60 protein-coding genes and 2 pseudogenes (2 of these 62 cut by a window edge) are annotated in these 55403 nt (G+C 71.1%); 18 read left to right on the top strand and 44 right to left on the bottom strand.

What is annotated here, in order from left to right:
- Together HS99_RS04535 and HS99_RS04530 are read right to left on the bottom strand one after the other, a co-directional pair.
- Window positions 1–551: the 5' portion of an SDR family NAD(P)-dependent oxidoreductase gene (locus tag HS99_RS04535; RefSeq protein WP_030557480.1), read on the bottom strand. 319 nt of this gene lie to the left of the window's left edge; 551 of the gene's 870 nt are visible here — the first part of the coding sequence; the start codon lies at window positions 549–551; its stop codon lies off the left edge, out of view.
- A gap of 179 nt (window positions 552–730) precedes the next feature.
- Window positions 731–1996: a hypothetical protein gene (locus HS99_RS04530; RefSeq protein WP_078938750.1), complete on the bottom strand. Its 1266-nt coding sequence runs from the start codon at window positions 1994–1996 to the stop codon at window positions 731–733.
- A 401-nt stretch (window positions 1997–2397) separates the two neighbouring features.
- On the opposite strand from HS99_RS04530, the gene HS99_RS04525 reads away from it, so the two are divergent.
- Window positions 2398–3459 (top strand): NucA/NucB deoxyribonuclease domain-containing protein, encoded by a 1062-nt coding sequence (locus tag HS99_RS04525; protein WP_232790684.1) that lies wholly within the window; start codon window positions 2398–2400, stop codon window positions 3457–3459.
- Window positions 3460–3786: 327 nt separating this feature from the next.
- Here HS99_RS04525 and HS99_RS44605 read toward each other — a convergent pair whose 3' ends face one another.
- The 7 genes from HS99_RS44605 to imuA' form a co-directional block, all read right to left on the bottom strand.
- Window positions 3787–3951 (bottom strand): hypothetical protein, encoded by a 165-nt coding sequence (locus tag HS99_RS44605; protein WP_157881824.1) that lies wholly within the window; start codon window positions 3949–3951, stop codon window positions 3787–3789.
- Between the two features lie 108 nt (window positions 3952–4059).
- Window positions 4060–5184 (bottom strand): helix-turn-helix domain-containing protein, encoded by a 1125-nt coding sequence (locus tag HS99_RS04520; protein WP_030557484.1) that lies wholly within the window; start codon window positions 5182–5184, stop codon window positions 4060–4062.
- Window positions 5185–6071: 887 nt separating this feature from the next.
- A complete protein-coding gene (gene ligD / locus HS99_RS04510) occupies window positions 6072–6968 on the bottom strand; it encodes a non-homologous end-joining DNA ligase (RefSeq protein WP_267885593.1) in 897 nt (298 codons plus the stop codon).
- Window positions 6969–7164: 196 nt separating this feature from the next.
- Complete coding sequence (lexA, locus tag HS99_RS04505) at window positions 7165–7860, bottom strand: transcriptional repressor LexA (RefSeq protein WP_046386175.1); 696 nt, start codon at window positions 7858–7860, stop codon at window positions 7165–7167.
- A 94-nt stretch (window positions 7861–7954) separates the two neighbouring features.
- The gene (locus HS99_RS04500) at window positions 7955–11248 is read right to left on the bottom strand and encodes an error-prone DNA polymerase (protein WP_030557488.1); all 3294 of its coding nucleotides are present in this window, start codon (window positions 11246–11248) and stop codon (window positions 7955–7957) included.
- Between the two features lie 75 nt (window positions 11249–11323).
- Complete coding sequence (locus tag HS99_RS04495; RefSeq protein ID WP_030557490.1) at window positions 11324–12859, bottom strand: DNA polymerase Y family protein; 1536 nt, start codon at window positions 12857–12859, stop codon at window positions 11324–11326.
- 1 nt (window position 12860) lies between these two features.
- On the bottom strand, window positions 12861–13547 hold the full coding sequence (imuA', locus tag HS99_RS04490) for a DnaE2-dependent mutagenesis accessory factor ImuA' (RefSeq protein WP_051835644.1): 687 nt from the start codon (window positions 13545–13547) through the stop codon (window positions 12861–12863).
- 175 nt (window positions 13548–13722) lie between these two features.
- On the opposite strand from imuA', the gene HS99_RS04485 reads away from it, so the two are divergent.
- Window positions 13723–14634 carry a DNA-3-methyladenine glycosylase family protein gene (locus HS99_RS04485; RefSeq protein WP_030557492.1) on the top strand — a complete coding sequence of 304 codons (912 nt, stop codon included), beginning with the start codon at window positions 13723–13725 and terminating at the stop codon, window positions 14632–14634.
- Here HS99_RS04485 and HS99_RS04480 read toward each other — a convergent pair whose 3' ends face one another.
- Window positions 14635–15102, bottom strand: coding sequence for a hypothetical protein (locus HS99_RS04480; protein WP_030557494.1), 468 nt, complete (start codon window positions 15100–15102; stop codon window positions 14635–14637).
- 403 nt (window positions 15103–15505) lie between these two features.
- Here HS99_RS04480 and HS99_RS04475 point away from each other — a divergent pair, with 403 nt between their 5' ends.
- From HS99_RS04475 to HS99_RS04465, 3 genes are all read left to right on the top strand, one after another.
- Window positions 15506–16510 carry a hypothetical protein gene (locus tag HS99_RS04475; RefSeq protein WP_052743476.1) on the top strand — a complete coding sequence of 335 codons (1005 nt, stop codon included), beginning with the start codon at window positions 15506–15508 and terminating at the stop codon, window positions 16508–16510.
- Window positions 16511–16732: 222 nt separating this feature from the next.
- A complete protein-coding gene (gene ku / locus HS99_RS04470) occupies window positions 16733–17812 on the top strand; it encodes a non-homologous end joining protein Ku (protein ID WP_030557498.1) in 1080 nt (359 codons plus the stop codon).
- A 177-nt stretch (window positions 17813–17989) separates the two neighbouring features.
- The gene (locus tag HS99_RS04465; protein WP_046386393.1) at window positions 17990–18943 is read left to right on the top strand and encodes an IS5 family transposase; all 954 of its coding nucleotides are present in this window, start codon (window positions 17990–17992) and stop codon (window positions 18941–18943) included.
- On the opposite strand, the gene HS99_RS04460 is transcribed toward HS99_RS04465, so the two are convergent.
- From HS99_RS04460 to HS99_RS44600, 3 genes are all read right to left on the bottom strand, one after another.
- Window positions 18909–19406, bottom strand: coding sequence for a hypothetical protein (locus tag HS99_RS04460; protein ID WP_030557500.1), 498 nt, complete (start codon window positions 19404–19406; stop codon window positions 18909–18911). The two genes, HS99_RS04465 and HS99_RS04460, sit on opposite strands and share 35 nt — an antisense overlap.
- Before the next feature lie 114 nt (window positions 19407–19520).
- Window positions 19521–19910, bottom strand: coding sequence for a hypothetical protein (locus HS99_RS04455; protein WP_030557501.1), 390 nt, complete (start codon window positions 19908–19910; stop codon window positions 19521–19523).
- Window position 19911: 1 nt separating this feature from the next.
- Window positions 19912–21549, bottom strand: a complete 1638-nt coding sequence (locus HS99_RS44600; RefSeq protein ID WP_030557502.1) for a restriction endonuclease fold toxin-2 domain-containing protein — start codon at window positions 21547–21549, stop codon at window positions 19912–19914.
- Between the two features lie 250 nt (window positions 21550–21799).
- On the opposite strand from HS99_RS44600, the gene HS99_RS04445 reads away from it, so the two are divergent.
- Window positions 21800–22129, top strand: a complete 330-nt coding sequence (locus tag HS99_RS04445; RefSeq protein WP_030557503.1) for a hypothetical protein — start codon at window positions 21800–21802, stop codon at window positions 22127–22129.
- A gap of 106 nt (window positions 22130–22235) precedes the next feature.
- A complete protein-coding gene (locus HS99_RS04440) occupies window positions 22236–23012 on the top strand; it encodes an alpha/beta hydrolase (RefSeq protein ID WP_232543302.1) in 777 nt (258 codons plus the stop codon).
- A gap of 28 nt (window positions 23013–23040) precedes the next feature.
- Here the strand turns inward: HS99_RS04440 and HS99_RS04435 are convergent, their stop codons facing one another.
- Window positions 23041–23361, bottom strand: a complete 321-nt coding sequence (locus tag HS99_RS04435) for a hypothetical protein (protein ID WP_030557505.1) — start codon at window positions 23359–23361, stop codon at window positions 23041–23043.
- A gap of 146 nt (window positions 23362–23507) precedes the next feature.
- On the opposite strand from HS99_RS04435, the gene HS99_RS48345 reads away from it, so the two are divergent.
- On the top strand, window positions 23508–23792 hold the full coding sequence (locus HS99_RS48345; protein ID WP_359815511.1) for a transposase: 285 nt from the start codon (window positions 23508–23510) through the stop codon (window positions 23790–23792).
- On the opposite strand, the gene HS99_RS04430 is transcribed toward HS99_RS48345, so the two are convergent.
- Window positions 23735–24793: an SMP-30/gluconolactonase/LRE family protein gene (locus HS99_RS04430; RefSeq protein ID WP_051835646.1), complete on the bottom strand. Its 1059-nt coding sequence runs from the start codon at window positions 24791–24793 to the stop codon at window positions 23735–23737. The two genes, HS99_RS48345 and HS99_RS04430, sit on opposite strands and share 58 nt — an antisense overlap.
- A 106-nt stretch (window positions 24794–24899) precedes the next feature.
- Window positions 24900–25757, bottom strand: a complete 858-nt coding sequence (locus HS99_RS04425; protein ID WP_030557508.1) for an NmrA family NAD(P)-binding protein — start codon at window positions 25755–25757, stop codon at window positions 24900–24902.
- Between the two features lie 132 nt (window positions 25758–25889).
- Between HS99_RS04425 and HS99_RS04420 the strand changes: the two genes are divergently transcribed.
- Window positions 25890–26294 (top strand): winged helix-turn-helix transcriptional regulator, encoded by a 405-nt coding sequence (locus HS99_RS04420; protein WP_030557509.1) that lies wholly within the window; start codon window positions 25890–25892, stop codon window positions 26292–26294.
- Between the two features lie 462 nt (window positions 26295–26756).
- On the opposite strand, the gene HS99_RS40630 is transcribed toward HS99_RS04420, so the two are convergent.
- The 10 genes and pseudogenes from HS99_RS40630 to HS99_RS04370 form a co-directional block, all read right to left on the bottom strand.
- Window positions 26757–27580, bottom strand: a protein-coding gene (locus HS99_RS40630; RefSeq protein ID WP_370863220.1) for an IS5 family transposase whose coding sequence is annotated in 2 segments (ribosomal slippage) — window positions 26757–27247 and window positions 27247–27580 — 825 coding nt in all. Because the reading frame shifts where the segments join, the coding sequence is not laid out codon by codon here.
- A gap of 114 nt (window positions 27581–27694) precedes the next feature.
- Window positions 27695–28867, bottom strand: coding sequence for a GNAT family N-acetyltransferase (locus HS99_RS04405; protein WP_030557513.1), 1173 nt, complete (start codon window positions 28865–28867; stop codon window positions 27695–27697).
- Window positions 28868–28877: 10 nt separating this feature from the next.
- Window positions 28878–29351: a MaoC family dehydratase gene (locus HS99_RS04400; protein WP_078938603.1), complete on the bottom strand. Its 474-nt coding sequence runs from the start codon at window positions 29349–29351 to the stop codon at window positions 28878–28880.
- Between the two features lie 56 nt (window positions 29352–29407).
- Entirely contained in the window at window positions 29408–30271 is an 864-nt protein-coding gene (locus HS99_RS04395) for an HpcH/HpaI aldolase/citrate lyase family protein (RefSeq protein WP_030557515.1), read from the bottom strand.
- Between the two features lie 8 nt (window positions 30272–30279).
- Window positions 30280–30540 (bottom strand): phosphopantetheine-binding protein, encoded by a 261-nt coding sequence (locus HS99_RS46235; RefSeq protein ID WP_232790646.1) that lies wholly within the window; start codon window positions 30538–30540, stop codon window positions 30280–30282.
- Window positions 30541–30552: 12 nt separating this feature from the next.
- Window positions 30553–31551 (bottom strand): annotated as a pseudogene (dmpG, locus tag HS99_RS04390) (4-hydroxy-2-oxovalerate aldolase); the annotation flags it as partial.
- A complete protein-coding gene (locus HS99_RS04385) occupies window positions 31548–32435 on the bottom strand; it encodes an acetylating acetaldehyde dehydrogenase (protein WP_030557518.1) in 888 nt (295 codons plus the stop codon). The pseudogene dmpG and the gene HS99_RS04385, both read right to left, overlap by 4 nt.
- Before the next feature lie 41 nt (window positions 32436–32476).
- The gene (locus HS99_RS04380; RefSeq protein ID WP_030557519.1) at window positions 32477–33280 is read right to left on the bottom strand and encodes a 2-keto-4-pentenoate hydratase; all 804 of its coding nucleotides are present in this window, start codon (window positions 33278–33280) and stop codon (window positions 32477–32479) included.
- The gene (locus HS99_RS04375; protein ID WP_232543300.1) at window positions 33273–34028 is read right to left on the bottom strand and encodes an NUDIX domain-containing protein; all 756 of its coding nucleotides are present in this window, start codon (window positions 34026–34028) and stop codon (window positions 33273–33275) included. The genes HS99_RS04380 and HS99_RS04375 overlap by 8 nt, the downstream gene beginning before the upstream one ends.
- Window positions 34029–34458: 430 nt before the next feature.
- A complete protein-coding gene (locus tag HS99_RS04370) occupies window positions 34459–34827 on the bottom strand; it encodes a hypothetical protein (protein ID WP_030557522.1) in 369 nt (122 codons plus the stop codon).
- A gap of 404 nt (window positions 34828–35231) precedes the next feature.
- Between HS99_RS04370 and HS99_RS04365 the strand changes: the two genes are divergently transcribed.
- From HS99_RS04365 to HS99_RS04355, 3 genes are all read left to right on the top strand, one after another.
- The gene (locus tag HS99_RS04365; protein WP_158876602.1) at window positions 35232–36728 is read left to right on the top strand and encodes an NsdA family TPR-like regulatory protein; all 1497 of its coding nucleotides are present in this window, start codon (window positions 35232–35234) and stop codon (window positions 36726–36728) included.
- A gap of 13 nt (window positions 36729–36741) precedes the next feature.
- Complete coding sequence (locus tag HS99_RS04360; RefSeq protein WP_030557525.1) at window positions 36742–37341, top strand: 2'-5' RNA ligase family protein; 600 nt, start codon at window positions 36742–36744, stop codon at window positions 37339–37341.
- 284 nt (window positions 37342–37625) lie between these two features.
- Window positions 37626–37892, top strand: a complete 267-nt coding sequence (locus HS99_RS04355) for a DUF6225 family protein (protein ID WP_030557527.1) — start codon at window positions 37626–37628, stop codon at window positions 37890–37892.
- Between the two features lie 181 nt (window positions 37893–38073).
- Here HS99_RS04355 and HS99_RS04350 read toward each other — a convergent pair whose 3' ends face one another.
- Entirely contained in the window at window positions 38074–38307 is a 234-nt protein-coding gene (locus HS99_RS04350) for a DUF6303 family protein (protein ID WP_141763661.1), read from the bottom strand.
- Window positions 38308–38605: 298 nt separating this feature from the next.
- On the opposite strand from HS99_RS04350, the gene HS99_RS04345 reads away from it, so the two are divergent.
- Together HS99_RS04345 and istA are read left to right on the top strand one after the other, a co-directional pair.
- A complete protein-coding gene (locus HS99_RS04345; protein WP_030557529.1) occupies window positions 38606–39499 on the top strand; it encodes a TRADD-N-associated membrane domain-containing protein in 894 nt (297 codons plus the stop codon).
- A gap of 700 nt (window positions 39500–40199) precedes the next feature.
- Window positions 40200–41681: pseudogene (istA, locus tag HS99_RS04340) on the top strand (IS21 family transposase).
- Window positions 41682–41699: 18 nt separating this feature from the next.
- Here the strand turns inward: istA and HS99_RS04335 are convergent.
- Window positions 41700–41975, bottom strand: coding sequence for a hypothetical protein (locus HS99_RS04335; protein ID WP_030557531.1), 276 nt, complete (start codon window positions 41973–41975; stop codon window positions 41700–41702).
- A gap of 53 nt (window positions 41976–42028) precedes the next feature.
- Here HS99_RS04335 and HS99_RS04330 point away from each other — a divergent pair, with 53 nt between their 5' ends.
- The 4 genes from HS99_RS04330 to HS99_RS44595 all read left to right on the top strand — a co-directional run bounded on the left by HS99_RS04330 (window position 42029) and on the right by HS99_RS44595 (window position 43792).
- Window positions 42029–42286 (top strand): hypothetical protein, encoded by a 258-nt coding sequence (locus HS99_RS04330; protein ID WP_030557532.1) that lies wholly within the window; start codon window positions 42029–42031, stop codon window positions 42284–42286.
- A gap of 206 nt (window positions 42287–42492) precedes the next feature.
- The gene (locus HS99_RS04325; protein ID WP_141763660.1) at window positions 42493–42894 is read left to right on the top strand and encodes a hypothetical protein; all 402 of its coding nucleotides are present in this window, start codon (window positions 42493–42495) and stop codon (window positions 42892–42894) included.
- Complete coding sequence (locus HS99_RS04320) at window positions 42891–43571, top strand: hypothetical protein (RefSeq protein WP_030557536.1); 681 nt, start codon at window positions 42891–42893, stop codon at window positions 43569–43571. The genes HS99_RS04325 and HS99_RS04320 overlap by 4 nt, the downstream gene beginning before the upstream one ends.
- Window positions 43532–43792: a hypothetical protein gene (locus HS99_RS44595; protein ID WP_030557537.1), complete on the top strand. Its 261-nt coding sequence runs from the start codon at window positions 43532–43534 to the stop codon at window positions 43790–43792. The genes HS99_RS04320 and HS99_RS44595 overlap by 40 nt, the downstream gene beginning before the upstream one ends.
- Window positions 43793–43831: 39 nt before the next feature.
- On the opposite strand, the gene HS99_RS04310 is transcribed toward HS99_RS44595, so the two are convergent.
- The 16 genes from HS99_RS04310 to HS99_RS04240 all read right to left on the bottom strand — a co-directional run.
- Window positions 43832–44167 (bottom strand): VOC family protein, encoded by a 336-nt coding sequence (locus tag HS99_RS04310; protein WP_167745252.1) that lies wholly within the window; start codon window positions 44165–44167, stop codon window positions 43832–43834.
- Between the two features lie 132 nt (window positions 44168–44299).
- The gene (locus tag HS99_RS04305) at window positions 44300–45505 is read right to left on the bottom strand and encodes a ParB/RepB/Spo0J family partition protein (RefSeq protein WP_030557540.1); all 1206 of its coding nucleotides are present in this window, start codon (window positions 45503–45505) and stop codon (window positions 44300–44302) included.
- Window positions 45502–46656, bottom strand: coding sequence for a ParA family protein (locus HS99_RS04300; protein ID WP_030286800.1), 1155 nt, complete (start codon window positions 46654–46656; stop codon window positions 45502–45504). Before HS99_RS04300 ends, HS99_RS04305 begins: the two co-directional genes overlap by 4 nt.
- A gap of 336 nt (window positions 46657–46992) precedes the next feature.
- Window positions 46993–47262 (bottom strand): hypothetical protein, encoded by a 270-nt coding sequence (locus HS99_RS04295; RefSeq protein WP_030557542.1) that lies wholly within the window; start codon window positions 47260–47262, stop codon window positions 46993–46995.
- 941 nt (window positions 47263–48203) lie between these two features.
- Window positions 48204–48350 (bottom strand): hypothetical protein, encoded by a 147-nt coding sequence (locus HS99_RS44590; RefSeq protein ID WP_157881788.1) that lies wholly within the window; start codon window positions 48348–48350, stop codon window positions 48204–48206.
- Between the two features lie 40 nt (window positions 48351–48390).
- Window positions 48391–48735, bottom strand: coding sequence for a hypothetical protein (locus tag HS99_RS04290; RefSeq protein WP_030557543.1), 345 nt, complete (start codon window positions 48733–48735; stop codon window positions 48391–48393).
- A 587-nt stretch (window positions 48736–49322) separates the two neighbouring features.
- Window positions 49323–50303 (bottom strand): DUF5131 family protein, encoded by a 981-nt coding sequence (locus HS99_RS04285; RefSeq protein ID WP_030557545.1) that lies wholly within the window; start codon window positions 50301–50303, stop codon window positions 49323–49325.
- Window positions 50300–50560 (bottom strand): hypothetical protein, encoded by a 261-nt coding sequence (locus HS99_RS04280; protein ID WP_030557547.1) that lies wholly within the window; start codon window positions 50558–50560, stop codon window positions 50300–50302. The genes HS99_RS04285 and HS99_RS04280 overlap by 4 nt, the downstream gene beginning before the upstream one ends.
- A 22-nt stretch (window positions 50561–50582) precedes the next feature.
- On the bottom strand, window positions 50583–51251 hold the full coding sequence (locus HS99_RS04275; protein ID WP_078938602.1) for a GGDEF domain-containing protein: 669 nt from the start codon (window positions 51249–51251) through the stop codon (window positions 50583–50585).
- Window positions 51252–51315: 64 nt separating this feature from the next.
- The gene (locus HS99_RS04270; RefSeq protein WP_063737776.1) at window positions 51316–51840 is read right to left on the bottom strand and encodes a polysaccharide deacetylase family protein; all 525 of its coding nucleotides are present in this window, start codon (window positions 51838–51840) and stop codon (window positions 51316–51318) included.
- 2 nt (window positions 51841–51842) lie between these two features.
- A complete protein-coding gene (locus tag HS99_RS04265; protein WP_063737775.1) occupies window positions 51843–52724 on the bottom strand; it encodes an Lsr2 family DNA-binding protein in 882 nt (293 codons plus the stop codon).
- Window positions 52725–52728: 4 nt separating this feature from the next.
- The gene (locus HS99_RS04260) at window positions 52729–53139 is read right to left on the bottom strand and encodes a hypothetical protein (RefSeq protein ID WP_030557401.1); all 411 of its coding nucleotides are present in this window, start codon (window positions 53137–53139) and stop codon (window positions 52729–52731) included.
- A complete protein-coding gene (locus tag HS99_RS04255) occupies window positions 53136–53351 on the bottom strand; it encodes a hypothetical protein (protein ID WP_030557399.1) in 216 nt (71 codons plus the stop codon). Before HS99_RS04255 ends, HS99_RS04260 begins: the two co-directional genes overlap by 4 nt.
- A 413-nt stretch (window positions 53352–53764) precedes the next feature.
- The gene (locus tag HS99_RS04250; RefSeq protein ID WP_030557398.1) at window positions 53765–54478 is read right to left on the bottom strand and encodes a hypothetical protein; all 714 of its coding nucleotides are present in this window, start codon (window positions 54476–54478) and stop codon (window positions 53765–53767) included.
- Window positions 54475–55188, bottom strand: coding sequence for a RapZ C-terminal domain-containing protein (locus HS99_RS43100; RefSeq protein ID WP_063737774.1), 714 nt, complete (start codon window positions 55186–55188; stop codon window positions 54475–54477). Before HS99_RS43100 ends, HS99_RS04250 begins: the two co-directional genes overlap by 4 nt.
- A 137-nt stretch (window positions 55189–55325) precedes the next feature.
- On the bottom strand, window positions 55326–55403 hold the end of the coding sequence (locus HS99_RS04240; RefSeq protein ID WP_030557395.1) for a hypothetical protein. Its footprint extends 234 nt past the window's final position; the window shows 78 of its 312 coding nt (coding positions 235–312); its start codon lies beyond the right edge, outside the window — the gene reads right to left on this strand; it ends in the stop codon at window positions 55326–55328.

Here is a 55403-nt window from a genome sequence, read left to right as displayed (position 1 = left end):
CCCGGGGACACACTGTTCACACGCACTTGGTACTCGCCCAGATCCACCGCCGTGCACCGGGTGAGGTGGAGTACCGCGGCCTTGGCAGTGGAGTAGTCCAGGCCGGACCAGCCGGCGATCTTGCCTGCCAGGCTCGCCACGTTGATGATGCTTCCCGAGCGTTGGACGACCATCTGGCGTGCGGCGTGCTTGATGCCCAGCATGACGCCTGCGACGTGGACCGCCATCGTCCGTGCGAACACCTCCGTGTCGAAGTCGGTGACCGATGCCATGTTCCCGGGGCCGCCCGCATTGTTGACCATGATGTCGAGCCGCCCGTAGCGATCCACGGCGTGGCCGACCAGCGCCTCGACGTCCGCCTCCAGCGACACGTCGCAGCGCACGAAGGTCGCCTGCTCGCCCAGGGCCGCGGCCCGCTCGTGTCCCTCCCGCTCGCGGCGTCCGGCGAGGACGACGTAGGCGCCCTCGCCGGCGAACACCTCCGCTATGCGTGCTCCGATGCCGCTTGTCGCCCCGGTGACGACGGCAACCTTGTGGTGCAGGCTCTTCATGACGCAACTCCGGTGTCGGGTCCGGGGGCACCAGCAGCACCAGGACCGATGGTGGCAAGACTGTTGATCACCGATCATATGGGCGATCAGGGCCTTTGGGCTCCTGGGCCGAGGCGGGCCAGCTACCCACTGCGCCAAGGCACGGGCGGGAGCGGGGGTCGTTCAGGGTGTGCGGGCTGTCAGACTGCGGTGAGGGTGAACGTGCCGGTGCCGTCCTGCCGGCCGCTGGAGTACTGGCGGATCAGCTCTCCGTCTGCATAGCGGTCGTAGGCGATCATGGAGCCGGTGTACTTGTTCTGCAGGCCGATCTTCGAGCTGCCGGGTACGTCGCGGTAGATGTAGAAGCGCTGGAGGTCGTCCTCCGCGCAGTTGGCCGTGGTCAGGTATGCCTGCTCCTGGTTGGCGATGTTCGCCGGGATGGTGGCGCATCCGCCGTTGCCCCAGTTCCACAGGGACGCCTCGATGACCCCGTTGGTCTCCGTCACGTTGCACAGCCGCCAGTTGTCGAGGTGGGCGCTGAAGAAGGTGGATTCGCGCAGGCGGATGCCGTCGTTGGCCAGGAGCGGTGCGCTCCAGTTCAGGGTCTTGCCGGGAACGTCGATCCTGTAGACGGCGGGTTGGCAGCTCAGGGCGGCGAGCGTGGAGGGGGTCTGGCTTGCGGTGGTCTTCGCGCTCTTCTCGGCCAGGACGGTTTCGTCGGCGGCCGGCTTGTCGTCCTTCGCCGAAGGGGTCGACCCCGCCGGGTGCTTCGCAGTGGCGGAGCCGCAGTCGAGGAGGTCCTGCGCCTTGCGCATGATGCTGTTGGCGGGGACCTTGTCCTCGCAGCGCACCGCGCCTTCCTCCAGGGCGGTGTAGGTGGTGTAGCTGCCGGTGTCGGGACCTGCGGTCCACTTCAGGCCATAGGTGCCGCCGCCCAGGTCGGTGCGGTTGCAGTTGAGGCTGCCGTAGGTTCCGGTGACTTTCTTGGTGCCCTTGTAGAGGCCGTAGTAGCCGGGTTCGAAGAAATTCCAGGAGACGGAGTTCGACTCGCTGCTGGTGGAGGAGTAGTTGACCTGGACGTTCAGGCCCAGGCTCGCGCCGACGCTGCCAAGGGCTTCGACGGCGAAATTTCCCTGAACGGTGCCGTTGAGGCCGACCGACACCGAGATGGTGGTCTGGGTGCTGGTGGTAACGGTATGGCTGCCGGTGGAGCCCTGGGTGACGTACCAGCCCTTGAAGTGGGTGATGGTGGGGGTGACTTCGGTCGTCTTGATGATCGGGTGGCGTGTGCCGAGGTCGGCCGCCGTACAGGTGTCGCCGAGCCGGGGCGCCGTCGTGGTGGCGGATGCCGCTGCCGCCGGTGAGGCGGCGAAGCCCACAGTGGCGAGCGCCCAAGCGGCCGCCGTGGCGGTCACCGCCGTGAGCGACCTGCCAGTGCGGCTGACGGGTCGTATGGGGCGCGTCATTATCCATTCCCCCTTGATCGTGTATATGTCAGGTCAAGGATGAATGTAGCGACAGCGAGGTCATGGCGTGAGGTCGGAACCGGCCACAAAAGTTCGTGGAGGGGCCTATTCCTCCCCTTGTGCACACCGTTGCCTGACCGGTTCGATCCTCGGTGAACCCGTGCGCCACCGAACAGGGGGACCACTCTGTGAAACGTGTCAGGCGATTGCTCGCGGCCGCAGCCTCGCTCGCAGCCCTGTGCGCCCTGGGCGCCCAGCCGGCCGCCGCCCACACGCCCACGAGCCGTACAGCGCCCCAGGGCCACGGTGACTGTACGGAAACCGGGCCCGACCTCCGGCGCGGGGGCGTGGCCTGGACCTGCATCAAGACGGTACCGGCCACCACCTCCGCCCTCACCGCCGTGCCCGCCGCAGCCCCCCGGGTGGCCAGTGCCAACCCGGGGGCGGACCTGTGCGTCAAGGACGACCCGAACTCCATCCCCTCGAATCGCAAGGCGTACTGCACGCGGTACCTGGCCGAGTACGTGACCCTTGGCGAGGACAGCAAGGTGAACGGCCAGGCTCATGTCCTGGTCCTCGCCGCAGCGGCCATGAACTCCCTGCCCAATGCACAGTGGAAGGAGGACATCGTGATCCAAGTCGCCGATATGACGCCCAATATCTCGGCTGTGACGATGGCGCTGAGCGCCACGTGCAGCGGCCAGTGCACGGCGGGGGCACCGGCTTGGGGCGGGACGCCCGTACTCCTGAGGAAAGGCCAGGGCAGGGATGACGGAACCCTCTCCTACAGCTCGTCGGTCGGCAAGGGCTTCGACACGATCGTCCAGCCCTCCTACCACGTGAACGGGACCATCATCACCGCCAAGGGCGGCGGGAGGCCGGTGAACAGGTTCGTGGACTGGTCCGGTCCCAAGGTGCGCTGTGACGACAACGTCTCACCGAAGGACGGATCACCGCCCGGATGCATCGTGGACGGGCACACGGCCAACGTGACGTTCCACCGGTCGCTCTACAAGGGGGCGGCCGTCGCCTACGAGTGGGCGCAGAAGAACCTCACGGGCCACTTCGGCGCCCCCGGGCACCTGCTGAACCGGTGGTATGTCGACCCGCTTGACCCGGAGGCCGACGGCAGGCGTGCCCTGACCTGTGACCGGGGGCCGTTCAAGTTCCCCCGGGGCGCCACGGGCATCCCCAACGACTCGTGTGATGAATACCCGTTCGCCAAGTCGACGCAGGGCGGCAACGAGGGTGAACAGTGCATCGACATCACCCCGCGCGAGGTCGGCGGGGTGTGGGACGTCGCGAACGTGACTGTCGACCGGGGCACTCCACCCAACGCGCCCTGCATCCGGGCCCACGTCGACGGAGAGGACAACTCCGCTGCGGGTCGCGAGTACGCGCGCGCGGTGACCTCCGACCGCATCATGCAGGGCGAGGCGTTCGAGGTCATCATCGACGCGTAGGCGGCAGGACCGCACCCGGGCACGCGTTCCGGCAGCCCGGCGCTCGGGCGCCGGTGGTCACTGCCGGGTCCAGGCCCAACAGGGCGGCTCCGTCTCGACACCCCCCGAGCAGGTCAGCGGCCTGCGCCGGGGAGAGGCGGCGTCAGGAGCGCTGAGCATCGCGCCTTTCAGCAGTGACCTGATGTGGTTCAGCATGCCGACGCCGCCGCAGTGGCGAGCTTCTTCATCTCCACGCCTTTTGAGTAAGTCGTAGAAACATGCCCGGGGGCCTCCCAAGCAAGCGACCCCGGCCACCGCGAAGGTTGACCGGGGCCAGGGCGCTGCCCGTCAGCGGGATCGGCGGACCAGGACTTTGAGGACTTCCCGTGCGGCGCGGCGGCGGGCCTCGGTGCGGGCCGCGACGGCGGTCACCGCGGCGAAGGTCACGGCCACGGCGTACCAGACGCTGGCGGCCGCCGTGAGGAGCGCGGCGCTTTGGAGGGGGGCAGGCATCGTGGTTCTCCTGTTGATCGGGTTGGCGTCTAGGGTTGCCGGACGCCGCCGGTAGTCGTGGACGAGCCGGGTGGGCCCGTCGGGGGGGCTGTGTCTGTGCTGCCGTGGTCAGCCGAACGCGCCGGCGCTGATCGCGGTGAACGATCCCTGCTGCGGGGTCCAATAGGGGTTCAGCGACAGCTGCACGCATTCCCACCAGGGGCGGACCTGGTCGGGGTGCCCGCGAAGGGCCTCAACGACGGCGGCGACGACCGGCCAGTCCACCAGGCTGCCGTGCAGCACTGAGGCGACCTGGGTGGTGGTGACCGGCCGGGGCGCCCGGCTGGCGATCTCTCGTTCGCTGGGACGAGCGGAGGCAAGGTGAAGACCTTGGACGGCGGCTTGGAGACCGGCGGCGGCCTCCGCCCGGGCCGTGGGCCTGCCCGGCAGGAACGGTCGGGGTAGCTCCTCGCCCCTGGCGGCCTGCCACAGCGTGCGCACTTGCTCTGGCTCGCCGCCGAGGACGCTCACCACCTGCTCGACCGTCGGCCACGAGGGAAAGCGCTCGCCGGAGAAGAGACGGGAGACGAACGAGGCGGAGAGCTCGGTCTCCTCGGCGACGCGCCGGATCGACTTGCCGCTGGCCCGCTGGAGGTGGGAGAGGGCACTGGTCAGCTGGGCCTCGGGATCGGTCGGGGCTCCAACGGGCAGGGCGTGCAGCCCCGGACCGTGGCGTTTGCGCTCGGCGTCGGCGCGGCGCCTAGCCGCTGCCTGGGATGCGGCGCGGCGCCGCTGCTGGTGCAGTTGCAGAAGTCGGCCGCCGCGTTCCAGGGACCACCGCGACCGTGCCGTATCGGCGCTGACCTCCAGGATTTCGGCGACCATGGGCCATCTGACCCGGCGCTCACGGGCCTGGAGCACCACCGCGGCGGTCAGGGCGTCCACCTCGTCGCGCAGCTGCGCGACGAGTTCCAGACCAGCACACGGACCGGGGCGCTCGTCCCCGGATTCCGAGAGCTTCTGCAGCCGACGGGCCAGGGTCATGGCCTGCAGAGCGAGCCGCGAGACCGTGACGTCGTACTCCCCGACGACCCCGGCAGGGCTACTGCCGGCCCGGCGCCGGGCCGCGGCCCGGCTCGCCTTCGCCCTGCACGCGGCTTTGCAGAAGCGACGCGGTCGCCCCTTCGCGCTCGTCCGGGTGAACTCTCCTTCGCAGTACTCGCACAACTGGATGATGATCTCGGGCTCGGGCACGGGGAATCCTCCGGCTCTCCGGCGTCCTGGTGAAAGGTGATGACGAGCCGTGCAACGCGGGGGAAGGGAATTCTCGCGTGAGAGCCGTACGAAAGACTTCCAGACCCCCGCAACCGCCGGCCGGGGCGGGGACGCGCGAAAGACCGCGCCCAACCGCCCTCGAACCAATCGCGCGTCAGGATCGGCGCCGCTGGTGGCGGGCGTAAAAGCCGTCGACGGCCACCCCAGCCGCCAGCAGAACGCTCACCGATCCACCGGAGCGCCTACCCCGAACCCCAATCGCGAGCGCTCCGGAAGCGGCCACCCGCAGCCCGAACCACGCGAGTGCCCAGCAGGCAACGCCCTCGCGGGCGGACTGGTCAGGCATGTTAGTTTCGGGGAACCCCGCCGCGGGAACCACAAAGCCCTGGCGGAGGACGCGGTCAAGAGCCATATGAACTCCTTGATCGTGACGATGTGTCAGCGGGTGAGCCCCGGCCCCGGATTCCTAGGCCACGGTCCGGGGCTCACCCGTACGAGGACACTACTGCCACAGGGTTCACTGCGCGTTGACCATTCATCACGTAAACAGACGGCAGCTGCGGGGAATCGCGCCCCGATATGCCCAAGCCCGATCACAGATCACTCATGTCCGATCAGATCAGGTTGGAGATGAGCTCTGAAGTAGTCGGAACCAGCGCCATCGCCCATATCCGGCCGCCACGGGCAACAATCAGACGAAACTGAAATCCTCCGGCATTTGCCTTCTGGCATGTGCCAGCGGCGTCAAGACCTACACACAGCCGCAACGCCCCAAGACCCTCCGCACACCCTGGCCTGTCGCGACCGCCGCGCTGTCCCGTTCAGCGTCTGCGGAACGGACGGTCGGCGCCATGGTCGGGCGGCGATCAGCCGCGCAGACCTCGCCACACCGGCTGACGGAGCCGACCGGCGTCGGTGAGTTCGAGGAACTCGACCTCGGCGCGCAGCTCGGGGCGGACGAATCGGACCAGGGTGCCGCGTGGCAGTCCCAGTCCGGCGGCGGTGAACGGGGACACCGGGGAGTCGATGCGCCGCAGCACGGCAGCGAGGGCGCGGCGTTCCGCCCCGGCGAACCCGGTGCCGACCGAGCCGACGAACGTCAGTCGCCCTTCGGCTTCGACCGGAACGCCGACCAGGACCGCGCGGACCGATGCTTCACGGGGGGCGGGCAGCCAGCCGCCGATCACGACGTCGGCGGTACGCAGATGCTTGATCTTGATCCAGTCCCGGGAGCGTGTGCCGGGCCGGTACGGGGAATCGGATCGTTTGGCGACGACACCTTCCAGCCCGTGCTCCCGTGTCCAGCCGAACGCCTCGGTGATCGAGTCCCACGCCGGCGGCACCCGTAGGCCCGGCCGCTCCAGCTCCAAGCCCTCCAGCAGCTGTCGCCGCCGCGCGTACGGCTCGATGAGCAGTGATCGCTCCCCGGTGTGCGGGAGGTCGAACGCCACGAAGACGGCGGGTGTAGCGGCTGCCCCGGTCCGTACCGCGGCGGGACGCGTGCGGTGGACGCGGCCCTGCAGGGCCGCGAACGAGGGGCGGCCTCCGCGCATGACCACGAGCTCGCCGTCCAGGACTAGCGGCCCGCGCATCGTCAGGGCCTCGACCACCTCAGGAAACCGGTCGGTCAGGTCCGTTCCGTGGCGGCCGAGCAGCCGGACCGGCGCGGCCTCGGGCACATAGGCCACGCACCGCACCCCGTCCCACTTCACTTCCCCCATCCATCCTGGCCCGGCTGGCAGTGGGCCGGCTGTCGCAAGCATCGGCTCGACATGCGGCAGCGTCACCTGCGCCGATCCCCGGGGACTCATGCTTCCAGGGTGCAGTCAGCCGAACCCGTCGTGGAGCTGGATGCGGCCGGTCGGCCGTACCGCAACCCGGGCGCACCACAACGGACTCATGAGCAGCTCCCAGAGACGGGACGAACCGCGGACGTCCTGGGGTGTGGGCTGCGGTGGGTCAGAGGCGGCGCAGGACGGCGACGACCTTGCCGAGGATGGTGGCGTTGTCGCCGTTGATCGGCTCGTACGCCGGGTTGTGCGGCATCAGCCAGATCCGACCGTCCTCGCGCTTGAGCCGCTTGACGGTGGCCTCGCCGTCGATCATCGCGGCCACGATGTCGCCGTTCTCGGCGACCGGCTGGCGGCGCACGGTGACCCAGTCGCCGTCGCAGATGGCCGCCTCGATCATCGAGTCGCCGCGCACGGTGAGCGCGAACAGCTCGCCCTCGCCGACCAGTCGGCGGGGCAGCGGGAAGACGTCCTCGATGGTCTGCTCGGCCAGGATCGGGCCGCCGGCGGCGATCCGGCCCACCAAGGGGACGGGGGTGGCGTCGTACGTGGGGGCGTAGGCCGGTGTGGTGGGTGCTTGGGGCTGGTCGGCGGTGACGCGGTAGGCGCGGGGGCGCTGGGGGTCCTGGTAGAGGATGCCCTTGCGGGCGAGGGCTTTGACCTGGTGGGCGACCGAGGAGGTGCTGGACAGGCCGACGGCCTGGCCGATCTCGCGCATGGACGGCGGGTAGCCGCGGCGCTGGACGGAGTCGCGGATGACCTCGATCACCCGGCGCTGGCGCTCGGTGAGGCCGTCGGCGTCGGCGCGCACGCCCTTGGGCCGGCCGGTGGTGGCGCCGGGTGTGGGTGTGGTGGTGTCGGCCATGGTGCCCTTCCGGTGGTTCGGGTGGTGACTGTATCTCGGGTGCGGCGGTCGGTCCCCGAGGTCGCCGACGACGGCTTGGTTGATGGATCGGGGGTCATCGGAAGTCTCGGCTGCGGGTGCCGGGGGCGAGGGTGAGCGGGGTGAGGCGGGTCGCGACGAGGTTGATCGCGCCGTCGCGGCGTTCGGCGGTGCCATGGACGAGCAGGCCGGCGTTGCCGAGGGCGACACGGCGTTGGCGCTCCCAGACGTGGGGCTGGCAGATGATGTTGACGAGGCCGGTCTCGTCTTCCAGGGAGATGAACAGGACGCCGCCGGCCGTCGGTGGGCGCTGGCGGTGGGTGACCAGGCCTCCGACAGCGACCATCGTTCCGGGGGCGGCGCCGTGCTTGAAGTCGGAGGCGGTCATGGCTCCGCAGCGCTGCAGGTGCGGGCGGGCGTGCTGGACGGGGTGGGTGGTGGCGGAGGCGCCGGTGGCCCACAGGTCGGCGATGGTCTCCTCGACGGCGGTCATCTCCGGCAGGCCGGCCGGTGCGGTGAGCGCGGGGGCGGTGCCGGGCAGCATGGCGTCGCTCGTGCGGGCGAGCAGCCCTGCGGACCACAGGGCCTGGCGGCGGGTCACGCCGAGGCTTGCGAATGCTCCGGCGGTGGCGAGGGCCTCGAGGACGGGGGCGGGCAGGGCGGTGCGGCGCGCGAAGTCCTCCAGGTCGCGGTAGGGGCGGTGGGCGGCGATCGCCTCGGCCTGGTCGGGGCCGAGGCCGCGCACCGAGGCGAGCCCCAGGCGGATCGCCGGCCGGCCGGCGGCCGTCGCTTCCCCGCTGTGTCCGGGGCAGGGTTCGAGGGTGGGCCGGGGACTGCTGTGGTTGACGTCGGCGGCAAGGACGGTGACGCCGTGGCGTTTGGCGTCGGCGATCAGGGTGAGCGGGGAGTAGAAGCCCATCGGCTGGTTGGCCAGCAGGGCGCAGGTGAACGCCTCCGGGTAGTGGTGCTTGAGCCAGGCGGAGGCGTACACGAGCAGGGCGAAGCTGGCGGCGTGAGATTCGGGGAAGCCGTAGCTGGAGAACGCGTCGATCTTGGCGTAGACGTCCTCGGCGACGTCCGTGGGGATGCCGCGTTCGGCCATGCCGGCGAGCAGGCGCTCGCGCAGCTCGGCGACCCGCTGGTGGGAGCGCTTGGAGCCCATTGCCTGGCGTAGCTTGTCGGCTTCGGTGGGGGTGAAGCCGGCGCAGTCGATGGCCAGTTGCATCATCTGTTCCTGGAACAGCGGGACGCCGAGGGTCTTGGCGAGGGCGCGTTCCATCAGGGGGTGGGGGATGGTGGCTTCTTCGTGGCCGTTGCGGCGGCGGATGTACGGGTGCACGGATCCGCCTTGGATGGGGCCGGGGCGGATGAGGGCGACCTGGACGACGAGGTCGTAGAAGCGGCGCGGGCGCATGCGTGGCAGGGCGGAGGCCTGGGCACGGGATTCGACCTGGAAGACGCCGACGGTGTCGGCGCGGCAGAGCATGTCGTAGACGGCCGGGTCGTCCGGGGGGATGGTGGCGAGGTCGTAGCGGATGCCGTGGTGCTGGGCGATCAGGTCGCAGGTGTCGTGCAGGGCGGAGAGCATGCCGAGGCCGAGCAGGTCGATCTTGACCAGGCCCGCCTCGGCGACGGAGTCCTTGTCCCATTGGAGGACCGAGCGGCCGGGCATGGCGGCCCACTCGGTGGGGCACGTCTCGGCGATGGGTTCGCGCGTCAGCACCATGCCGCCGGAGTGGATGCCGAGGTGGCGGGGCAGCCCTCGCAGCTGGCCGGCGAGGTCGCGCACGTCGGCGGGCACCGGCGCGTCGGGCGGCGGCATCTCGTGCCAGCCGGTCTCGCGGGCGAACCGGTCGAGGTCCCCGGCAGCGTAGCCGAGAGCGCGGGCAGCGTCCCGGATCGCCAGTCTGGGCTGGTAGGTGATGACGTTGGCGACCTGGGCCGCGTGGTCGCGGCCGTAGGTGTCGTAGACGTACTGGATGACCTCCTCGCGGCGGCGGTGCTCGATGTCGAGGTCGATGTCCGGAGGCCCGTCCCGCTCAGGGGAGAGGAAGCGCTCGAACAGCAGGCCGTAGTGGATGGGGTCGACGGAGGTGATGCCGAGGGCGTAGCAGACGGCGGAGTTGGCAGCCGAGCCGCGGCCCTGGCACCAGATGTCGGCGCGGCGGGCGAAGTCGACGATGTCGTGGACGATGAGGAAGTAACCGGCCATGCCGAGCTGCTCGATCACCTGCAGCTCGTAGGCGACCTGCCGGTGCGCCTTCTCGTTACTGGGGTCGAAGCGGGCGGCGGCAGCGCGCAGGGTGAGCTCGCGCAGCCAGCTCGCTTCGGTGTGGCCGTCGGGGACGGGGAAGCCGGGCAACTGCGGGGAGAGGTCGCGGAAGTCGAAGGCGCAAGCGCGGGCGAGGTCGACGGTGGCCTGCTGAACGCCGGGCCAGGCGGCCAGGCGGGCCGCCATCTCGGCCGGCGAGCGCAGGTGGGCTGCGCCAGTGGCCGCGAGGTACGGCTCGGCCTCGGCCAGGGAGCGGCCCTGTCGCAGCGCGGCGAGGGTCTGGGCCAGGCGCAGCTGGGCCGGGGAGGCGTGGTGGGCGGCGGACGTGGCCACCAGGGATAGGCCGAGGCGGGCGGCGAGGTGGGCGAGAGCGTCGTTGCGGTCATCGTCCTCGGGCATCCGGTGGTCGGTGAGTTCGACGAACACGTTGTCGTAGCCGTAGCGGTCGGCCAGCGCGCGCAACTCGCGCTCTGCGCCGGCTTCGCCTTCGCTGTCCAGGGCGCGGCGTACGGCGCCTTTGCGGCATCCGGTGAGGATGGCCCAGTGGCCGTCGTGGGCGTTCGCGAGGCGGTCGCGGTCGTAGCGGGGGCGGCGTTTTTGGCCGCCGGCAAGGTGGGCGTCGCCGATGACCTTGGCGAGTCGGCGGTAGCCTTCGGCGCCGCGGGCCAGGACCAGCAGGTGCTCGCCGTCCTGGTCCGCCACGCCGGTCGGCGCGTGTTCGGCGTCCAGGGTCAGCTCGGCGCCGAACACGGTCGCGATGCCGGTGCGGCGGGCCTCGGCGGCGAACACGGCGGCCGCGTAGAGGCCGTCGTGATCGGTGACGGAGAGCGTCTCGATGCCCAGGCGGGCGGCCTCGTCGACGAGGGCCGCCGGGTCACTGGCGCCGTCCAAGAAGGAGTAGGTGGTGTGGACATGGAGTTCGGCCCAGCCCGGCCCGGACGGCGGCGAGGCAGGCCGCATCGGTGGGGCGGGCTCGGTGGGCGGTGCCGGGGCGGGGATGGGGAAGGGCACGACGGTCCGCCCGCCCGGGGCAGGCGCGCCGGCCAGGCGGCGGTGCAGCTCGCTCCACGGGGTGTGGGGGTGGTTGGTGAATCCCATCGTGCTCGTCCAGGTGGTGGTGCTTCGGTGGTGAACAGGCGGCGGGCGGCGCGGTCCGGAGGCGGTGAGTGGTTGTCAGGTGTCGTAGTCGCCCTCGATGATCCAGCGCCCGCCCGTGACGGCCAGCAGTAAAGCCCGCCCGTCGTCGACGACGACCTGCATCCGCGCGGTGCGCCGCGCCTGTTCCGGGTCCCACCAGCGCTCCTGCTCCGGCCACGGACCAGCCCAGGCCACCACCCGGCTCACGCCGCCGGGCAGAACCAGGCGCGCGGGAGCCGAGCGGACCTCGGCGCGGGCGCTCACCTCGACGTCGTGCCCGCCAGCGTCCAGCAGCCGCACCGCCGCGGGCTGCGCCGGAAGGTGGGTGGGGGACGGTGCGGGCAGCCGTCCGGGCCAGGGACCGTCCGCGCGACGCTCCTGATGGGCGTCCCCCCACGGCGTGTGCACCACCCGGTCGCCCGGGGCCCGACCGCCGGCGAGGTCGACGGTCACCGGGGCGCTGTGGCCGAGGATCGCCTGCACCCGCGCCACCGCGCGCTCCGCCCGGGCCCGCGCCTCCTGGTCGCCGTCCTCCAGGGACAGCTGGCGGCCCGGATCCTTCACCAGGCCGTCCGGGACCAGGCGCAGTGCAACCACGCCGCCGGACGCCTCGTCGAAAAGGTCGCGCTGCTGCCAGGCCTGCAGCTGCCAGCGCACCCGCTCGGCCACCGCCCCCACGGACAGCACGCCCTCGTGGCGCCAGGTGCGGGAGGCGGTGGTGCCGTCCGCGCACTCGACCTCCACGTCGACGCGCTCGCACGCCAGCCCGGCCGCCGCCAGGTGCTCGTGCAGGCGCTCCGCGAGGGCACGCGCGGTGAACACCAGCGGCTCCGCCAGCAGCACGGGCTCGTCGAACCGCTGCTCAGCTGTCAGGTCCGCCCCCGGGGGCCGGGCCACGACCGGACGGGCCTCCAGCCCGCGGGCCAGGCGATGCGCGAGCACGCCGGCCTGGCCGAAGCGGTCCGCGACGCTCGCGGTCGGCAGCGCGGCGAACTGGCCGATGGTCGCCAGCCCGAGCCGGCCCAGCAGATCGGCGAGCCGCGGCTCCCCCAGCTCCGCCACCGGATACGGCGCCAGGAACCGGGCACTCGCCCCCACGGGGACGATCTGCTGCACGCGAGCGGCCAGCCGCGCGGCGAACAACCCATCAGCGATCCCGACCCGGCACGGATGCCCCATCGCCTCGACCGCGTCCATCACCCGCTCGGCCAACGCCTCCTCACCACCGTGGAAGCGTGCCGCGCCGCCTGCGGCCAGGGCCAGCAGGCCAGGCCGCACCACCTCCAGATGCGCGGCCAGGGCGCCCACCGCATCCGCGACCGGCTCGAACGCCTGCACCTCAAGATCGGGATCCCGGTCGAAGACCTCCAGGTCCGCAACCAGGGCCTGCGCCGAGCGCAGCTTCTGCCCGCCGCGGACACCGGCCGCCCGGGCCGCGCCGCTCGCGGCGAGGATCCGGCCGCGCTCGGTCACCGCCGCCAGGCACTGCGGCTCCGGCTCCCGGCCGAGCACCGCCACCACCGGCCAGTCCGGAACCCAGCCGGCCAGCACACGCCGAACGCTCTCGCTCATGTCACACCACCGCCAGCGGGCCCCGGCCGGCGTGGGCGCGCCGCTGCGGTGCCGCCGCCGGTGCGGCGGGCCGTTCGACCAGGCGCACCGCGCCCTGCGCGTCCGGCAGCCACAGCTCCGCCCGCCGCTCCCGCGCCGCCGCGCCCCGCCCGCCGGCCACCACCGCCAGTCGCCGCGCCCGCAGCCGGCCACGCCCCTGCCCCAGCCCCTCCCAGACGCGCGAGACCACCCGCAGCCGCACCCGAGCCCCGGGCCACTCCCCCGCCACCACCACCGCGCACCCGCTGCGGCGGGCCACCGTGACCAGACGCTCGGCCACCGGGCCCGCCACCGGGGCTCCCTGCAGCAGCAGGAGGCCGAACCCGTCGGCCAGCGCCAGGGCGACCTCGGCCCGCCGTTCGCGCGGGGCGTCGACCACCACCAGGCGGCCGACGTCGACGCCGAGTTCCGCCGCCGCGAGCGCGCCGAGCCCGTCGAAACCGAGCGCCGCGCAGTACATGCCGGAGGCGGTCGCGGCGGCCGCGAGCGCGAGCGCCAGCGCGGTCGCGCCGCCGGTCACCGACACGACCGCACCCGGGCGCAGCCCCCGCTCCGGGAGCAGGCCCTCCAGGGCGGGCAGCACCGGGACCAGCGGTCCGGGACGGGACAGCTGGAGCCGGGGGGCCAGCGCTGCGAGGGTTGCTTCCACACCCCCAGCATCGAACATTCGTGCGAAGCCAGGCAAGCGGAATCGCCACTCTCACTAAATCGGTCACCCGTTCGAATGACTGTCATTACTGCAGGTCACGGACTTGCCGGTGCGGTAGTGTCCCCGCATGCCGCAGCCCCGCGGCGCGGGACGCTCATCCGAAGGAGGCCGGAACATGGGGCCCCTCGGGCGCACCTGGCGGCTGCCGTTCCCGCTCGACCTCGCCCACGTCATCGGCCCGCTCCACCGCGGTGCCCGCGACCCCGTCTCGGCATGGTCACCCGGCGAGCTGTGGCGCACCTTCCGCACCCCGGCCGGCACCGGCACCCTTCGCATCACCGCCCGCCCCGCGACCGGCGAAATCCATGCGACCGCGTGGGGCGAGGCGGCCGACTGGCTTCTCGAGCGCCTGCCGACCCTGCTCGGCGCGACCGACACCCCCGAGCAGCTCGTCCTGCCACCCGGGCCGCTGCGCGAGGCCCAGCGCCGCAACCCGGGCCTTCGCCTGTGCGCCACCGGCCTCGTCCTGGACTCCCTGATCCCCGCGATCATGGAGCAGAAGGTCACCGTTCTCGAGGCGCGGCGCGGCATGCGCTACCTCGTCCGCCGCCACGGCACCCCAGCGCCCGGGCCCCGCCCCGACCTGCGGGTAATGCCTTCGGCCCGCCAGTGGGCCGCGATCCCCAGCTGGGAATGGCACAAGGCCGGCGTCGACCCCAAGCGCGCGGCCACGATCCTGCGCGCCGTCCGCCTCGCACCGCGGCTCGAAGAAGCCTCGACCATGGCCGGCAAGCAGGCCTTCGAGCGCCTCATGACCGTGCCCGGCATCGGTATCTGGACCGCCGCCGAGACCCTCCAGCGCTCCAACGGCGACCCCGACGCCGTCTCCGTCGGCGACTACCACCTCGCCAACCACATCGGCCACTTCTTCACCGGCCGCGCCCGCAGCACCGACGAGCAGATGCTCGAACTCCTCGCCCCCTACGCGGGCCAGCGCCACCGCGTCTGCAAACTCGCCTTCCTCGCCGGCGCCAGCGCCCCACGATTCGGCCCCCGCCTCTCCCCCAACGACCACCGCAAAAGATGATCACCCCGCCGAACGGCCAGCAGGCGGGAAGGCCTGCCGCACGAGCGACACCGTCTCGGCCGGGCTCAGCCGGCGCCCGTCGTAGCCGACGGTCGCGCAGTAGGCGATGACCAGATGCATGATCGCCTGCCGGCGCAGCTCGACGGGGGCAGCGTGCCACACCTCGGCGGCGCCTTCCTCGCCGCGCTCCCACAGGGCGAGCCTCAGCGACAGGACCAGCGCAACATCGGGCTGAGCGCTCCGCGCGGTCAGCCGCAGCCGGTCGGCTGCCTCGTGCGGCGGCAGCCCGTAAGCGGGCCGGACGGCCAGGGCGGAGAGCAGTCGGCATGTGCCTTCCCACATGGCCTCGGTGCCGCGTTGCTCAAGCTGGGCGGTCAGCCATCGGGCCGCCTCGGCGTGGGCTGTTGCCACGGTGTCCTCGAGGGCAGCCGAAAGGAGGTCCTGGAGCTGGAGATCGCTGCTGCTCATCCTGGGACCGTACTGCGCCGATCGTCGCGCTGCGACGGCGGCATCCGCCGTGCTTCGCCCTGCGGATTCATTCTCGGCCGGCTGGGGAAGCCGTGACAGACTCGACGTCGTCCTGGCGGCGCCCGAGGTCGTGATGGAGGTCGCTGCCGACGTCGCCCGTGACAGCGCCGGCCGGTGGCGCCACCCCGTCCGCCCGCACCGCATCCGCACGGACATAGGCGGCCGGGACGTCCCGCTCTTCGGCGAGTAAGACCGGGATGCGCCACCCGCTTAGAACAGCAGGGCGAGTTCGCCAATCGAGACCGGCCCACCAGGTGCGGGCGCGCCCGCCGGCTCCGAGACCTTCCCTTGAACGGAGGACGTCCGCCGGACTCGAGGTGCGCACCGGCCATACAGTTCGAAGGTGGCCAGCAAGCCGCCGACCGACTTCGACGCAACCGCCGACGCGCTCTACGTCCTTGCTCCGACCGCCTTCACCGCCGCCCGAAACGAACGCGCCGACGAGGTGAAGAAGTCAGACCCGCAGCTCGCCAAGGCGATCCGTGCCCTGCACCGCCCCACAGTGGCCGCGTGGGCCGCGAACCTCCTCGCCCACCGGCACCACGACCTGGTCAGGCAGCTCATGGACCTCGGTCAAGCCCTGCGGGAAGCTCAGGAGCACCTCGCCGGCGAGCAACTGCGTGGCCTCGCCGACCAGCGCCGCCTGCTGATCCGGGCGCTGACCGAGCAGGCAAGGCGGGACGCGGCGGCGGCCGGTCACCCGCTCGCCTCGGACGCGGTCGCCGACCTCGACCGGACACTGTCCGCCGCACTCGCGGACCCGGACGCCGCCCGGGCCCTGGCCGAAGGCCGGCTGACCGCCGCCCTTGAACCGCCGCTGTGGCCGGGCGCCGCTCCCAGCAGGACGGAGGCCGGACAGCCGAACCTTTCGACCGACGTCGGCGCCAGCCCGGACACCGGCACACCGCCAGCCAGAAGGCGGCCGGCCGCGGAACGACGCTCGCACCGTGCCAGTGCCACCGACGCGCCGCCCGGCGACAGGCAGGACGCGGCCGCCCAGGCCCGGGCCGAACGCGAGTGGGAACGAAAGCGGGACAAGGCCCGGATCGCCGTGACCGCGGCCGAAACGGCCGAGCGGGAAGCCGCCGATCGGGCCGCCGAAGCCGAACGGGAGCTGCGTAGCGCCAGAGCGTCCCGGCAGCGGGCGCAGGACGAGGCCGATCGTGCCGAGGCCGCGCTCGTTCAGGCACGGGAGCGCGACGACCGTGCGCGGGACGCCCTCGCGCGGGCCGATGCCCTGGTGCGGGACACCGAGACCGCGAGCGACTCCGCCCGCGGCCGGGTGGCCCGTGCCCGGGAGGCCGCTCGGGAGACAGCCGAGCGGCACCGGCGACTGGAGAACGACTGACCGCAGAAGCCCGGCTGGACGCGGCTTGCGGGGGGTTTGGGTGGGCGGCGACCGCCCAGGCGTCCGGTAGGCCGTCGTCGTACCGCCTCCAAGCGGGGCCCAGCAGGGCGGCGACGCCCGTCGGCCCAACACCGCGTGCGGACACGCCGGTCTGGCGGCGACGCTGGCCATGACCCGCCCTCGCACCGGCTGGCGGGCGCGCCAGGTCGAAGGGAGCCCATCATGGCTCGACCCATGTGGACTGGAGTGCTCACCTTCGGCCTGGTCAGCGTGCCGGTCGCCCTGTACACCGCCACGCAGTCCCACGACGTCCACTTCCACCAGCTGCAGCGCGGCACCTCCGACCGGATCCGCAACAAGCGCGTCAACGAACGCACCGGCAAGGAAGTCGACTTCGCGGACATCGTCAAGGGCTACGAGGTCACCGAGGGCGAGTACGTCATCGTCGAACCGGACGAACTGGAGCAGATCTCCCCCGGCCGCTCGCGCACCATCGACATCGCCGGGTTCGTCGACCTCGCCGACGTCGACCCCATCTTCTTCGACCGCACCTACTACCTCGGCCCCCGCGGCAAGGAGTACCAGAAGGTCTACGCCCTCCTGGTCGAGGCCCTGGAGCACGCCGGCAAGGCCGGACTGGCCATGTTCGCGATGCGCGGCAAGGAGTACCTGACCGCCGTCCGCTCCGAAGGCGGGCTCCTGGAACTGCACACGATGCACTTCGCCGACGAGGTCCGAGACCCCCACTCCGAGGTCGGTGACCTGCCGGAGAAGGTCAAACTCTCCCCGCAGGAGGTCAAGACCGCCGAGCAACTCATCGGCATGCTCGCCATCGAGTGGAAACCCGACGAGTGGCACGACACCTACGAGGAGCAGGTCAAGAAGCTCGTCCAGGACAAGCTCGCCGGCCGCGAGATCGCCGTGTCCGCCGGGCCTGCCCCCGAGGCCACCAACGTCATCGACCTCATGGACGCCCTGCGCCGCAGCCTCGAAACCGCCCGCAAAGACGGGCCCGCCGAGGAGCCCAAGAAGACGCGCGCCGACCGGACCCCGGCCGCCCGCGCCAGCCGCTCCCCCAAGCCAACCGGTGGCAAGAAGAGCACCGCCACCAAAGCCAGCACGGCGGCGAAGACCACGAAGCGCGCCAGCGCCACCGGCAAACAGCAGCTGTCCCAGCTCACCAAGGCCGAGCTCTACAAGCGCGCCACCGACCTCGACATCCCCCATCGCTCCACCATGACCCGCGACGAGCTCCAGCACGCTCTCGAACAAGCCGGACGCTCCCAGCGGGCGGCGTCGTAACTGCAGTTGAGGCCTGAGTGGCTAAGAAGCGATCCGCAAACCCCACACGGGGCTTGGGATTAGTACGAGTGTTCGCGGGTTCCCGATTCGGGTGATCTCGACGTTGTCGCCGCATGAAGACAGGGCCCCTGTGCAGCTTGGAGGTTGTCGAGACCAAAAAGCCGCAAGGAGGCCCTGTTGCCGCTTTTGTACGCCGTCGCCGCGGTCGACGGCAACTCGGTCCCCCCAAGGTGCGACTGCTTCGCACACCGGTACGGCAACGCGGGTGACCACCGCGATCGTGTTCGCCGCTACGACAGCGACATGACCGACGCCGAGTGGGCGGCGGTGCGGGACCTGCTGCCGGTGCCGGCGTGGATGAGCGGCCGGGGCGGGCGGCCGGAGGGCTACTGCCACCGCCAACTGCTCGACGCGATCCGCTACCTCGTCGACAACGGCGTCAAATGGGCCGCGCTGCCCGCCGACTTCCCGCCCTACAAGCGGGTCCACGCCTTCTTCACCCGCTGGCGCGACACCGGCCTGCTGACCGAGTTCCACGACCGGGTGCGCGCCGCCGTCCGCACAGCGCATGGCCGAGACCCCCAGCCGACCGCGGCGGTCATCGACTCCCAGTCGGTCAAGGCCGCCGCCAGCGTGCACAGTGCGACGCGCGGCTACGACGGCGCGAAGAACATCAACGGCCGCAAGCGCCACCTGGTCGTCGACACCCTCGGCCTGCTCCTGATGATCCTGGTCACGCCCGCCGACGCCGGCGACCGAGCCACCGCCGCCGACATGCTCCCCGCACTGAAGGCCAAGTTCCGCTACCTGCGCAGGATCTGGGCCGACAGCGGCTACACCGGCGACCTCGTCACCTGGGCGAACACCAAGCTTGCCCTGATCGTCGAGATCGTCAAACGCACCGACGACCTGTCCGGGTTCCGCATCGTCCCGCGCCGCTGGGTGGCAGAAAGGACGTTCGGCTGGCTCATGCGCTCACGCCGCCTCGCCCGCGACTACGAAACCCGCACCGACAGCGCCCAGGCCATGATCCTGTGGTCCATGACCATGGTCATGAGCCGCCGCCTCGCCCGCCACCGCCGCCGGGCCCGCAGTGTCACCCCGCGGCCTGGGGCCGGCGCCGCGGCATGAACCGGCTCCCGGAACCGTCGACCTCCAGCCAGCCCCGCTCCACCAGCCGCCGAGCTTTCTGCCGCAGGTTCTCCGTCACCGCAGCGACCGGCTCCCGGCCGACCGCGACCGCCACCTCCCGCATGGTCAAGCCGACACCACCCTCCCCACCCGACTCCACCGCCTCCACCAGGCGCCGGTAGTCCGGCGCCAACGCGTCCACCGGATCCAGCCCCTCCCGCCACACCGGCACCACCGCCCCCTTCTGCGGCACCCGCACCCCCGCCTGCGCCGGCTCCACGGCATCCTCGGCCGGGGCGAGCGCCTCGGCCAGCTCCTCCACCGCCACCACCCGACGCTCCAACACCACCCTCGCCGACCTCAGCTCACCCTCCAGGCGCTCCAACTCGGTCTCCAGATCCTCCACCCGCACCCGAGCGGCCTCCCGACGCTCCTCCAGCAACCCCAGCGGCGACGGCGGCATCACACACTCCGTTCCGACCTCGACAACCCGACACCGAAACCCTGCCGCCCAACCCCGCACACCCAAGCCTGAACAGCGAAAAGTCATACGCCGCAAGCGGATTGCGGACGCCTTCTAAACGACATCGAGGAGCGACTGCAAAATTTCGCGGACCTGCGCGGTGTCAGCGCCGGGGGGAATTGTCCGCACGCTGTCCGGGCTGGATTCGACCATGGCGACCGCCCTCGCGTCGGCGGGCAGGAGGCCCAGGAACCAGGCGGCGGTATCGGCCCACAGGTCCGCGTCCCCGTCGTCCAGAACCAGGTGGCCGCGTTCGAAGTACGCACCGTGCCGACTCTCGCCTGCCAGCTCGACGTAGAAGGAGACGTAGTTCTTGCCGGTGGTCGGCGAATGCTCCTGCCCGGCCTGCAGGTCCGGGAAGCGGGCACGAAGGTGGTCTTCGGCTTCCAGCGGCGACAGGGCCCAGGTGGTCCCTGGCGCCGCGCCGAGGTGGATGGTGTCCAAATCAGCCTTCTTCGGTTGAGGGCGGCGGGGGCATCGTAATGACACGTACGTTGCTCTTCACGTGGTTCTTGGCGGCCAGGTACTGCCAGTAGCCGACCGTCGCGTCGTCAGGGGTGTCGATCTCAAGGTACTGGGCATGGTTGGCGGGATTGTCGATGGCGAGCTTGTAGCGCCTGATCTCGTCGTCGTCCTTGTCCAGCATCCATCCGGTCCGGAAGTCGTCTTCCTGAATGCCCTTCAGCGACCGCGGACTGCAGCCCTGTTTGCGGACGTTCTTGGCATCGATGAACGCACCGTCGGCCGGCCGGAATCCGTCCGCCCAGACGCTCTCCGTACCGTCGGCGCTCTTGGCGTTTCGCTCAGGCTTACCCGCGGCGTACACCTGGTAGGCGCGGTCATCCGCCGTGCCGTAGTTCGGCGGACGCTCGGGCAGCCCCTCGATCCATGTCTTGGCGGCCATCTGCTGCGCCGCGTCGTACAGCGGGTACGCCGGCGGTTTGGGCGGGGGAACCGGACCCACCAGAGGGTTGGCGAACGGGCTCTGCCCAGCTGCACCCGTCGCCCCGTCCGGCTGCTGCCCGGCTGGGTCGGGCGGAGTCGCCGCGCTCGCCGAATCGACACCCGTCACCGCGGTCGCCGCCGCGGCCGTTCCGGCGAGCACCACCAGCCGCGACGCCAGGGAAGAGACGATCGCTTCGGCCTCCGCGACGGCGGCGGCCGCGGCCAGCTCTGCCTCGGCGGTGGCGAGCGCCTCGGCGGCGAGCGCCGCGTCCGCCGCCAAGGCCGCGTCGGCACCGGCGGCAGCCGCGTCCGAGGCGCCGAAGGTGAAGAACGTGAGGATCACCCCGGTCGTGGTGATGATGCCTGCGGCGGTCCCGAGCCCGATCAGCGTGTCCTGGCACGTCTCGATCGCCTGCGCGTACTGCTCGCAGATCGCTTGCAGCTCCCGGCAGGCCGACGAGATGTTCACCATCAGCGGCTGCGATGCCGACACGGCCGTCCCGCCAGGCGGGCACGGGTCGTACACCGTGGCGGCGTACGACTTGAAGCCTTCGAATGCCGGGCCGGTGCACTTCGCCATCACATCTGCGACATGCTGGCCGGCGTTGCGCTGGGCCGTGTCAATGACCGACGCGCACTCCGCCCACACCTGGGCCGCGCTGCGCAGGCGCTTCGGGTCGCCCTGGGGCCAGAACTTGCCGATCACCGGGATCTCGTGGACTTCTTTCGAGCCGGTGACCATCGGAAGGCTGTTGTGCGCCTCGCTCTCGTCGCACTGTTGGGCGCCCTTGGCCAGCGGTGCCGACGTGTTGATCTTCCCGGTGAATGCGGCGGCCACCGAGTCCTGGACGGCCAGGTAGTTGGCGGCCATCGTCAGCAGGCGGCTAGAGATCGTCGCCATGCCCTGCCCGGCGGTCCCGATCGCCTTGACCACGCTCTTGGCCGCCGGTTCGTACTTCTTCGCGAAGCTGTGGGCGATCGTGTCGTCGCCAGCCATCCCCGCCGAGGAGGCAAGGTCGCCCGCCACGCCCGAAGCGATGTTGTAAACGAAGTCCTTCGATCCGAGGAACTTCAGCGACGCCCGGAACACCACGTCCGGGTCGACCTCGAACCCTCCCCCTGGAGCCGTGTCAGCCACGCTCACTCCTCCCCCAAAGCAGCAGCCAGCCTACCTTCGCGCACCGTCGTGCTGACCCACGACGACCTCGTCGATCTCCCGCTCGCGACCTGGCTGGCCTCCAGCATGGTCTGGCGCAGCAACATGTACGGACGGGCGCCAGCGGAGCTGCGAGGAGCAGGTCAAGCAGCTTGTCCAGGACAAGATCGCCGACCGCGAGATCGCCGTCTCCGCCGGACCCGCGCCCGAGGCCACCAACGTCGTCGACCTCATGGGCGCCCTGCGCCGCAGCCTCGAAACCGCCCGCAAGGACGGGCCCGCCGGGGAACCGAAGAAGTCCTCCGGCCGAACAGCCGCCCGCATCAGTCACTCCCCCAAACAGACCGGCGGCAAGAAAAGCACTTCCCCCAAGGCCGCCACCGGGAAGACCACGGCAAAGCGCGCCAGTGCCACCGGCAAGCAGCAGCTGTCGCAGCTCACCAAGGCCGAGCTCTACAAGCGCGCCACCGACCTCGACATCCCGCACCGCTCCCCCATGACGCGCGACGAGCTCCAGCACGCCCTCGAGCACGCTGGCCGGCCACGACGCAAGGCGTCCTGACTTCCGGCAGCTGCCGTCAAAGTCGCTGGTACGCCGGATCTGGTCTGGGCGGAGTCTGCCCGCCGTCCCGGCCCCGGGGGGCGCGCCGGATGGCTACCATCTGCTGATGGTCGATCACGAGACGGCGTTTCAGTCCCTGGACGGTACCGCGCTCTTCGGCACAGTGTGCGCCACCAGGACGCGCGGCCCTGCCGCGGTACTCGTGCACGGGTCGGGTGTGACCCGGGAGGAGGGCGGGTTCTTCACGCGCCTGGCTGCCGGATTGGCCGCCTCAGGGGGGACCAGCCTGCGGTTCGACCTGCGGGCTCACGGGGCCAGCGGCGGGCGCGAGTCGGAGCTGACGATCGCCTCGGTGACCAATGACATCCGGGCGGCCAGCGACCATCTGCGCGCGCGGGCCGGCCGACCCGGTCCGGTGAACGTGATCGCCGCCTCGTTCTCGGGCGGTGCTGCCGCGCTGCACGCCGCCCACCGGCCCGGCGACGTCGACAAGCTGGTGCTGCTGAACCCGCGGCTGGACTACAAGGAGCGGTACGTCACCTCCCGGCCAGGCTGGTCGGACGATTACCTGCCCGGGGAGATGGCGGTGCGGCTGGAGGAGCAGGGCTTTACCGAGAAGTCGCCGTTCGAGCTGAACCGGGCCCTGCTGAACGAGGTCTTCTACCTGGACACTCCGAGCATTCTGGCCGGGGTGCGGGCGCCGGTGCTGATGGTGCACGGTACCGCGGACACCTTCGTGCCCGTAGAGTCCTCCCGCCGACACCGGGTGATGTTCGGCGGCCGGTGGAACTGGTGGAGCTGGACGGCGCCCAGCACGGCTTCGCTGTCCACGACGACCCTCAGTACCTGCATCCACAGTCGCAAGTCTGGCAGCGCGAGGTGATCGAGCACGTGAGCGCCTTCGTCGCCGGTTAGACGGCGGCCAGCTCGCCGAGGCGCCGGCGGAACTCTCGTACGGCGGGGCGCCCGGCGTACGGCGCGAGGTCGGCGGCGGTGCGGTGGAGTTCGGCGAGAGCCTGCCCGAAGCGTGCGCCCGCGGCCAGGCTGAGGGCTTCCTGGGCGGCGGTGGCGGCCTCGTCCGGTTCACCGGCCGCGACCAGGGCGCCGGAGTACTGGGCGGTGAAGAACGCGCGGTCGCGGGGCGCGAACACCCTGGTGGTGAGGTGCTCGCGGAAGAGGCTGACGGCCCGTTCGCTCCGGCCGGCCTCGCGGTAGCAGATCGCGCTCTGCATGAGACGGCCATGGTCGAGTGCAGTGTCTTCAACTCCTGCTCGTTGCGGACAGGCCCGCGGCCCAAAGTCCTGGGAGATTGGTCAGTCTTCGGGCCCCGTCGGAAATTCTGATAGAACTCGTAACACGATCTTGGTGATCGTTGCTGGTGGGGCGTGACCGATGTGACGATTCGTCCGTTCGTGATGGAGTGAGCAACAGGCCGTGGATCGTGGACGACGAGCTGTGGGCCCGGGTCGAGTCGCTGCTGGCGGCCTGGCCGGAGCGGTCGCCGGGCCCTCGCCCGGTAGATGACCGGCGTTGCCTGCAGGGCATCCTGTTCGTGCTCTGCACCGGCAGCCCGCGCCGCGCGCGTCGGGCGTCCCCGACCGGGCCTCAGCGCAGCGGCAGGCTCTCGATGGTGAAGGCCGGGCTGGTCAGCGGTTCGCCGTAGAGGTAGGTGTCCATCTGGGAGTTGGTTACCAGCAGCCGGCCCCCGCTCACGGCGACGCCGGTGGTGGTGTCGGCGCCTGGGAAGGTGCGTTCGGAGACGACGACTGCCCGGGTGCTCCCGGCGGACAGTCGCAGTTCGGTGACCTCGTTGTTCACCGAACGCGCGACGTACAGGGTGTTTCCTTGCCGGACGATGCCGTCGGCGCTGGGCAGCGGCGGTGCGTCGATCCTGCGAACACCGCCGGTGGTGAGGTCGAGCCGGTAGAGGGCGCCGCTGTACCAGTAGCCGATGATCAGCGACGTGCCGTCGGGGGCGGTGGTGATGCCGTTACCGTTGGACTGGCCGGCCACGTAGTCCGGCAGGTGGTAGGCCACCCGCAGGGTCCGGTGGGCGCCGGTGGCGGGGCCATCCACCTCGGCGGCCGGAATCCGGTAGACCACGGCGCGCAGCGAGTCGGTGATGTAGACGTCACCGTTGGGAGCCACGGCCGCGTCGTTGACGAGGGTCTGTTCGCCGGTCTCAGGAACGGTGTAGGCCGCGACGAGCCTCCCGGAAGTGCTGTAGACGAAGAAGCGCCCGCTGAACGCGCCGGCGACCAGCAAGCGGTTGCCGGTGATCTTGATGCCGGCGGCCTGGGTGCGGCCGTCCTGGCCGGCCGGCAGGAAGGGTTCGAGCGTGGTCGCCCCGGGGCGTCCCCGGTAGACGGTGCCGTCGCCGATGCTGCCGGCGTAGACGAAGTGGCGGTCGGCCGCCACGCTTTCGGGGAACGCGCGGCTGCCGTCGAGGGTGATCGCCTGGTCGTCGTTCCCGCCCTGGGAGGCGTGGGCGGGGGCGGCGCCGCCGCCGCGGGTGGCGGCGGTCGCGGGAAGCGTGAACGCGGTAAGGGCCGCAGAGGTGGCGGTAAGGGTGACGAGCGCGCGCCGCCCCATGACGCGGACGGTCGTACGGGCGGACGCGGCGCGGGTGGACGCGGTGTGCGGGGGAACTGTGCGGGAGGACATGGTCGGCAACTTTCCGGGTGATGGCAGGGTCGTACACGGTCATGGAACGAGAGGTGAGCGCCCCCGCGGCGGTCCGGGCGCGACGGCCGCGGGGGCGAGTGGACGGTCAGCGCAGCGCGGCGGCGATAGCGTCGGACAGGGCAGTGGCCGGCCGGCCGATCAGGCGGCTGAGGTCGCCGGATCCCGTGTACAGCTCGCCGCGGCTCATCCCGAGGTCGGCGTCGGCGAGGACGTGCGCCAGTTCGGCGGGCAGGCCGACCCCGGTCAGCGCCTCGCTGAGCCGGTCCGCGGGCAGATCGGTGTAGGCGATCGGCTCCCCGGTGGCCGCCGAGACCGCCTCCGCCAGCTCGGCCAGGGTGAACGCTTCGTCCGCACCCAGCTCGTACACCGCGCCCGCGTGGCCCTCGGTGGTCAGCACGGCGGCGGCGGCCTCCGCGTAGTCGGCGCGTGAAGCGGCGCTGATCCTGCCCTTGCCCGCGGCTCCGATCACCGTCCCGCGCCGGCGGAACAGGGGCAGTTGGGCGGTGTAGTTCTCCAGGTACCAGCTGTTGCGCAGCAGTGTGCTGGGGACCTCGCGTTCGCGCAGGTACTCCTCGGTGGCGCGGTGGGTGCGGGCCAGGATGCTGGTCGCCGTGTCGGCCTGCGTCATGCTTGTGTACGCCACCAGCGACACGCCGGCCGCCACTGCCGCGTCGACGGCCCGGCGGTGGTTGGCCGACCGCTCATCTACGGTGGTGGTGGACACCAGCAGCAGCCGGTCCGCTCCCTGGAACGCCGCCGCGAGGCTGTCCGGCTCCGCGAAGTCCGCCCGGCGCACCACGACGCCGCGGTGGCCGAGGTCTTCGATGCGTGCGGTGTCCCGTCCGGTCGCGACGATGTCCGCGGCCGGGACTCCGCGCCGCAGCAGCGCCTCGACGGTGAGCCTGCCCAACTGGCCTGAGGCTCCGGTGACGACGATGGACATGAGATCGCCCCTTCCTGCCGCGAACTCTCCTCGCGGCGTGACGAACCCCAGATTGACCTGATCACTCTCCATCGGTAAGTAGCCACTTGCTGGTAAGGTGACCACCTGCGGGAAAGTATCGAGGTGAGTGGAATGGCGACCGCCGAGAATGTGACGGAGCCCATGGCGTCATGGGACCCGTACACGCGCGGCTGCCCCTCGCGCGACCTGCTCGACCAGATCGGCAGCAAGTGGGCGGTGCTCGTGCTGGGAGAACTCGGCAAGCACGGAGCCTGCCGGTTCACCCGGTTGCGGCAGCGGCTGGCCGGAGTGAGCGAGAAGATGCTCACCCAGACGCTGCGCACGCTCGAACGTGACGGACTGGTCCGGCGGACCGTGTATCCCGAGGTGCCGCCCCACGTCGAGTACGACCTGACCCCCCTCGGTCAGACCCTGCGGGGACCACTGCGCGTACTCACCCAGTGGTCGGTGGAGCACGTCGGCGAAGTCCTTGCCGCACGTCAGGAGTACGACGTCCGCGCCGAGGGCACCGCCTGAGCCCCGCGCCCTACGGCCGCACCCACGCCGCGCAAGTCGCCGACATGACTGCTCCCGGCCCGAACTCCTGGCGAGTACACGACGTGGAGCGTCCCTACGACCGCTGGCTGCATCGACAACCAGGCGGGCATCCAGTGGACCGCGACCGACGCGTGGGTACCAGTGACGACGCCCGCCGCACCGGAAGTCGTCCGCGGCAACAACATCAACTTCACCAACGACATCGTCACCCCATACCAGTAGCACCGGCGCTGACTTCGGCGACGGCACCCAGAACTCGAAGCTGTCCGGCGGCACCGTCACGCAAACCGCCGCCTACGGCGTCAACATCGGCGAGGCGGACGACTACCACCAGTCGTCGACGGCTCTGGTGACCCTGAACGACACGGTCGCCCAGAACAGGATCACTATGAGGGCAGCGAGATCCTGGTCAATAAGCCAGGGACGGTAGACGTCTGGCGGTCACGGTCTGCGAGTCGGCTGAGCAGGCCGCCTGAGGCGCCGCCAGCAAATGGTCGCGCAGGCGAGTGATACGAGGGCTTCGTGCAGGTCGAGGCGCCGTTCCCAGCGGACGGCGAGGCGCTTGAACTGGTGGAGCTGGGCGAAGGTCTGCTCGACGACGTAGCGGAGCTTGCCGAGGCCGATGATGTCGGGCTCGCCGCGGCGGGAGATGACGGGCAGGATCCGGCGTTTGCGCAGCTCGCGGCGGTTGGGGTTGCTGTCGTAGCCCTTGTCGCCGAGCAGGGCGTCGGGGCGTTTGCGGGGGCGGCCGACGCGGCCGGCGACCTGTGGGATGCCGTCGACCAGGGCGAGGGTCTGGGTGACGTCGTTGACGTTGGCGGCGGTGGTGATCACGTGGAACGGGATGCCGCCGCCGTCGCTGATCAGGTGGTGTTTGCTGCCGGTCTTGCGGCGGTCGACCGGTGACGGGCCGGTGGCCTCGCCCCCTTTTTCGCGCGCACGTGGGAGGCATCCACGCACGCGCGCGTCCAGTCGATCAGCCCGGCCGCGTTCAACTCGGCCAGGAGTATGCAGTGCAGGGCCTCGAACACCCCTGCCTCCTGCCAGCGGCCGAGCCGCCGCCAGCAGGTCTGCCCGGAACCGAAGCCCAACTCCAGCGGCAACTGCCGCCAGGTGATGCCGGTGTAGAGCACGAACAGGATGCCCTGCAGGCAACGCCGGTCATCTACCGGGCGAGGGCCCGGCGACCGCTCCGGCCAGGCCGGCAGCAGCGGCTCGACCCGGGTCCACAGTTCGTCGTCCACGATCCACGGCTTGTTGCTCACTCCATCACGAACGGACGAATCGTCACATCGGTCACGCCCCACCAGCAACGATCACCAAGATCGTGTTACGAGTTCATAGGACCCGAAGACGCTTGGAACGGGATCGTGGCGGCCTCAGAAGTGGTCGGGAAGCCAGGGTTCCCGATCGTTGGCGGCCCGGATGAGGGTGGTCAGCGATTCGTCGCAGCGTGCGTAGACACCGGACATGAGGGCCGCTGTAAGGCTGCGGTATCCGCCCGCATACCAGACAGCGAACTGGCCTCTGGTGAAGGCGACAGCGCCGTCGGTGCGCGTGGGCACGATGTCCGCCGACCCGGCGCACAGCCGCAGCAGGTAACGGTGGCTGGAGCCGGGGCGCTCGTCGCCGATCTCCACCGGGATCTCCAGGTCGAGATCGGCAGGCCAGCCGCGCAGCCGGACCGCTCCTTGCAGGTCGAGGACGCGGAGCATCCACGGATGCCAGGCGTCAGCCGTCACCCGGTGCCGGTGGAGGTGATGCAGCAGCACGGGGTAGGGCGGGAGAGCACCGCGCCGGAACTGCACGGTCTCGGCCCGGCTGTTGTGCCGACCGAGGAACGCGAGCATCGACGCGGCACAGTCCGGGTCCGAAGCCCAGAAGTCGTGGACCACCAGGTCTATGCCGTGGCGGTCGCTGCGCTTGGTGGTGAAGGAGAGCCAGCCGGCCGCAGGTGCCCCGGCGCGGCTGAACCGATAGGCGGTGAGGGCGTTCTTCGCGGTCGTCCACGTCGACCACCAGTCCGGGCGCTGGACCGGGCCGTTCCACTGCCGGGCGAGTTCCTGTTGGAGGTCCAGGGCGTCCTTGGTGAGTCCGTGCTCGATGTCGAGGTTTCCGGTGGCGAAGGAGCGCTTCAGGTCGTCGGCGCTCACGGCCCAGCCGAACACCGGGACCGGGGCCTCCCAGCCCATGTGGCGGGCGTAGCCGTTGGAGACGGTGGAGATGGTGGAGATCACCGCGCCGCGTTCGCGCAGGGGCCGCAGCCGCTCGCGGACCATGCTGGTCGCGAGACGGCTGCCGCGTTCCTCAGGTGCGACGCTGCCGGCGGCCAGGCACGCGCTGGGCACCGCGGCGCCGCCGAAGAACTGGTTGGTGAGCAGGCCGAGTCCTCCGGCGACGACCCGCCCCGCGCGCAGGGCGACGCGGACGTCGGCGCGGCCGCGCAGGTGGGTGATGTCCCCGACGGTGTGACCGAAGGCGCGGGCGGCCAGCTCGTCGTACTCCTGGACCAGGCCGTCGTCGGCTGCCTGGAAGGTGAGGTCGTCGTCCATGGCGGCCCTCCTAGTAGTTGGTCGCGTCCCGGACGGCGTCCGGGTCGGTGGGCACCAGGAAGGTCCGGGTGAACTCGACGACCCGCACGCCGTCCTGGTTGAGGCCTGTGGTGCGGCACGTCACGATTCCGTTGTCCGGCCGGCTCTTGGAGAGGCGTCGGCCGGTTATCTCGGTCTCGGCGTAGAGGGTGTCACCGACGAACACGGGGTTCTCGAACTTCACGTCGTCCAGCCCGAGGTTGGCCAGGGTCAGGCCGCTGGTGGAGCGGACCGTCATGCCGCCGACGAAGGCGAGGGTGACGCCGCTGCACACCAGAATTCGGCGTCGCGTGGTGTGGGCGGCGTAGTGGGCGTCCAGGTGGATGGGCGCCGTGTTGCCGGACAGTGCGGTGATGAGTGTGTTGTCCGTCTCGGTGATCGTTCGGCCGGGCCGGTGCTCGATGACCAGGCCCTCGGGGAAGTCGTGGTAGCCGAGGCCGACCATCTCTCGGATCCGGTCGTCGCCGACGGTGCGGTATCCGGGCGGCAGCGTGGTGGTGTTCACTGCGGTTGCCCCTCTCGCTGGGTGTCGACCTGGGCCAAGAGGTTCTGGGCCCGGGTGAAGAAGGGCCTGCCGACCATCTGGCCGCCGACGGAGGTGATGTTGTTACCGCTGTCTCGCCCGGCGCCGAGGATTGTGCGGGCGTCGGCGATGTCCTGCTCGGAGGGGCTGAAGACCTCGGTGATGACCGGCAGCTGCCGGGTGTGGATGGCGCCCTTGCCGTGGAAGCCGAGGGCCTTGGCCCGTTCGGCTTCGACCCGGAGCCCGTCGGGGTCGTCCATCTGGAAGTACGGCGAGTCGATCGCGACCAGGCCGGCGGCGGCCACGCTGTTGGCCACCGCGGAGCGGGCGTGGAGCGTCGGCTCCCAGCCCATGCCGCAACTCACCGCGGTGGCGTAGTCGGCAGTGCCGAACACCGCGCCGGAGATCCGCGCGGCCCGGGTGATCTCCCGGATCTGCTCAATGGCGCGGGGTGTCTCGATCAGCGCGAACAGGTGGGGCCGGTAGTCGTCTGCGTCGAGGGCGCCAGCCACCAGGTCGAGGTCGCGAGGGGACTCGACTTTCGGCACGAGCACGATGTCGGGCCGGGCGCGCCAGTCGGCGATGGCTGCGATATCCCTGATGCCGTCCAGGAGGACGGGGGCGTTTATCCGCACGCCGAGCAGGGACGGGCTGGTCTCGTAGCCGTCGAAGAACCGCTCGGCGATGGTCCTCGCGTGCTGCTTCTTGGCCGGGGCAACGGAGTCTTCGAGGTCGACCAGGGCGACATGAGCGCCGCATGCCTTGGCGCTCTCGAACCGGTTGACGGCGGGAGCCGGCACGCTGATCCACGCTCGGGCGGCCCGCAGAGTGAGAGGGTTCATGGCCGCGGTCACCGGCCCCGGCGCTTGTTCTCGACCAGCACGGCGAGGCCGCCAACGGTGCGGGCGTCGTGGATCTCGTCCTCGCTGACCTTGGAGCCGAGGAGCTCGGAGAGCAGCACCGACAGCTCCACCAGCGACAGGGAGTCCAGGCCAGCCTCCTCCAGGGTCGCGTCGGCGGCGAGTGCTTCGGGCTTCACCCGGAGCTCGCGTACCAGGAGGTCCTCGACGTCGGGGTCGAGGCCCGCGGTGGTGGTGGGATGTTCAGTCACGGCCTTCTCCTTCAGGCGGTGCGCTGCTTCGGGAATGAGGTCTTCCTGCCCGGCGATCACTTGGCGGCGGCCGAGCTCGTCGAACAGGTCGCCGGGGCTGATGCCCTCGCGGGCGGCGATCTCCAGGACCCGGGTCTTGAAGCCGGAGAACACCCCGGCGCGGCCGCTCATCACGGCGACCGAGTCGATGAACGGCGGGGCGCTCATCAGCCGGCGCTCAGCCACGTCGGCGGCGGCCAGCACCTTGTTCAGGTCGATCCCCGTGGGGTGGCCGAGGCGTTCGAGGACCGCGACGAGGACTTCGAGCTGCGTGTTGCCCGCCCCGGCGCCGAAGCCCCGCGCGCAGGCGTCGATGATCCGCGCACCGGTCCGGACGGCGGCCACCGAGTTGGCGATGGCCATGCCGAGGTTGTTGTGGCCGTGGAAGATGACCGGGACGTCGACGGCCTCGCTGATCGCGGCGATTCGCGCCTGGACGTCCTCGGGCAGGAAATGCCCGGCGGAGTCGAAGATCCCTACCGCCTGGGCGCCGAACCGGACCATGAGGGCGCACTGCTCTGCGAGCTGAGCAGGGCTGGCCATGTGGCTCATCATCAGGACGCCCTGGCCCTCGCCGCCGTGCTCGGCGACGAAGCCGAGATGCCGCTCAGTGACGTCGGCCTCGGTGCAGTGCGCGGCGATCCGGAACACCTGCGCGCCGTACCGGAAGGCGCCGCGCAGGTCCTCGCAGGTGCCCCAGCCGGGTCCCATGAACACGGCCATCCGGGCGCGCTGCAGGGCGTCGCGGACGGTGGAGAGCATCTCGGCGTCGCTGAGAGCGGCCCGGCCGATCTGGAGCGAGGAGGCCCCCAGTCCGTTGCCGTGGCCGACCTCCACCACCGGCACGCCAGCGAGGTCGGCGGCCGCCGCGTAGTCGCGCAGCTGGCCTTGGTCGAGCTGGTGGCGGACGGCGTGGTGGCCGTCCCTGAGAGTCGGGTCGTGGATCAGCACGGCCGGTGCGGTCGGGCTCATGCCGCGGCTCCTTCCGTGAGCGGGGAGGCGGCGCGGGTCTCGGCCAGGTGGATGGCGGCCGCGTTGATGATGTCGAGGTTGCCCGCGTAGGCGGGGATGCGGCCTCCGACGGAGCTGACCTCGACGGCGACGATGACCTTCTCGGAGGTGGCGTCGACGGAGGTCACCGCGTAGCCGGGGGCGAAGGCCCGCACCTTGCGGGCGGCGGAGTGGACCAGGTCGCGCACCGTGCCCGGGTCGATGCCGCAGGCCAGGACCGTCATGGTGACGCGGAACGGCGGCGGCGGGGCGGCGGGGCTGACGTTAACCATCACCTTCGCGGCCGGTGTGCCGGTGAACGCGCGGACGGAGTCCTGGGTGGTCGCGATGTACTCGTCCAGGTTCAGGCGGGTCGCCCGCCCGGCGCTGCGGCTGGCCCCGGTGGAGACCACCTCGACGTACCCGGGCGTGCAGTGCTGGGCGATGGCCTGCAGGATCGGGACGGCTGCCTGCCCGCCGCAGCTGATCAGGCTGAGGTGACGGCCGGTCAGCGCCTCGACGGCATTGACCGTCGGAACCGTAGGGGTGCCGCTGTTGTGCGGTGTGAGGTCGACGACCAGGGCGCCGGTGGGCTCCAGCAGGCGCCAGTGCTCGGCGTGGGAGTCGGCGTTGGAGGCGTCGAAGACGAGGTCGACGTGCCTGCCGGACTCCAGCAGCGCGGCGGTGCCGCCGGCCGTCGTGGGCAGGCCCATCTTGGCGGCCTGCCGCAGCCCAGTGTTCTGGCTGTCGCGGCCGACGACCATCACGCAGTCGAGGAACGGGGACCGGTGGATCTTGTGCAGGAGGTCGACGCCGATGAGGCCGGCGCCCAGGACGGCGACCTTCAGCGCGGTGTTCTCGGACATGGGTCTCCCCAGGGACAGCGAATTGGCAGGTGAGCCGGGCGTCAGAGCGCCCGGAACCACACCGGGGGAAGGTGCGCGGAGGACGCTTCGACCGTCACTCCTGGGCGCAGAGGGAGGCTCGCGTGCACCGAGCCGGGCAGGACCAGATCCCCGGCGCTCAGGCCGCCCCCGAGGGCTGTGAGCCGCTGCGCGAGCCAGACCAGCGGGAGGAGGGGATCGCCGAGTACGTCGCGGCCGTGGCCGGAGGCGGAGAGGGTGCCATCGACCCGGACCTCAACGTACTCGTCGCCGAGGTCCGGGAGACGGTCGGCGGCCATTGCGGGGCCGAGCGCGAACCGGGAGGCTGAGGCGTTGTCGGCGACGCTGTCCACGAGGGCGATCCGCCAGTCGCCGTACCGGGTGTCGATGACTTCGAGGGCCAGGAACACCTCGGACACCGCAGCCCGGGCGGCGGCCAGGTCGACGTCCGGGCCGGCCAGGTCGGCGCCGATCCGCACTGCGATCTCGGCTTCGACGCGGGGGGCCAGCAACAGCCCCATTGGGAGGTCTGCGCCGCAGGGCACGGCCATGTCGGCGAGGAGCACGCCGGAGTCCGGCTCGCTGACGCCCATCTGCTGCTGCATGGCGAGCGAGGTCAGGCCGATCTTGTGGCCCACCGGCGTTGCTCCAGCAGCTGTCCGCAGATCTACGCCGTGGCGCTGGATGCGGTACGCCTGCTCCAGGGTCAGGTCCTGAAACCGTCCGGCCATGGTCTGGGTGGGGATCCCGGAGAGCTCGGCGGCGCGCAGTTCACGCGCCGCGTCGCCCTCCAGGACGCCGACAGCGGTACGGCCGTGCTCACTCATCGGACCTCCCGGCGGTGTACCGGTCCAGCAGGGGCGCGAGGTAGTCGACGTGCTGGCCGTCGACCAGCTCCAGCGCCTTCGCGGATTCCACCGGCGTGATCTGGTCCAGCTCCGGGGTCCTGCCCTGGGAAATCTCGGAGTCCACCAGGCCGGCGAACTGCGCCCGCACGGTCCGCTCCGGCAGCACCGGGGCGAGGTAGTGCACCCCGATGTTGCCGTTCTCGCCGCGCGTGAGCGCCAGCAGCGTGAGGTCGTCCGGGTCGGTGTGTACGCCGACCTCCTCGGCCAGCTCCTTCGCGCCCTGGCGGCGGAGCTCCGCCTCGTCCAGGGCCTGCGCCGGTTGCTGCGGGGGCTCGACGTTGCCGCCCGGTAGCTGCCACCGGCCCGGCGCGGCGGTCGACTCGGACATCCGCCCGATGACCAGTCGCCCGTCCTCCACCGGCTGCGCGACGGTCACGAACACTGACGAGACCACCGGGGCGCCGGGGACACGACGGAGCGCGAAGCGTCGGTACGTGGTGCGGGCCCAGGTGAGCTCTACCGCCTGGCCCTGTCGGGCCAGCGCCGTGCACACCGCGGTCGGCCCGTCGAACAGCGACGGGTTCGCGCGGGTGGCCTGCTCCCAGACCCGGTCCATGGCGTCTTCATGCTCGGCCGACAGTGCGGGGGCTTCGGTCTCGACCAGCTGCAGCCGGGTGGCGGCCAGAACCTCGACGGCCTGCTGGGCGGAGATGGATTCGGTGGTCAACGTGGGTGGTTCCTTCCGGTTCTGTGCTCCATCACGGTGCTTCCTCTCGCGCAACGTTGGGGACGTGGCAGAAGTGGTGATGCCGGCCGCGCGGCGTGGGGTCCGTGCGGCCGGCACCGGGTCCGCCCGGCCGGTGTGCCTACCGTGGGGCTGCGGGCGGAGTTCGGGGGTGCTGGTCAGGACCTTGGGGGGACCAGCGGGGTGCCGGTGCGGCGCCGTATCAACCCCGGCGCCGTCAACAACCGCTTCACCTGGCGTGTGCAGGAGGCGCTTCAGGACGCGTCCGGGTTGTCCTTGGCTACGGAGCCGAGGTCGGCATGGGGTGGGGAGCGGGCCCGTCTCCCCGCGGGGGACGGAGGCCGGGGCCTGCTCGGACGGTGCCCGACCAAAGGGGGGTCCGTCGTCGGCCGTGCACGGGGCTGTGGAGGTGTCAGGTGGCGGTCAGCGTGTCGAGGGCGGCTGCGAGCCGGGTCGGATTGGTCGGCTGAGGCGTCGGCGGCAGGAAAGCCCACACGACCTGGGCGTTCAGCCAGGGGGTGTCCGGCGACGGCGTGGCGAGGTGAGCTCCGGTGGTCAGCAGCCGTACGTCCGAGTACCGCTCGCTCCAGCTGATCCCGCTGTCCAGGTCGATGAACACGTAGACGAGCCCGGCAGACCGGTCGTGCAGCACCGGCCCCGTCTCCTGCGTCGGATCGCTGATCAGCGCCTGGAGAGCGGCCAGACCCAGCCGCTCGGGCATCCGCACGACATCCCACATCACCCCGCAGGGCAGCAGGAGCAGCCCGTCGGGCTCGCCCACCCAGCCCAGAAGCTTCGTGATGCGGTGCTCGCCACAGGCGGCGACGAGCCATAGCTGCGCCGACAGCGGAACTCGTCGGCCGGCCGATCGGCGGAGAGCCACATCGTCGGAGCGAGGAGTCGGCCGCACAGAGGCGACGGCGGTAGTCGTCATTGATGACCTGCCCAGGGGAAGCGATGCGTTCGGGCTACTACGGTCCCGCTCGCGACCCGCGTTGGTCACGGGCAGCGGCGCCCAGCTTTTCCGGACAGGGCGTCAGCTGGTCGACCTGCGGGAATGCTCCCCAGCGCGGCCGAAATGCGGACAGGGCGTCACCTCGGATTCGCAGAGTGTGACCCATGTGGCGTATTAGGGTCGCTACCGTGAGGTGGTCAGGCCGCTCCACACCCCGTTCGGGAGCCCCCATGCCTCCACGCCCCAAACCAGGCTCAAAATCGGACCGCGATGTCCTCCGGACCGAACTCCTCGCCATCGGCGCCCCCCTTACGACGATCGCCGCCGAGATGCGCGCCCGCTTCGGCTGCCGTCCGCGCGAGGCCTGGCGGCACGCGCACGGCTGGACCCTTCAGGAGGCGGCCGACCGGTTCAACAACGTCGTCGGCGCCGCCGGGCCCGCGACGGACGCCTCCCTCCTCGGCAAGTGGGAGCGGTGGCCGGCGTCGACCGGGCGGCGGGTCACCCTGCCGGCACTCACCGTCCTCGCCGAGCTCTACGGGGCCTCACTGGACGACCTGCTCGACTTGGAGGACCGCCGGGCCCTGCCCGAGTCCGACCTGCGACTACTGCGACACCAGGCCCCCGGTGACCCGGACGTCGCCGCCCCGGCGCCAGTACCCCCACCACCCGACGTACCGCTCACCGGCACCGAACTCATCCGCACCGCCGCCGACGAGTCGGCAGAGTGGCTGCAGTGGGCCGAGGTGGCCAACTGCGGCCCCGTCTCGGTGGAGCAGTACGCCGCCGACGCCCGCGGCTTCGCTGCCGACTATCTGATGGCCGAGGATCCGCTGCTGATCTTCGGGAAGACCCGGGCGTCGCTCGTCCGGGTCTGGGAGCTGTTGTACGGGCACCAGAACCTGGAGCAGCGTCAAAAGCTCTTCACGACCGCTGGCTATCTGGCCGCGATGATGGCCTGGATGACGAGCGACCTCGGGCACAAGCGCCAGGCCGAGACCCACGCCCGCGCCGCTATGGTGGCCGCCGAGATGGCCGCCGACCCAGGCCTGCACGCCTGGGTCGCCGCCACCCGCAGCAAACTCGCCTTCTGGGACGGGCAGTTCCGTGCGGCCATCCAGCACGCCGAGCACGGCACCGTCTTCCAGGCGAGCGGGACCGTCACCGTGCTGCTCCATTGCCAGGCCGCCGATGCGTGGGCCGAGGTCGGCGCGCGATCCCAGGCCAAGGCCGCCCTTGGCCGGGCCGAGGACGCCGCCGCGCTCGACCTCTCCAGCGTGATCCACGACGAGGTCGCAGGGCTGTTCAGCTGCCCGGCGGGCCGACTTGCCAACTACGGAGCGGCCGTCCACCTGCGCGCAGGCTCCCCCTCCCAGGCCCTCGCCTACGCCGACTGCGGACTGGCCGCGCTCCAGCGGCAGGCCGTCCGCCCCCTCGGGACCGTGGCCCAGCTGCACATCACCCGCGCCGGTGCCCACCTGCTCGCCGATGAGCCCGACGGCATCCTCGAAGCGCTCTCCCCCGTCCTCGCCCTGCCTGCCGAACACCGGACCGCCCCCGTCCGCCAGCGCCTGCGCGACCTCGCCCGAGATGCCGCCGGATCGCCCATGGGTGACAGCGCCACCGGACGCCGCCTGCAGGACGTCGTAGAAACCGCCGTCCGCGAGGCCGCCCTGGCCCTCTCCCTCTCCGCCCCGACCGATGGTTGGATCAGCGACCATGACTGACAGTCCTACGCGCATGGCCGATCACTGGTGGTGGCGGCCCGGTTGGGCCCCGGGCACCCGCTGGTACACCTGGCACCTCGTCTTCGACGGCGCCGACGACGTCCACCGCCTGGCCGCCGACTACCGCCACGCCCTGGCCGAGGTTCCCGGCCTCACCCTGGTCCCCGACCGCTGGCTGCACCTCACCATGCAGGGTCTCGGCTCCACCGCCGAGGTAAGCGAGACCGCCGCCCGCGCCATCGCCGACGCCGCCGCCCATCACCTCGCAAAGATCCCGCCGTTCGACCTCGCACTGGGACCAGCGATCGTCACCCCCGAGGCCCTGCTCCTCACCGTCGATCCGGCCGAGCCCGTCCACGCCGTTCGCTCGGCCATCCGCGTCGCCATCGCCGACGTCTGGCCCAAGGTCCCCGAGTCCGCCGACGGCTTCCGCCCCCACGTCTCCGTCGCTTACTCCAGCGCCGACGGCCCGGCCCGACCCGCCGCCGACGCTCTCGCCCACGTGACCACCTACCCGGCCACCGCCCGCATCGCCGCGGCCGAGCTCATCATCCTCAACCGCGACCGGCAAATGTACGAATGGGAGACGGCCGCGCGCGTGCCGCTCGGCTGACGAAGTCCTGTTGCACAGCGAGGTGCCCCCGGCGTTTGACGGGGCACCTCGCGGGCGGGGACTACGCAGCCTTCTCCTGAACAGCCTTCTGCAGTTCGAAGCGGTCGCCACCGGCCACAGCCCAGTAGAGATGAGCGTCTCGGCTGACGATGAGGACGGCGAGAGGTGAGTGGGCCTACGAAAGGGGCGGGAGGAGGGTGGTACTGACATCGCGGCCGACACGGCACTGATGGCGGCGGCGCATTCACCCTGACCAGAGGGCACCGAAGGGGGATACTCACGGTATGGCCGACACTGACACCTACGTTCATTCGCCCGAGGTCTGGACAGCTGGACGCCTCCGAGAAGCGATCAAGGACCTCCCCGACGACGCACCCATCCACATCGGTGTTGCGTCCGACCCGGGCGACTTCGACGGATACCAAGACCACGTCCTGGTCGATTGCGAACCCATCGAGTGGGCCGGCGACGACGGCGCGCCGGAGCGAACCGAGGTCGAGTACACGCTGTTCGCGGACTGGCCAGCAGGAACCTACGACGTGTTGGACTGACAGCTCCACTGCAGGCGGCTACCCGGACCTCAGGAGCCCTCCTGGCACGCTGCCCTGTGCCAGCGGCAGCGCCCGCCAGACCGACCCTGCTGCTGCGACGGCGGCCCCGGCCCGCTCGGGGGTTCGGACCGGGGCCACTGTCCCCCACGGTGCCGCGAGTTCCTCGCGGCGGCGCGCGGTGTTACGCCGTGGCGGCGTCGGCCGGACGGGTCGCGGAGGTCCAGTAGGAGGCGTCGGCCAGGCGGTAGCCGAGGTGGGCGAGGGCTGCGACCCGTTGGGCCCGGCTGGGCAGCGGTGGGCCGTCGAAGAAGTGCTCGTGCTTCGTGGTGCTGCCGTCTTTCGTGATGAACAGGTGCCAGCCCCCGGTCGGGGTGGCGCCCATGGTTGCTCGGTAGTTGCTGGAGGTCGTCGTCACCGGGCCGACCCTACCCAGCCTCAGACGGTCGCCGAGAACAGATCAGCGCGTGATCACGCACCTCTGTACCCCTCGCACCTTGTCGACGAGTTCGGACAGCACGATGCCCCCGACCTGGTGGTCTGGGGGCACTTGGCGTTCTCAACAACGGCGATAACTGGCCGTCGCAGTGGCCAGTCAGCCCTTCGAGATCCCATCTTCCGGGAAGGACCGCAGTTCCCGGTGACCCGGTACGGTGGCGAAGTGGCCAGCCACACTTGGCGGAAGGCCCGGAAGTCGTCACCGCAGGGAGGGTGGGATGGCAGACGCAGGAGAGGCCGTTCGGGGCGAGGAAGTGGAGGGCTTACCGGCGGATGAGGACCCGCCGGTTACCCCTTTGCTTTCACACCGCTCGCTCGTCAAGCGGCTGGGACTAATCCTCGGCGGATTCCTTATCGTTTACCTCAGTGATCTGCTCAACATGGAAGCATTCTTCCTCCGCTGGGATAACCGGGGCGCGCAGTTAGGCCAGTGGGTTCAGACTCTCGGCTACATCGTGATCGTTGTCGGAGTGCTTTGGTTGGCCTTCGACGCCTTGAGGCTTCTAGAACGGCGCGAGCGCGAGCGGGCACGCGGGGTGATTGGTCAGGCGCCTCGCTTCCATGCGGAGGGGGAGGCGTCCATACATGTCCACCTCTCCGATCCGAGCCAGATCAACTCGCCCTATGTGCAGTCGCTTACGTCGTCTCGGCACGCCGAGAAGCAGGAGCGGATCCTTGAGGATTCCTATGTTCAGGGGATCTCGCAGGCCAGAGTGATCTTCTGGGTGAGCATCGTTTTCCTGTGCCTGGGCGGCATCGTCATGATCGGTGGTGTCGCCTTCGCCATCCTCAACAGCGAAAGCAGCACAAAAATCGACTCTGGCGCGCTCGCAGCTGCCTCCGGCGTAGTATCCAACCTGTTGTCCGGGATCTTCCTTTACCAGGCCAACCGCTCCCGCAACTCCGTGTCCGACCAAGCCGCTCGGCTGCAGGCGGGCTCTATGGCGAACGAGCGAGTCGCCATCGTCCGAGAACTGCTCGATTCCATCGAAAGTCCTGACCGGCGAGGCGAGGCCCAGCTGCACTTGGTCAACACCCTCATTGCGAGCTTGGAGCGACTTGATCACCGCCAGACCGCTGACATTCTCCGAGTCGATTCGGAAGACAGATGAGAGCGAAGACGCCAGCGTAGACGAGAACCCACACCTCTCGCACTGCCAGACGCAACGGTGTCTCCGACCGCGGTGATCGGGGGCATTCGCTGTGGGGCTCAGACTGTCAACAGGGCGGCGGTGACCGGGATGAGGACCTCTGCCTCGGTGCGGGTGTAGGGGTGGTTCTGGTGCCTGGGTCTTGTGCACGGCACCGCCGGTGAGAGTGATTTTCACGCCAGCCACGCTTCGACGCCGGACGGTCTGAACATAAAAGACCCAAGTAAACGTTTCGACGGCGTCCACCGCCTGGCCGCCGACTACCGCCACGCCCTGGCCGAGGTTCCCGGCCTCGCCCTGGTCCCCGACCGCTGGCTGCACCTCCCTCCCCACGGTCGCTACCGGCCTGGGCCCAGTCGAGATGGGCATGCAGCTGACGATGAGGGCGGCGAGAGGTGAGCGGGCCTACGCAAGGGGCGGGAGCAGGGTGGTGCTGACATCGCGGCCAACACGGCATTGATGGCGGCGGCGCATTCCCCTGAGCAGAAAGCACCGAACGGGATACTCCCGGTATGGCCGATGCTGACACCTTGTCAGCGGACGCGGCAGACTCCCCAACGGCGGTCAGTTGGTCTCCCCGCTGGCGGACAGGAAACCTCCCCAGTAGCGGACAGCTGATCTCCCCGCTGACCCACCAAGCCAGTAACGCACAGTGGGCATGGTGAAGAGCGATGAGGAGATCATGGAGATTCTTGGGGCGTACGACCTCACCGGGAGTTGCCGGAAGGCGGCCGAGCTGGCCGGCTGCGACCACCACACGGTTCGGCGCTATGTCCAGCTCCGGGGCCAGGGGGTCGACCCGACCGAGCGCGCGGTGCGGTCGAAGCTGATCGACGACTTCCTGCCGAAGGTCGAGGAACTGGTCGAGCGTTCCCGCGGCCGGGTCGGTGCCGACGCTGTTCACAAGAAAATCGCCGCGATGGGCTTCACCGGCACCGACCGCACCACCCGCCGGGCCGTGGCAGCGGAGAAGGAGTCCTACCGGGCCGGGAACCACAGGGTCTTCCGCCCGTGGATACCGGAGCCGGCAATGTGGCTGCAGTGGGACTGGGGCGAGGGCCCGCGCATCGACGGAAGACGCACCAGCCTGCGGTGCGCGTGGCTGGCCTGGTCCCGGTTCCGGGTTGTCATCCCGGTGTTCGACAAGACCCTGCCGACGGTGGCGGCCTGCCTGGACGCGACGTTCCGCACGCTGGGAGGGTGCCGACCTACTGCCTGACCGACAACGAGAAGACGGCCACGGTCGAGCACGTCGCTCGGATCGCGGTCCGCAACCCCGAGCTGGTGCCGATCGCCCGCCACTACGGCACGGTGGTGCGGTCCTGCATGCCGGCCGACCCGGCGTCTAAGGGCGGGACCGAGTCGCCGGTGAGGATCGCCAAGCGGGACCTGGTGCCTACGCAGGTGAACCTGCGGGCCGAGTACGCCGGCTTCGCCGAGCTTCAGGAAGCCTGCGAGGCGTTCATGGCGGAGGTGAATAACCGAGTCCACCGCGAGACCCGCCGGATCCCCACCGAGCTGCTGGCCGAGGAACGGCTGCGGCTGCACCCGGTGCCCGAGCAGCCGTTCACCGCCGCGTTCGGCGATAGCCGCCGGGTCGGCAAGGACTCGACGATCTCGGTCAACTCAGTGCGCTACTCAGTCCCGCACGAGCTCGTCGAGGAGAGCGTCTGGGTCCGCTTCCACGGCGACGACCTGATCGTGACCGCGATGGCCGCGGGCGGCACGGTCGAGGTCGCCCGGCACGCCCGCTCCACCCCGGGCAACCCGCGCATCGCCGACGAGCACTACCCCGATGCTCCGCGGGGGGGAACGCACGCCGAAGCCGACCAACCCGGCCGAGGCCCAGTTCCTCGCGATCGGGCCCGGGGCGGCGGCCTGGCTCATCGAGGCCGCAGCGGCCGGCACCCGCCGGATCCGGGCGAAGATGGCCGATGCCATCGCACTGGCCAAACTGCACGGCACCGCGGACGTCGACCGGGCGCTGGGCACCGCCGCGACGGTGGGCCGCTTCGCCGAGGGCGACCTGCTGTCGATCCTGGGCCACCAGGGCGAGCACGACCCGGTCGAGCCGATCCGCCGCAGCGAAACCCACAGCCTGCAGCCGGGCACCTCGGCCTGGTCCGGATTCGGGTCGAACTGAGCCGGCCCCGGCCAAGCCTCAGTCTTCGTCCTCGACCAGACCGCAAGCACCGGGGAAAGACTCCAGGAACTCCCGCCGCTGCGGGTCCGACTCGGATTCGGCCAGGCCCCGGAGCGTCCGCAGGAACCGGCCGAGCTGGTCCTCCGGCAGCCGCTGAAGCACCCCCGCGACGCTCTCCATCATCTTCACCGCGGAGTCGGGATCCACCTCGTCGTCCTCACAGCTGTCGAGAAGCCAGACGGTGTCGACGACCAGCCCGGCGAGAACGGGCACCAACGGATCCATGTCAGTCATCCGGGCAACCTACCCGACGCCCAGGACAGCAAGGAGCCCGTGCCCCCGCCGCGGTGGTCTCCAACAACTCCCAGATCGTGCCGCCCGGCATGCCTGCCTCCTCGGTCAACCTGCTGCCCGGGGTGGACGGCACCCGGCACAAGACCGGCCTGAGCGTGCTCAACCAGCTGCTGCTGGACGTCCTCGCCCCGCTCGACGGCGTCCAGGACGTGGCGCTGTGCGGCAACGGCTTCCTGCCCCCGGCCTCCCTGCATGGCCCGTTCCTGTACTCCGATCACCCGAAGATGGCCGAGGCCGCCAACGGCCTGTAAAACCTCTTCCACGTCCACGGCCCGCGCCCGGGCGAGCGGCTTACCGTCCCGGCCTCGCCCGCGGAGAAGGTGAGGTCCGACCGGGTCGGGTGGGTGCGGATCGACGACGACTTCGAGTACGAGGCGCTGGTCGCGCACGCCGCGTTCCTCGCCGATCCCGGCACGGTCGAGCTGTCCCCGCTCGCCGATGAGCCACCGGCACCGGCATGCTGGCGTGCAGCATCCACGAGTACCTCTCTGGCCCGCTTGGAGCGCACCGTGCGGTGCTGCGGCGCAAGGACGGCCCCGGTGGGCTCTTGCAGTTCGCCTGGGACGTCACCACCGCCGACTTCGTCCAGGCCGAGGCGACCGGCCGTGAGGAGGCGATGGCCGCCTACCCGTTCGGCGCCGAGATGTTCTTCCAGGACTACCTGGCCCTGATCACCGGCCGCTTGCAGGTGTGGGACGTGGCTGGCGGCGCGATGGAGTGTTGGCACATCGGCCGCCCGCTGGACAGCCTCGTCTACGCCTTCTTCGGCATCTACGGCGAGCACCAGCGCCCCGACCTCGCCGCCCTGTCCTACGCCACCATGGCCGCTGGCATCACCGCCCCGGCGGGTACCCGGTGACGACGGCTCCGGCCACCGCCGCCGAGGCGCTGACGGGCCTGGCCCGCATCCGCCCGGCCGGGTGGCTGGCCACCCCGATGCCCACCGACCCCGTCGACCTGCTCGTGCGCGCTCGCCAGGCGCTCGCTGCCGACCACCCTGGCGTGACCGGCAGGGTCAGCGTGCTCAGCGCCCGGTACACCGCGGCGGTGTTCGCGGTGCACCGGTCGCCGCCGGAGGGCTCGCTGGTCCTCAAGCTCCCCGACGATCCGGCCGCCTACGCCGGGGAGACGCTGGCGTACGCGCTACTGTCCGACACCGCCCCCGTCGCCCGGCTGTACGCGGAAGGCGAGGATTCACTGTCGCTGCTGCTGGAGTACTTGCCGGAGGCGGCCGACTGGAGCGGACCGCAGATGCCCGCGCTGCTGGTCGAACGCGTCGTCGCCGTGCTCACGGCCTCGCTGCGGCTGTCCGACGAGGCCGCCGAGGCTTCACACTCGCCGTCCTGCGGCGCGCCCCGGCCCCGGCCTGGATGGCGGACCCGGGCGCGTACAGCGAGGTGCTGGCCGCGCACCTGGACGCCAACGGCCCGTACCTGGTGCCACTGGGCCACCTCGACCTCAAGCCTGAACACCTGCACCGGCGCTCGGACGGCGAGGTGGTGCTGCTCGACGTGGAGAGCGTGCGCCCGGACGTGACCGGGTTGATCGACCTCACCCTGCCCGCCGTCCTGCGCCAGGCCGGACACGACACCAGCCCGGACCGGGTGCTGGGCCTCTACCTGGACGCCGCCTCGGCCCGGCGCCGCCTGGACGGCCCGCTCGTTGAAGTCCGCCCTGTGCGCGTACGCGGCGGCAACCGGGTTGAAAAACCTTCACGGCCTGGACCGGTGAACGCCGAAGGCCCGGCCCCCCGCTGAACCCTGGTGGCCAGCGGGGCACCGGGCCTTCGGCGCGTTCTACGGGCCCTCGATGCCAACGATCGTGCCGAACGGGTCGCGCAGCTGGGCGATGCGCCGGACCCGCTCGATGGTCAGCGGGCCGCGGTGGTGCTCGCAGCCCGCCGCCAACAGCCGTTCCCGGGCCCGGTCGACGTCGTCCACGCCCCAGTACACGACCGGGCTGCCGCCCCGGGGGTTGCGCTTGTCGTCCGCCGGGTGGAAGCCCAGCTCGACCCCGTCGTGCTCCACCCAGGCGTAGACCGCCCCGCTGTCGCTCACGTCGACCTTCACCGGGACGTCCAGGAGTTCGCCCCACCACCGGGCCGACGCCTCGGGGTCCGCGGCGAAGGTCATCACGATACGAACGCTGTTGAACACAGGCTCCTCCAAAGTGTCCTCGCTGGAGTCTCCGGCCCCGGCGGACGCCGGGCCACGTGTTGTCCGCGGACAACATCGAGAGCGGTGCGGGATGAAGATCAAGCGGACCTAGGCGTGAGAGTGCAATGCTTCGAGCAGGGCGCGGAACCCATCAGTGTCCAGCCCCGCGCGAAGGGTCGCGGCTTGCTCTTCGACGGTTTCTCCAAGCGCTCGTACGAGCTGGTACGCAGTAAGGGAAGGCACTGGATCCGGGGCGGGCGTCTGCCTTGGCAGCGGGGCCTGCTGAAAGTCGACAGGACTACCGGCAGGATTCTGCTTAGCAGGCACCACCAGCGCGTCAGTCTGCCCGTCCGGCAGCGCCACGGGTTGCCTCGTGTTGTCCGCGGACAACACCTTCCGCTCCGATGCGGCCGCCGCTGCCGGAGCTTCTCTCCCTGTCGACGCGCTCGCTGGCCCCGTGTTGTCCGCGGACAACACGGAGGCCTGCGGCGGCTCAGCAACAGCGGGCTGTGCGAGCGCGGCAGGGATGTTGTCCGCGGACAACATCTTGAGAGCATCTCGTGAGGCGATCCGCTTGGCGCGCTCTTCCTCCTTGAGCCGCTCTTCGAGGGCCAGGAGGTCGTCGGTGGTCAACGACTTGTCGTCCTTGTAGGCCCGGGCCAGGCGCCGGCCGTAGCGTTCGGCCATCTCGCCGCTTGCCAGCCGGTCCTGGATCGCAGAGGGGAGGGTCAGGAGGAGGATCTGGTTGCCCACCCAGGATCGGTCGCGGCCACGGCGGCGGGCGACCTCGGCGGCGTTGCCGTCACAGGCCTTGAGGAGCTGCTCGAGGCCCATGGCCCGCTCGATGATGTTGAAGTCTTCGCGGTCCTCGTTCTCGGCCATGAGGTAGTCCATGAAGTCGGCCGGGCTGGTCGCCAGGTCGTCACGGACCACGAAGTCGAGAACCTCGAGCCCCACCTGCGCAGCGGAGCGGCAACGACGCTCGCCGTTGAGGAGGACGAATTCGGCTTCCTCGCTGATGAGGCGCACATGACTTGGCCACAAGGCGAGGTAGGCGGCGCGGGTTACCGCGACACAGGCCGTGGTCTGCTTCTTCGCCAGGCTCTGCCCGAGTGCTTCGCGCTGCTCTTCGGTGCCGTAGTAGCGACGCGGGTTCATCGGGCACAGAGCGACCCTGGCCAAGGGGATGCGCTGGATCTCGTAGTCCGGGATTGACCCTTCGGCCTGGGCCTTGGCCCGACCCCGCTCGCTGCGGGGTGTGCGGCTGATGGCCCCGAACGCGCCTCCGGTTCCGAGTCGGTCGGCTGCCTTCATCGGGCGATCCTCCTCGCGATGTCGCGCATGACCTCGGCCTGGTCACTGTCGGGTGCGTGCACGAGCAGCGGCGTCTTCATCCGCACGGCCTCGCGCTGGTCTTTCAGGTCATTCACGACAGCGATCACCTCGGGGTGGCCGAGGCTCTTCCAGGCGTCGAGAGAGGAGGTCACGACGTACCCCTTGCGGACGTCATACAGGTTGACGACGAAGCCCAGGTCGTACACCTGGATGTCGAGGTCGTCGCAGAGGGAGTCGATCTGCTCACGCAGAAGGGTGTAGGCGTCGGCGGAGGAGTCCTCGGCCTGCACCGGGATCACGATCCCGGAGCTACCCTCGGGCTCGCCCTCACGGGTGCGCGCGTAGTAGATCGCGTTGTCCATCGCGTAGCCGAGGCTCGGAGGGCAGTCGACGATCACGAAGTCGAATTCGCGCTCGACGGCGGTGAGGGCCTTCTCGAGTGCGGTCTCCTTGACGCGGATCTCTCGCGAGGAGACGAGCTTGGCGTCGAGGAGGAAGCCGTCGGTGCAGGCCGGCAAGAGGTGCAGGCGATCTCCGAACGTCTCGCCAGGGATCTCGATGAGCAGGTCGCGCAGGTCAGCCTGGCGTTCGCCGCACATGTTCTTGACGAGGCTGTCGCCCTTGATGGGGAGGTGATCGTGGCCGAACTGCTTGGTGAGGTGGCCCTGGGGGTCGAAGTCGACCAGGCAGACCCGGTAGCCCATCTCGGCTAGTGCCTGGCCGACTCCGGCGGACATGGCCGTCTTGCCGACGCCGCCCTTCTGGTTGCCGAAGGCCACCCGCCGGGCTCCGGTCTGCGGACGGCTGCGGTGGGGAAGCGGGTTGGCGTCCAGCCACAGTCGAATCGCCTGGGCGAGGCCCTGGTTGTACGGGAGTCCACGGCCCGAGCAGTCCTCGCGGAAGCCCTTGTACAGCGCGGAGGGAACGTAGGTGGAGAACGAGTCGGAGCGGGCGGTGTCGATCAGGTCGAGCGGGTGAGCGGCCTCCCGCCATGCCTGGATGCCCTGGGTGACAGCGTCCTGGATAGGGATCCCGACGGTAGCGGCGCGGATCTTCAGCTCCCTGCGCAACTGCTGAGGGAGTTTGGTAACTACCTTGTCCCGGTCATCGGGCATGGATGGTGCGGTCATGGGGGGAGTTTACTAACCTCTGGCCCTATGTCAGCCCACCTGACACAGGGCAATTCAGACTTTCCATCCGATTCCGAGATCTTCCTCTGCCGCGCCGATGTTGTCCGCGGACAACATCGGCCGCTACCAACCGGATCAACCCACTGCAAGTGACGTCCCGCGGACATCTGTGTTGTCCGCGGACAACACGAACAGGGGACGGAGCCGTGCCCCTAGGGACGTTGTCCGCGGACAACATTCGGGATCGAAACGCCGAAGACCCCGCTCCCGACAAGAGGAGCGGAACCTTCGCAGACGGGTTCGCGGAGCGGCACGTCCAACCGGCAGGACTGACGACTACTCTGCGGTCCGTTCTCCCCGGTTGATGGCACGGATCGTTGCGGGAGCCAGGCGCAGCTGTTCGGCGAGGCGGTGAATCGGGACGTCCCGACGCAGGGCGGCGCGGATAAGGCGGTCACGATGAGCCTTGTACTTCTGTCGGATCCCGGCGCCCGCGACGGTGCGCTGGAGCGCGACCGCGATGCAGCCCAAAGCGATGCCCTGCCAAGCGCGGGCTCGGGCACGGAGCGAGACAGTAGTTGTGGTGGCGGTCGGGTTGGTGGGCATGAGTCGTCTCCTCACCTGGGCCGCGTGCGGGCCCTGTGTGCACGGTGAGGCCAGGCGTAGAGCCGGGCAAGACCGCCGTTTCAGCCACACGACGGACCCCAGAGGTCTGTGAGCCGCAGGCCGGCCGGACACGCAAGAGGCCCGCTTCGCCAGCAGATGCCGGGAAGCGGGCCATTGGAGATGCGGGTCGCGCGAAGGTGGTGGTCTGGGCACCGGTGGCGTGTCCTGAGTGGGGACTGCGGGTCGCGGGCCAGATCGCGCCACAGGTGCGAGCAGTCATGGCCGAGCGCTACGGCCGGCGTCTGGCCCGCGCCTTCACGGACAACAAGTAGCTGACCGTCGACGACCTCCTCGCCTTCGAAGAACAGATCAAGGAGGAGCGGTCAAGCGCATCGCGCAGTGCGAAGCGCCCAGGATGTTGTCCGCGGACAACACAGGGAGCCGATGTCGCAGCCGGGGGAACGGACCCGGCGGGCGCCTCCGCTGCGGCACCGTAGGTGGCGTCAGCGGGCAACACCGGTCGCTCCTTCGGGCCCATCGGCCGAGGAGACGGGCGCGCCGGAGCAGGATGGTCGGGAGCCCACTGACCGTCCTGCCGAAACCCAACAGCCCCCCTCTGCCCCGCCAGGCACCCGGCTCGGAGTGGCTCCGGCCCCGACCGCGCGCCAGCTCGTGCGAGCGCTCCTCGAGACCGCCGAAGCGCAGGGATGTCGGGGCTTGCCACTCGGTCGTGACAGGTCCAGCTTGCGCCTTCCCGTCGAGGCTTGCGCAGCGCGGCAGTTTTACGGCCGTAAAACTGCCGCGCTGCGCCGCCCAAGATCGTTCTCGGGCAATTGGGCAAGAATGATGTTGGGTGGAGGGTTCCGAAACGCCCAAAGGCCAACCCCTTCAGCTGATGCCAAGGGGTGGGCCCGTTGTTCAGGTCTGCGGCACAGTGGCGATCAGGCTGCCCCAGCTGGGGCCGAGGCGGATCGGGGCATGCCGGGCCAGACGGTGCCGCAGGTGCGGCAGTCGTGACCGAGCGGGCTGAGCGCACCGAGGGCGCGCAGCGTGCGGGTGCGCAGGTCGGTGGTCTGGTCGGCGGTCATCAGCGGTTCCGTTCGTTCGGTGGTGCCGGGTGGGGTGGGGTCAGCTGTTCCGGGGCCAGTAGCGGACGGGTCGGCGCAGGCGGTGGGCGTGGTCGATCTCGGCGCGGGTGCTGTCGCCGATGTAGCCGCCGGGGGCGACGACGAGGACCTCGTCGGCGAGGCGGATCTTGTCGCGATGCAGCGCGTCCAATTCGGGCTTGAGCTGCTCGCGGGCCGTCTCGTCGGCCCACAGGCCGTTCGGTGCCTTGAGGTTGAAGCCGGGGGCCAGGACGATGTGGCCGCGGGCGGTGAGGTGGGCGTTGGCCTGCGCCATCTCGGCCCAGAAGCGGGTGCTGCCGCAGATCGCGATGATGCGCCGGCCGCGGCGGCCCTGGCGGGTGCGCAGGTGCTCGACCTGGCGGTGGAGGCGGTGGATGTCGTCGCGGACGGGCTGGAGGTCGAAGACGGTGATCGGGGTGGCGGCCGGGTCGTCGGCCGTCGCGGACTCCAGGTACCAGGCCCCGTCTCCGGGCCAGTGGCTGACCTCGGTGCCCTCGGCGGGCTCGACGAAGACCGCCCACTTCTCGACGGGCGGGTGGTTGAGGACCGTGAACAGCACGCCGGGGGTGGGGTCGTCGATGGCGTTGGCCCATCCCTCGGTGCTGCGGGCGATGCGGTTGGCGGTGGCCAGCAGGCGGCGCCGGTCGACCTGGTGGCCGAGCGCGACGTAGGCGGTGAGGCCGTCGTCCTCGTTCCCCAGCCAGGTCACCGGCAGGCCGTAGGGCTGCTCGAAGCCGTGCTCGGCAAGTTCGGTGGGGGTGGCGGTGGCAGGCTTCCAGACGGCTTCGATGGTGTTGCCCAGCTGGTCCAGGGCCGGGACGAAATGGGTGCTGGTGTCGGTGTCGGTCACTGCGGTTCCCTTCAGGGGGTGGTGGCGAATGGTGGAGCAGAACGTGGTGGCGGCCCGCCGGGCCGGCGGGCCGCCACCACGGGTCAGCGGTTCGGGTACTCGTCCCAGGTGCGGCCGTCCAGCTCACGGCCGGCGGCCTTCTTGCCGACGCGCACGAGCTTTTCGCGGTGGCCGAGGTCGTCGACAGGGTCACCGATGAGCACATGGTTGGGCTGGGTGTTGCCGATGCCGACGTAGCCGCTGGGCGCCCAGCCGCCCCACTGTTTGAAGAAGAACGGGACCGGGCGCCGGGTGTTGGTGCACTGGTCGCGCAGGGAGCGGGCCCAGGCCGGGTGCATCGGGCGGGCGCCGGGGCCGCTCTCGCCTCCGGCGATCACCCAGTCGATCTGACCAAGGCCAGCCAGGCCGGCCGAGAACAGGGTGCGCGGCTCCCGCTCCCCGTAGCGGCCGTCCAGGGCGTCGAGGACGTAGTCGCGGTCGCCCTGGTAGGGAATGCGGGTCAGGTCGACCGGGCCAAGCAGCGGCTCGCAGCTGACGAACCGGACCGCAGCCGGAGTGGCGAGCAGAGCGGGGACGCGGATCTCAGCCCAGTGCTGGTCTTCCACGCTCACGCCCACCCACACGTTCGGTAGCGGCCAGGCCGTACCGGGCGCGGCCGTCTCCCGGAAGGCGGCCCTGGAGAGCAGGGCGCGCAGGCGGTCGTGGCGCTTCGTCAGCACCTGATAGGTGTGCTGCGGGGTGCGCGCCATCACGGCGAACACCTTCGCGATGAACTCGTCCGGCACCCGGGGGTGGAACAGGTCGCCCATGGAGTTCACGAACACCCGCCGGGGCCGGCGCCAGCGCAGCGGCTCGTCCAGGGCGTCGGGGTGGACGGTGACAGCGAAGCCCGGGCCGCTGGTCGCCGGGTTGCCGTCGGCCTGGTACTTGGGCGAGCCCATGGCCTTGAGCCGTCGGGCGAGGGTGAGCGCATAGCAGTTGTCGCAGCCGGCCGAGACGCGGTCGCACCCGGTGGCCGGGTTCCACGTCGCCTCGGTCCACTCGATCCTGGTGCCGGTGCTCACTTCGCCTCCCCGGTCGGCTCGGCCTGCGGCGCGGTGCTGGTGTGCTGGCGAAGGTGCTTGGTGACTTCGGGGGTGACGAGCAACTTGAGGTAGTTGGTGACCGTCTCGCCGCAGGCGGAGCAGGTGGCGCCGTAGCCGGTGCGGCCGGGGCAGTCGCTGTTGGAGTCCTTGGGGCGGCCGGTGCGCTGGTTGACCTGGTGGGTGCAGGCGGTTCCGTCGGCGTGGACGCCGGTGACGGGCATGGTCGTGCGGGGCATTGGGGCGGATCCTTTTCGTGGGTCAGGCGGCGGTCGGGCTGTGCCGGCGGCGGCCTCGGCGGCCGCGGCCCTTGTCGGCGTACATGGCGAGGTCGGCGGCGTGGAGGAGGACGGAGAGGTCGCGGGTGGGGTGGTCGGTGAGCGTGGCGGCGCCGATGGAGGAGCCGACTGCGAGCTGGCGGCCGTGGTGGTCGGCGGGCTGCTCCAGGAGCCCGCGGAGGGCGGCGATCCGTCCGGGCAGGCCTGCGGGGTCGGTGTCGAGGACGGCGGCGAACTCGTCGCCGCCGAGCCGGCCGACGACGGCGCCCGGTCCGGCCCAGCCGGCGAGGCGTCGGCCGGTGACGGCGAGAACCGCATCGCCGGCCTCGTGGCCGTGGGTGTCGTTGACGGCCTTGAAGTCGACCAGGTCCACCATCAGCACGGCGGGCGCGTTCGCGGTGGCGAGCAGCTGCTCGGCGGCGGCGGTGAAGGCGGCGCGCGCGGGCAGGCCGGTGAGCGGGTCGCGGCGGGCAACCTCCAGGCGCCGGGCGAGGTCGTCGCGTTCGGCGAGCAGCACCCGGGCGGCGGGAAGGAGGGCGAGCAGGTCGCGGTGCAGGGTCTGGGCGGCGTCGGTGTCTTCGGGGCCCAGGGCGTGCTGGTAGCGGTCGAGGCTGGCCTCGGCGCGGGCGATCAGGGCGGTGGCGGTGGTCATGGCGGTGCTGCTCCCTTCCGGAACGCGGCGGGGCCGGCGGCCCGGGATGGGGCCGCCGACGGGTTCAGGGCTGCTTGGGCTGGAGGGTGAGGATCCGTCCGACGCGGACCTGGTGGTGGCCGGCCCAGCCCCGGCCGGGGTGGTCTGGGTCCGGGGCGAGGTGAACGTGCTGCTCGGTGGCGAGCGTCCAGGCGGCCCAGGGCAGGTCGATGATGCGCGGGGAGTGGACGAGGCGGGTTGCGGTGGCGATGCGCAGCAGGAACAGCGCCATGCGCTGGCCGTAGGAGGCGGGGGACTCGCTGCGGCCGCGGGCGGGGTCGGACGCGGCCGCGTAGTCGCCGAGCGGGTGGCGGGCGGTGCCGGCCGGGCCGTACGGCTGCTGCCGGTGCAGGCCCCAGGCCGGGTCGAGCAGCGGGTCGTCCGGCATGCAGTAGCCGATCACCGCCTCGCTGCCGCCGTCCACGGGCCGGGTCGTGTAGAGCACGGCGTAGGCGCCCCAGTCGGGCCCGGCGCCTCCGCCGGTGCGGGACAGGGTGACCCTGCCCGCGCCGACGAGGTGGCCCGGCACGGTGTGCCGGCGGGCGGCCATGGTCAGCCGGCCTGGGCGAGCGTATCGGGGTGAGCGTCGTACCAGGCGCGCAGCACCGCCTGGGGGATGACTCCGCGGTCCGCGACCGGGTGCCCGTGCAGGTTCGCCCAGGCGCGGATCGTGTTGCGGACGGTTTTGTCGGCGGGCTGCGCCAGCTCGGCGGAGCCAGCAGCCGCCCCGGCCCGGGTGCTCGGCGCCGAGGTGGTGGGCTTGCCGGCCTTGGCGTCGCGCAGGGCCTGCTCGGCGCTCGCCAGCTGCGCCTTGAGGGTGGCGACCTTGGCCTCGTAGGCGGCGACGGCCTGGTCGGCCTCGCGCTGCGCGGTGAGCTTCTCCAGCGCCTGGCGGGCCTGCTCGGCCGCTCGCTGGACCTTGGCCTGCGGGTGCTGGGCGCCCCAGGCGAGGAGCTCGTCCACGGCGGTGCCGAACTCCGGGCCCGCGTCGCCGGTCTCGGTCTGAGGGTTCCGGGCGGCGAGGGCCTGCAGCTCGTCCTCGGTCAGGCCGGTGGCGGCGAGGATCTTGAGCGGGCTGTCGCCCCGGTAGCGCATGGAGAGGGCGACCTCGCGGGTCATCGGGTCCAGGTTCGCCAGGACGTCGGCCTGCTCGACGGTGGTGAGGGTGTCGGACACGGGGGTACCTCCGTGGGTCTGGTCGGGACGGCCGGCGGTCCCGGCCTGGGTGGCGAGGTGCGGTGCGAGCCGGGCGAGGTCGTTTTCGCCGCTGGGCAGGCCGAGCGCGGTCAGGAGCAGGACCAGGTCCTCCTCGTCGCGGGCGTGGCGGGCGGTGCGTACGGCGGCGTCGGCGTCCTGCTGCGGCTCGGTGGGGGAAAGGTCGATGCTCTCGGCAGCGATCAGGACGGTCGCCGGGTTGGCGGTGTCAGACGGCATCGCGTCAGCCGATCGCGGTCGGCGCGACGAGGAAGCGGATGTCCCAGGACGCCAGGGTGTAGAGGTGAAGGACCTCCAGGAGCAGTTCGTCGATCTCGCCGTCGCCCGTCGGGTCGTCCGGGTCGGACACGTAGACGGTCGGCGGGCTGGTCAGGCGCAGGTGGATGGCCAGGCGGCGGGCGGGGGCGTCGTCGGGGTCGACGTCCTCGCGCAGCTCCCAGATCTGGCCGGGCGCGGCCAGGACGAGCGGGTCGCCGTCGGTGGCCCGCTCGCACGCCAGGCGCAGCGCGACCGGCTCGGGCAGGAAGTCGTCGCGCTGGAGGGCGGTGGCGGCGCGGCGGATGACGGTGGCGGCCAGGTGCGGGCCGAGGATCAGGTCCAGCGGCACGGCCTGGCCGTGGTCGTCGGTGCTCATGCTGCGGTGGTCTCCTTCGGGCTCGGCGGGGTGGTGGGGTGGCGGAGGGCTGCGAGGAGTTCGGCGCGGTGCTCGGCCGCGCGCGGGTCGGGCATCACGGCGGTGCCGACGGTCAGGACCTTGGCGGTGCTGCGGCGCGCCGGCGCGGGGCACTGGGGGACGAGTTCGGCGGCCAGGCGCCGGTCGAGGTCCTCGGGCAGGCGCGTGGTCACCGGGGTCCTGCCTTCCTGGGGGTGACGGGGGCGAGCAGCAGCCGGTGGAGGAGAGAGGAGTCGTCGCGGGCTTGGCTGGCGGGTCGGCCGCAGGACCAGCAGTCGGCCTCGGGCCCGGACCAGGCCACCGAGCAGGTGTCGCAGGCGTAGCGGGAGCGGTGCGGGCGGGGGGGCGAGGCGGCCGATGGTGCGCGGCGGCCTGGCGGCGCTGGTCGGGGCTGAGGGCGGGGGAGGGGAGGGTGTGGGTGAGGACGGCGGTCGCCATACTGAGCTGTTCCTTCGGTCTCGTGTCGGAGGGGCGGGCCCGGGTGTGGCCGGTCGGCTGTGAGAGGCAGGGGCGGCCGTGCCCGGGGAAGGCCGCGGCCCGCCTGAATCGATCAGGCGGGCCGCGGTGATGTAGGCGGGGGCAGTGGTCAGCCCGGGTAGTCGTCCGCGTTCGGGTACGGCGCGGCGCTGGCCCAGGGGTCGTCGTCCGGCAGCGGGCGGGGCGCCGGCGGCAGGGTGGCGAGGCAGCGGTGGCGGTAGCCGCCCTCGAAGGTGTAGCCGCTGCCGCCGCACTCGCAGGCCTCGCCGTGGACGTGGTGGTAGCGGCCGACGGGGCAGTCGACGGGCTCCTGGTGGACCGGCACGAAGATCCCGTCGCCCTGGTCGTCCCAGGTCATGACTTCCATGACTTCACCGGTGCCGCCGCACCCGCCGGCGCAGTTCGCGTCGTGCGGCTCGTCCGGGCACGGGGAGCCGTTGTCGCCGTAGTCGACCTCGCCCAGGACGTCGGCGGCCCGGCGCAGCAGCTGCTCGGCCTCGTCCATCTGGAGGGCGAGCCCGGGATGGCCGGCGGCGCGCAGGTCGGTGGCCAGGTCGCGGACCAGATCGCCGAGCAGATGGGCCGGGGCCTGCTCCTGGAGGGCCTGGAGAACGTCGGCGGGGTCCGTCCAGTCACCGGAAGCGAGCCAGTCGTGCAGGTGCCCGACGCTCTCGCGCAGCGGCGGGCAGGGCAGTTCGCCCCACCGGTCCGCGGTCTCGTCCGGCACCGGGCCGGGGATGGCCTGGCGCCGAAGGTGCAGCGTGATCCCGGCGGCGGCCAGCGCGGTGCCGGCTGCGGCGGTCAGGAGTGCGATGCGCTTCACGCTTCACCGGTCCAGGCGCCGGTCGGGTCGTCGCTGATCTCCGCCGACGAGCCGGTGCCGACGGCCAGGCCGTTCTCGACGACCGGCAGGTGGACGTGGCGGTGTGTCACGGCCACGGCCGCGCCGACGCCCCGGAGCAACTCGGCGACCTTGCGGGCCAGGACAACGCTGCGGTGCTTTCCGCCCCTGCAGTAGACGTGCAGGGCGACCGGCTGGCCGGGCAGCGCGGCAGCCTGGGCGAGGACGCGCAGCACGGTGCGCTCGGCGATCTCGACCGCGCCGGGAGTGGCCAGCACGTACTCGTAGACGACCTGGTCCAAGCCGCTGGAGTGGAGCATCACTTCGCGCACCTCGGGGTCCTCCGGGGGATTGCGCAGCGCGGTCGTCAGATCAAGCGTCAGGGCGTCTCCCAGGGGCGGGTCCTGGTGCAGGACGCCGTAGCTGGTGATCTCCACCCGGGTGTGCGGGGCGATCAGCGGCACGAGCAGCTCGGTGATCATCTGGACGTTGCCGCCGATCCAGCTCGTCAGGTCCCGCGCGGTGCGGCCGGGGTAGTGGGCGAGGTTCTGGTCGGGGTCGGTGTGCTCGCCGGCGGTGCGCAGGTGGCCGATCGCGGCGGCGAGCTGGGCGATCAGCGGGGACTCGGCCTGCTCCAGCCGCAGCAGTCGGTGGTCGCAGGACTCGGGGGTGGCGTGGGTTTCGGGTGCCACGGTTCTCCGATCACAAGGAGTGGGGTCCGGCCGGGCGGCCGCGCCGCTCGCCACTGCGCCCCGCCTGCCGGGCCTGGATGGTCGGCGGGGCGGGGCGCAGTGGCGGGCAGCGTCACGGCCCGGAGAACTTGGGTGCGTCAGTGGCCGGGGCGGGCCATCGAGCGGCAGGCCGCGGCGTGGCCGTTGGCGTCCTCGTGGGCCTTGTTCCGCTCGGT

Source organism: Kitasatospora aureofaciens, assembly GCF_001188955.3.
Taxonomy (GTDB): Bacteria; Actinomycetota; Actinomycetes; order Streptomycetales; family Streptomycetaceae; genus Kitasatospora; species Kitasatospora aureofaciens.
The sequence above is the reverse complement of the archived record's forward strand: the minus strand, read 5'-3'. Positions and strand labels throughout refer to the sequence as shown.

Coding starts and splice junctions, on each gene's coding strand:
- HS99_RS04530 (WP_078938750.1), bottom strand. CDS start 1,996: ATGACGCGCCCCATACGACCCGTCAGCCGCACTGGCAGGTCGCTCACG.
- HS99_RS44605 (WP_157881824.1), bottom strand. CDS start 3,951: ATGCCTGCCCCCCTCCAAAGCGCCGCGCTCCTCACGGCGGCCGCCAGC.
- ligD (WP_267885593.1), bottom strand. CDS start 6,968: ATGCTTGCGACAGCCGGCCCACTGCCAGCCGGGCCAGGATGGATGGGG.
- lexA (WP_046386175.1), bottom strand. CDS start 7,860: ATGGCCGACACCACCACACCCACACCCGGCGCCACCACCGGCCGGCCC.
- HS99_RS04500 (WP_030557488.1), bottom strand. CDS start 11,248: ATGGGATTCACCAACCACCCCCACACCCCGTGGAGCGAGCTGCACCGC.
- HS99_RS04495 (WP_030557490.1), bottom strand. CDS start 12,859: ATGAGCGAGAGCGTTCGGCGTGTGCTGGCCGGCTGGGTTCCGGACTGG.
- HS99_RS04485 (WP_030557492.1), top strand. CDS start 13,723: ATGGGGCCCCTCGGGCGCACCTGGCGGCTGCCGTTCCCGCTCGACCTC.
- HS99_RS04480 (WP_030557494.1), bottom strand. CDS start 15,102: ATGAGCAGCAGCGATCTCCAGCTCCAGGACCTCCTTTCGGCTGCCCTC.
- ku (WP_030557498.1), top strand. CDS start 16,733: ATGGCTCGACCCATGTGGACTGGAGTGCTCACCTTCGGCCTGGTCAGC.
- HS99_RS04460 (WP_030557500.1), bottom strand. CDS start 19,406: ATGCCGCCGTCGCCGCTGGGGTTGCTGGAGGAGCGTCGGGAGGCCGCT.
- HS99_RS04445 (WP_030557503.1), top strand. CDS start 21,800: ATGGGCGCCCTGCGCCGCAGCCTCGAAACCGCCCGCAAGGACGGGCCC.
- HS99_RS04440 (WP_232543302.1), top strand. CDS start 22,236: ATGGTCGATCACGAGACGGCGTTTCAGTCCCTGGACGGTACCGCGCTC.
- HS99_RS04435 (WP_030557505.1), bottom strand. CDS start 23,361: ATGCAGAGCGCGATCTGCTACCGCGAGGCCGGCCGGAGCGAACGGGCC.
- HS99_RS04430 (WP_051835646.1), bottom strand. CDS start 24,793: ATGTCCTCCCGCACAGTTCCCCCGCACACCGCGTCCACCCGCGCCGCG.
- HS99_RS04425 (WP_030557508.1), bottom strand. CDS start 25,757: ATGTCCATCGTCGTCACCGGAGCCTCAGGCCAGTTGGGCAGGCTCACC.
- HS99_RS04420 (WP_030557509.1), top strand. CDS start 25,890: ATGGCGACCGCCGAGAATGTGACGGAGCCCATGGCGTCATGGGACCCG.
- HS99_RS04405 (WP_030557513.1), bottom strand. CDS start 28,867: ATGGACGACGACCTCACCTTCCAGGCAGCCGACGACGGCCTGGTCCAG.
- HS99_RS04400 (WP_078938603.1), bottom strand. CDS start 29,351: ATGGTCGGCCTCGGCTACCACGACTTCCCCGAGGGCCTGGTCATCGAG.
- HS99_RS04395 (WP_030557515.1), bottom strand. CDS start 30,271: ATGAACCCTCTCACTCTGCGGGCCGCCCGAGCGTGGATCAGCGTGCCG.
- HS99_RS04385 (WP_030557518.1), bottom strand. CDS start 32,435: ATGTCCGAGAACACCGCGCTGAAGGTCGCCGTCCTGGGCGCCGGCCTC.
- HS99_RS04380 (WP_030557519.1), bottom strand. CDS start 33,280: ATGAGTGAGCACGGCCGTACCGCTGTCGGCGTCCTGGAGGGCGACGCG.
- HS99_RS04365 (WP_158876602.1), top strand. CDS start 35,232: ATGCCTCCACGCCCCAAACCAGGCTCAAAATCGGACCGCGATGTCCTC.
- HS99_RS04360 (WP_030557525.1), top strand. CDS start 36,742: ATGGCCGATCACTGGTGGTGGCGGCCCGGTTGGGCCCCGGGCACCCGC.
- HS99_RS04355 (WP_030557527.1), top strand. CDS start 37,626: ATGGCCGACACTGACACCTACGTTCATTCGCCCGAGGTCTGGACAGCT.
- HS99_RS04345 (WP_030557529.1), top strand. CDS start 38,606: ATGGCAGACGCAGGAGAGGCCGTTCGGGGCGAGGAAGTGGAGGGCTTA.
- HS99_RS04335 (WP_030557531.1), bottom strand. CDS start 41,975: ATGACTGACATGGATCCGTTGGTGCCCGTTCTCGCCGGGCTGGTCGTC.
- HS99_RS04325 (WP_141763660.1), top strand. CDS start 42,493: ATGCTGGCGTGCAGCATCCACGAGTACCTCTCTGGCCCGCTTGGAGCG.
- HS99_RS04310 (WP_167745252.1), bottom strand. CDS start 44,167: ATGACCTTCGCCGCGGACCCCGAGGCGTCGGCCCGGTGGTGGGGCGAA.
- HS99_RS04305 (WP_030557540.1), bottom strand. CDS start 45,505: ATGAAGGCAGCCGACCGACTCGGAACCGGAGGCGCGTTCGGGGCCATC.
- HS99_RS04300 (WP_030286800.1), bottom strand. CDS start 46,656: ATGACCGCACCATCCATGCCCGATGACCGGGACAAGGTAGTTACCAAA.
- HS99_RS04295 (WP_030557542.1), bottom strand. CDS start 47,262: ATGCCCACCAACCCGACCGCCACCACAACTACTGTCTCGCTCCGTGCC.
- HS99_RS44590 (WP_157881788.1), bottom strand. CDS start 48,350: ATGACCGCCGACCAGACCACCGACCTGCGCACCCGCACGCTGCGCGCC.
- HS99_RS04280 (WP_030557547.1), bottom strand. CDS start 50,560: ATGCCCCGCACGACCATGCCCGTCACCGGCGTCCACGCCGACGGAACC.
- HS99_RS04275 (WP_078938602.1), bottom strand. CDS start 51,251: ATGACCACCGCCACCGCCCTGATCGCCCGCGCCGAGGCCAGCCTCGAC.
- HS99_RS04270 (WP_063737776.1), bottom strand. CDS start 51,840: ATGGCCGCCCGCCGGCACACCGTGCCGGGCCACCTCGTCGGCGCGGGC.
- HS99_RS04265 (WP_063737775.1), bottom strand. CDS start 52,724: ATGCCGTCTGACACCGCCAACCCGGCGACCGTCCTGATCGCTGCCGAG.
- HS99_RS04260 (WP_030557401.1), bottom strand. CDS start 53,139: ATGAGCACCGACGACCACGGCCAGGCCGTGCCGCTGGACCTGATCCTC.